The organism is Corynebacterium sp. MSK073 (assembly GCF_030232085.1).
Classification (GTDB): Bacteria; Actinomycetota; Actinomycetes; order Mycobacteriales; family Mycobacteriaceae; genus Corynebacterium.
On sequence record NZ_JASPIY010000007.1, the window covers coordinates 1 to 56,815 of the forward strand.

51 protein-coding genes, 1 tRNA gene and 1 pseudogene (1 of these 53 cut by a window edge) are annotated in these 56,815 nt (G+C 59.8%); 23 read left to right on the forward strand and 30 right to left on the reverse strand.

Translation table 11 applies throughout. The features are described from left to right. Window positions 1-263: 263 nt before the first annotated feature. From QP970_RS05945 to QP970_RS05955, 3 genes are read right to left on the reverse strand one after another with little or no spacing between them, the layout of a single operon-like run. Window positions 264-896, reverse strand: a complete 633-nt coding sequence (locus QP970_RS05945) for a DUF3239 domain-containing protein (protein ID WP_239269238.1) — start codon at window positions 894-896, stop codon at window positions 264-266. Next, a complete protein-coding gene (locus tag QP970_RS05950; RefSeq protein ID WP_239269237.1) occupies window positions 893-2,518 on the reverse strand; it encodes a DNA repair helicase XPB in 1,626 nt (541 codons plus the stop codon). The genes QP970_RS05945 and QP970_RS05950 overlap by 4 nt, the downstream gene beginning before the upstream one ends. Then, on the reverse strand, window positions 2,515-4,542 hold the full coding sequence (locus tag QP970_RS05955; RefSeq protein WP_239269236.1) for a helicase-associated domain-containing protein: 2,028 nt from the start codon (window positions 4,540-4,542) through the stop codon (window positions 2,515-2,517). Before QP970_RS05955 ends, QP970_RS05950 begins: the two co-directional genes overlap by 4 nt. Window positions 4,543-4,607: 65 nt before the next feature. Here QP970_RS05955 and QP970_RS05960 point away from each other — a divergent pair, with 65 nt between their 5' ends. Continuing rightward, complete coding sequence (locus tag QP970_RS05960) at window positions 4,608-4,793, forward strand: hypothetical protein (RefSeq protein ID WP_284869781.1); 186 nt, start codon at window positions 4,608-4,610, stop codon at window positions 4,791-4,793. Between the two features lie 48 nt (window positions 4,794-4,841). Here QP970_RS05960 and QP970_RS05965 read toward each other — a convergent pair whose 3' ends face one another. Then, window positions 4,842-5,462, reverse strand: coding sequence for a resuscitation-promoting factor Rpf1 domain-containing protein (locus QP970_RS05965; RefSeq protein ID WP_005281857.1), 621 nt, complete (start codon window positions 5,460-5,462; stop codon window positions 4,842-4,844). A gap of 295 nt (window positions 5,463-5,757) precedes the next feature. On the opposite strand from QP970_RS05965, the gene QP970_RS05970 reads away from it, so the two are divergent. Continuing rightward, on the forward strand, window positions 5,758-6,138 hold the full coding sequence (locus tag QP970_RS05970) for a cold-shock protein (RefSeq protein ID WP_239269235.1): 381 nt from the start codon (window positions 5,758-5,760) through the stop codon (window positions 6,136-6,138). Here the strand turns inward: QP970_RS05970 and QP970_RS05975 are convergent. Continuing rightward, entirely contained in the window at window positions 6,135-6,668 is a 534-nt protein-coding gene (locus tag QP970_RS05975; protein ID WP_239269234.1) for a DUF2771 domain-containing protein, read from the reverse strand. The genes QP970_RS05970 and QP970_RS05975 overlap by 4 nt on opposite strands. Window positions 6,669-6,674: 6 nt before the next feature. Beyond that, a complete protein-coding gene (locus QP970_RS05980; protein WP_284849643.1) occupies window positions 6,675-7,481 on the reverse strand; it encodes a glutaminyl-peptide cyclotransferase in 807 nt (268 codons plus the stop codon). Window positions 7,482-7,486: 5 nt separating this feature from the next. Between QP970_RS05980 and QP970_RS05985 the strand changes: the two genes are divergently transcribed. From QP970_RS05985 to QP970_RS05995, 3 genes are read left to right on the forward strand one after another with little or no spacing between them, the layout of a single operon-like run. Continuing rightward, window positions 7,487-8,155, forward strand: a complete 669-nt coding sequence (locus tag QP970_RS05985; protein WP_239269232.1) for a DUF3027 domain-containing protein — start codon at window positions 7,487-7,489, stop codon at window positions 8,153-8,155. Window positions 8,156-8,205: 50 nt separating this feature from the next. Further along, complete coding sequence (locus QP970_RS05990) at window positions 8,206-9,609, forward strand: NCS2 family permease (RefSeq protein WP_239269231.1); 1,404 nt, start codon at window positions 8,206-8,208, stop codon at window positions 9,607-9,609. Window positions 9,610-9,619: 10 nt separating this feature from the next. After that, window positions 9,620-10,426 (forward strand): TrmH family RNA methyltransferase, encoded by an 807-nt coding sequence (locus QP970_RS05995; RefSeq protein ID WP_239269230.1) that lies wholly within the window; start codon window positions 9,620-9,622, stop codon window positions 10,424-10,426. On the opposite strand, the gene QP970_RS06000 is transcribed toward QP970_RS05995, so the two are convergent. From QP970_RS06000 to serC, 3 genes are all read right to left on the reverse strand, one after another. Then, window positions 10,387-11,217, reverse strand: a complete 831-nt coding sequence (locus QP970_RS06000) for a DUF6928 family protein (RefSeq protein WP_284849642.1) — start codon at window positions 11,215-11,217, stop codon at window positions 10,387-10,389. The genes QP970_RS05995 and QP970_RS06000 overlap by 40 nt on opposite strands. A gap of 3 nt (window positions 11,218-11,220) precedes the next feature. Then, window positions 11,221-12,069 (reverse strand): septation protein SepH, encoded by an 849-nt coding sequence (gene sepH, locus QP970_RS06005; RefSeq protein ID WP_239269228.1) that lies wholly within the window; start codon window positions 12,067-12,069, stop codon window positions 11,221-11,223. 106 nt (window positions 12,070-12,175) lie between these two features. Continuing rightward, window positions 12,176-13,294 carry a phosphoserine transaminase gene (gene serC / locus QP970_RS06010; RefSeq protein WP_239269227.1) on the reverse strand — a complete coding sequence of 373 codons (1,119 nt, stop codon included), beginning with the start codon at window positions 13,292-13,294 and terminating at the stop codon, window positions 12,176-12,178. Between the two features lie 157 nt (window positions 13,295-13,451). Between serC and QP970_RS06015 the strand changes: the two genes are divergently transcribed. From QP970_RS06015 to QP970_RS06040, 6 genes are all read left to right on the forward strand, one after another. Beyond that, window positions 13,452-14,744 (forward strand): citrate synthase, encoded by a 1,293-nt coding sequence (locus QP970_RS06015; RefSeq protein ID WP_239269226.1) that lies wholly within the window; start codon window positions 13,452-13,454, stop codon window positions 14,742-14,744. Window positions 14,745-14,865: 121 nt separating this feature from the next. Further along, window positions 14,866-15,225: an FKBP-type peptidyl-prolyl cis-trans isomerase gene (locus QP970_RS06020; RefSeq protein ID WP_023025863.1), complete on the forward strand. Its 360-nt coding sequence runs from the start codon at window positions 14,866-14,868 to the stop codon at window positions 15,223-15,225. 110 nt (window positions 15,226-15,335) lie between these two features. Then, window positions 15,336-16,199, forward strand: a complete 864-nt coding sequence (locus tag QP970_RS06025) for an aldo/keto reductase (RefSeq protein ID WP_239269225.1) — start codon at window positions 15,336-15,338, stop codon at window positions 16,197-16,199. 397 nt (window positions 16,200-16,596) lie between these two features. Further along, window positions 16,597-16,944 (forward strand): DUF485 domain-containing protein, encoded by a 348-nt coding sequence (locus QP970_RS06030; RefSeq protein ID WP_005279845.1) that lies wholly within the window; start codon window positions 16,597-16,599, stop codon window positions 16,942-16,944. Next, window positions 16,945-18,588, forward strand: coding sequence for a monocarboxylic acid transporter (locus tag QP970_RS06035; protein ID WP_239269224.1), 1,644 nt, complete (start codon window positions 16,945-16,947; stop codon window positions 18,586-18,588). It abuts the gene before it with no gap. Between the two features lie 39 nt (window positions 18,589-18,627). Further along, window positions 18,628-19,557, forward strand: coding sequence for a hypothetical protein (locus QP970_RS06040; RefSeq protein WP_239269223.1), 930 nt, complete (start codon window positions 18,628-18,630; stop codon window positions 19,555-19,557). Between the two features lie 2 nt (window positions 19,558-19,559). Here QP970_RS06040 and QP970_RS06045 read toward each other — a convergent pair whose 3' ends face one another. The 6 genes from QP970_RS06045 to QP970_RS06070 all read right to left on the reverse strand — a co-directional run bounded on the left by QP970_RS06045 (window position 19,560) and on the right by QP970_RS06070 (window position 26,848). After that, on the reverse strand, window positions 19,560-20,465 hold the full coding sequence (locus QP970_RS06045; protein ID WP_239269222.1) for a DUF1906 domain-containing protein: 906 nt from the start codon (window positions 20,463-20,465) through the stop codon (window positions 19,560-19,562). A gap of 78 nt (window positions 20,466-20,543) precedes the next feature. Beyond that, on the reverse strand, window positions 20,544-20,972 hold the full coding sequence (locus tag QP970_RS06050) for an OsmC family protein (protein WP_239269221.1): 429 nt from the start codon (window positions 20,970-20,972) through the stop codon (window positions 20,544-20,546). Between the two features lie 10 nt (window positions 20,973-20,982). Next, window positions 20,983-22,983 carry a poly(ethylene terephthalate) hydrolase family protein gene (locus QP970_RS06055; protein WP_239269220.1) on the reverse strand — a complete coding sequence of 667 codons (2,001 nt, stop codon included), beginning with the start codon at window positions 22,981-22,983 and terminating at the stop codon, window positions 20,983-20,985. A gap of 179 nt (window positions 22,984-23,162) precedes the next feature. Continuing rightward, window positions 23,163-24,191, reverse strand: coding sequence for an ABC transporter ATP-binding protein (locus tag QP970_RS06060; protein WP_284869782.1), 1,029 nt, complete (start codon window positions 24,189-24,191; stop codon window positions 23,163-23,165). 2 nt (window positions 24,192-24,193) lie between these two features. Further along, window positions 24,194-25,798, reverse strand: coding sequence for an ABC transporter permease (locus QP970_RS06065; protein WP_370657791.1), 1,605 nt, complete (start codon window positions 25,796-25,798; stop codon window positions 24,194-24,196). An 18-nt stretch (window positions 25,799-25,816) separates the two neighbouring features. Beyond that, window positions 25,817-26,848, reverse strand: coding sequence for an ABC transporter substrate-binding protein (locus tag QP970_RS06070; protein ID WP_284869783.1), 1,032 nt, complete (start codon window positions 26,846-26,848; stop codon window positions 25,817-25,819). Between the two features lie 304 nt (window positions 26,849-27,152). Here QP970_RS06070 and QP970_RS06075 point away from each other — a divergent pair, with 304 nt between their 5' ends. Next, a complete protein-coding gene (locus tag QP970_RS06075; protein WP_239269216.1) occupies window positions 27,153-28,475 on the forward strand; it encodes an ammonium transporter in 1,323 nt (440 codons plus the stop codon). A 27-nt stretch (window positions 28,476-28,502) separates the two neighbouring features. Continuing rightward, the gene (locus tag QP970_RS06080; RefSeq protein WP_023025886.1) at window positions 28,503-28,841 is read left to right on the forward strand and encodes a P-II family nitrogen regulator; all 339 of its coding nucleotides are present in this window, start codon (window positions 28,503-28,505) and stop codon (window positions 28,839-28,841) included. An 81-nt stretch (window positions 28,842-28,922) separates the two neighbouring features. On the opposite strand, the gene QP970_RS06085 is transcribed toward QP970_RS06080, so the two are convergent. Next, window positions 28,923-29,177 (reverse strand): hypothetical protein, encoded by a 255-nt coding sequence (locus QP970_RS06085; RefSeq protein WP_239269215.1) that lies wholly within the window; start codon window positions 29,175-29,177, stop codon window positions 28,923-28,925. Between the two features lie 227 nt (window positions 29,178-29,404). Between QP970_RS06085 and QP970_RS06090 the strand changes: the two genes are divergently transcribed. The 3 genes and pseudogenes from QP970_RS06090 (at window position 29,405) to QP970_RS06105 (ending at window position 31,716) form a co-directional block, all read left to right on the forward strand. Next, a complete protein-coding gene (locus QP970_RS06090; RefSeq protein ID WP_239275441.1) occupies window positions 29,405-29,851 on the forward strand; it encodes a DUF2871 domain-containing protein in 447 nt (148 codons plus the stop codon). A gap of 121 nt (window positions 29,852-29,972) precedes the next feature. Then, window positions 29,973-31,146 (forward strand): annotated as a pseudogene (locus tag QP970_RS06100) (MFS transporter). A 360-nt stretch (window positions 31,147-31,506) separates the two neighbouring features. Further along, window positions 31,507-31,716, forward strand: a complete 210-nt coding sequence (locus QP970_RS06105) for a hypothetical protein (protein WP_239269213.1) — start codon at window positions 31,507-31,509, stop codon at window positions 31,714-31,716. Between the two features lie 11 nt (window positions 31,717-31,727). Here QP970_RS06105 and QP970_RS06110 read toward each other — a convergent pair whose 3' ends face one another. The 8 genes from QP970_RS06110 to QP970_RS06145 form a co-directional block, all read right to left on the reverse strand. Continuing rightward, complete coding sequence (locus tag QP970_RS06110) at window positions 31,728-32,057, reverse strand: malonyl-CoA-ACP transacylase (RefSeq protein WP_239269212.1); 330 nt, start codon at window positions 32,055-32,057, stop codon at window positions 31,728-31,730. A gap of 193 nt (window positions 32,058-32,250) precedes the next feature. Continuing rightward, complete coding sequence (locus QP970_RS06115) at window positions 32,251-33,036, reverse strand: hypothetical protein (protein WP_239275443.1); 786 nt, start codon at window positions 33,034-33,036, stop codon at window positions 32,251-32,253. Then, entirely contained in the window at window positions 33,033-33,830 is a 798-nt protein-coding gene (locus QP970_RS06120) for a protein phosphatase 2C domain-containing protein (protein WP_239269210.1), read from the reverse strand. Before QP970_RS06120 ends, QP970_RS06115 begins: the two co-directional genes overlap by 4 nt. A 133-nt stretch (window positions 33,831-33,963) precedes the next feature. Continuing rightward, window positions 33,964-34,036 (reverse strand) — tRNA-Arg (locus QP970_RS06125). Window positions 34,037-34,167: 131 nt separating this feature from the next. Continuing rightward, complete coding sequence (locus tag QP970_RS06130; RefSeq protein ID WP_239269209.1) at window positions 34,168-34,449, reverse strand: glutaredoxin domain-containing protein; 282 nt, start codon at window positions 34,447-34,449, stop codon at window positions 34,168-34,170. Next, the gene (locus QP970_RS06135; RefSeq protein WP_023017603.1) at window positions 34,449-34,979 is read right to left on the reverse strand and encodes a dihydrofolate reductase; all 531 of its coding nucleotides are present in this window, start codon (window positions 34,977-34,979) and stop codon (window positions 34,449-34,451) included. Before QP970_RS06135 ends, QP970_RS06130 begins: the two co-directional genes overlap by 1 nt. Beyond that, window positions 34,979-35,785 carry a thymidylate synthase gene (locus tag QP970_RS06140; RefSeq protein WP_239269242.1) on the reverse strand — a complete coding sequence of 269 codons (807 nt, stop codon included), beginning with the start codon at window positions 35,783-35,785 and terminating at the stop codon, window positions 34,979-34,981. The genes QP970_RS06135 and QP970_RS06140 overlap by 1 nt, the downstream gene beginning before the upstream one ends. 1 nt (window position 35,786) lies before the next feature. Further along, window positions 35,787-36,545 (reverse strand): 3'(2'),5'-bisphosphate nucleotidase CysQ, encoded by a 759-nt coding sequence (locus QP970_RS06145; RefSeq protein ID WP_239269208.1) that lies wholly within the window; start codon window positions 36,543-36,545, stop codon window positions 35,787-35,789. A 35-nt stretch (window positions 36,546-36,580) separates the two neighbouring features. On the opposite strand from QP970_RS06145, the gene QP970_RS06150 reads away from it, so the two are divergent. The 3 genes from QP970_RS06150 to QP970_RS06160 all read left to right on the forward strand — a co-directional run bounded on the left by QP970_RS06150 (window position 36,581) and on the right by QP970_RS06160 (window position 42,835). Continuing rightward, window positions 36,581-41,497: an Lhr family ATP-dependent helicase gene (locus QP970_RS06150; protein WP_239269207.1), complete on the forward strand. Its 4,917-nt coding sequence runs from the start codon at window positions 36,581-36,583 to the stop codon at window positions 41,495-41,497. A gap of 70 nt (window positions 41,498-41,567) precedes the next feature. Beyond that, window positions 41,568-42,374 (forward strand): DNA-formamidopyrimidine glycosylase family protein, encoded by an 807-nt coding sequence (locus tag QP970_RS06155; protein ID WP_239269206.1) that lies wholly within the window; start codon window positions 41,568-41,570, stop codon window positions 42,372-42,374. Window positions 42,375-42,409: 35 nt separating this feature from the next. Continuing rightward, window positions 42,410-42,835 (forward strand): YccF domain-containing protein, encoded by a 426-nt coding sequence (locus QP970_RS06160; RefSeq protein ID WP_239269205.1) that lies wholly within the window; start codon window positions 42,410-42,412, stop codon window positions 42,833-42,835. Window positions 42,836-43,044: 209 nt separating this feature from the next. On the opposite strand, the gene pgi is transcribed toward QP970_RS06160, so the two are convergent. The 3 genes from pgi to QP970_RS06175 form a co-directional block, all read right to left on the reverse strand. Beyond that, a complete protein-coding gene (gene pgi, locus QP970_RS06165) occupies window positions 43,045-44,682 on the reverse strand; it encodes a glucose-6-phosphate isomerase (protein ID WP_239269204.1) in 1,638 nt (545 codons plus the stop codon). A gap of 96 nt (window positions 44,683-44,778) precedes the next feature. Next, window positions 44,779-46,125 carry a Na+/H+ antiporter family protein gene (locus QP970_RS06170; protein WP_239269203.1) on the reverse strand — a complete coding sequence of 449 codons (1,347 nt, stop codon included), beginning with the start codon at window positions 46,123-46,125 and terminating at the stop codon, window positions 44,779-44,781. Between the two features lie 64 nt (window positions 46,126-46,189). Continuing rightward, entirely contained in the window at window positions 46,190-46,513 is a 324-nt protein-coding gene (locus QP970_RS06175; RefSeq protein WP_005279891.1) for a chorismate mutase, read from the reverse strand. 118 nt (window positions 46,514-46,631) lie between these two features. Between QP970_RS06175 and pcrA the strand changes: the two genes are divergently transcribed. Beyond that, window positions 46,632-49,175 (forward strand): DNA helicase PcrA, encoded by a 2,544-nt coding sequence (gene pcrA / locus QP970_RS06180; protein WP_284869784.1) that lies wholly within the window; start codon window positions 46,632-46,634, stop codon window positions 49,173-49,175. Here pcrA and QP970_RS06185 read toward each other — a convergent pair. From QP970_RS06185 to QP970_RS06195, 3 genes are all read right to left on the reverse strand, one after another. Further along, a complete protein-coding gene (locus tag QP970_RS06185; RefSeq protein WP_239269201.1) occupies window positions 49,172-49,930 on the reverse strand; it encodes a M23 family metallopeptidase in 759 nt (252 codons plus the stop codon). The two genes, pcrA and QP970_RS06185, sit on opposite strands and share 4 nt — an antisense overlap. Window positions 49,931-50,353: 423 nt before the next feature. Then, on the reverse strand, window positions 50,354-51,994 hold the full coding sequence (locus tag QP970_RS06190) for a histidine-type phosphatase (protein ID WP_239269200.1): 1,641 nt from the start codon (window positions 51,992-51,994) through the stop codon (window positions 50,354-50,356). 268 nt (window positions 51,995-52,262) lie between these two features. Then, a complete protein-coding gene (locus QP970_RS06195) occupies window positions 52,263-53,018 on the reverse strand; it encodes a M23 family metallopeptidase (RefSeq protein WP_239269199.1) in 756 nt (251 codons plus the stop codon). A gap of 515 nt (window positions 53,019-53,533) precedes the next feature. Between QP970_RS06195 and QP970_RS06200 the strand changes: the two genes are divergently transcribed. The 3 genes in view from QP970_RS06200 to purH are tightly spaced (at most 27 nt apart) and all read left to right on the forward strand, a layout consistent with a single transcriptional unit that may run on beyond the window. Beyond that, window positions 53,534-55,330, forward strand: a complete 1,797-nt coding sequence (locus tag QP970_RS06200; protein ID WP_239269198.1) for a cell division protein PerM — start codon at window positions 53,534-53,536, stop codon at window positions 55,328-55,330. A 22-nt stretch (window positions 55,331-55,352) separates the two neighbouring features. Further along, a complete protein-coding gene (gene purN, locus QP970_RS06205; RefSeq protein ID WP_239269241.1) occupies window positions 55,353-55,961 on the forward strand; it encodes a phosphoribosylglycinamide formyltransferase in 609 nt (202 codons plus the stop codon). 27 nt (window positions 55,962-55,988) lie between these two features. Further along, on the forward strand, window positions 55,989-56,815 hold the 5' portion of the coding sequence (gene purH / locus QP970_RS06210; RefSeq protein WP_239269197.1) for a bifunctional phosphoribosylaminoimidazolecarboxamide formyltransferase/IMP cyclohydrolase. It continues 706 nt past the right edge of the window; only the first 827 of its 1,533 coding nucleotides appear in the window; its start codon is at window positions 55,989-55,991; its stop codon lies beyond the right edge, outside the window.

Consider the following 56,815-nt stretch of genomic DNA (forward strand, 5'->3'; position numbering starts at 1 on the left):
TACCCCCGGTACCCGATATCCGCACCGGTCGGTACTCGATACCGCCCTACCGGTACTAAATAGCGTCGCGCGTCACACAACATCAAAACCGACCAACGCATCCACTACATCATGGACCCGGTCACCGGCACCGTACCTACCAAGTAGACCACCCCAAAGGACCACTGACCACCCACAACACACACTGGCACTATACCTGGAGGAAATTCTTGGACCACAAAAAGAAAAAGCACCAGAAACAATCTGGTGCTTGAGGGTCCTGCCTAGAGAACGAGCAGGTCATAGCGGGTGGCTTTGACATCGGAAAGCCGCTTGCGGGCGCGCTCTAAGCGCTGCCATTGTTCCTGGGGGATGGATTTCCGGGCGATGGTGACGGTTTCAGCATCGGGGGTTCCCCAAGCAATGGGCATGGGGGATATCTGCTGCCAATGCTCTTTATCGGAAGTAGAACGCTGACCGGACACGGCGGCGACTGGAACCTTGGTGCCAACGGTGCGTTGGACGCCGGGAATGGAGGACACCGTGCGCAGGCACGCGCCCCAGCGTGGGGGAAGGGACGGATCCACATTGGTATTTACCAAGGCAAGAAGGATCATGTCTCGCTCGTTGACCTGCGCGATGACGGCGGGAGCGAGCGGATAAGAGTCATAGAGGGATTGGGCCGTTCCCACCTTGCTTGCAGCGGCGACGCCGACGATGGCAACGACGATGCCAAAGAGGATGAGCCCTAAGCCCAGGGTGATTCCCCAGGAAAAGTTCCACCAGACGGCGGCGCCGGCGATGATCAGGATGAGGCCGAAGATAAGCCCGGATACGCGAAGCCGGTTGGAATCGCGCAATAACTCGTTATTGGCCTTGGCAAAGGACTCGTCAACGTCGAACTTAAAGATCTTCATTGGCCTAAGTCTACTGCGTCCATGAGCCGGTAGGCATATCCTTGCTCGGCGAGGAAGCGTTGGCGGTGCATGGCGTAGTCCGCATCTAGGCTGTCGCGGGTGACCAGGGTATAAAAGAGCGCCTCGGTTTCCTTCGGGCGCAGCAGGCGGCCAAGGCGTTGTGCCTCTTCTTGGCGGGAGCCAAAGGTGCCGGAGACCTGGATGGCCAGTGCCGCTTCGGGCAGGTCGATGGAGAAGTTGGCCACTTTGGATACGACGAGGATGGCCAGCTCGCCCTCGCGGAATTGCTGGAAGAGTTTTTCGCGCTTGGCGGTAGAGGTGGTGCCATCGATGACGGGGGCATCGAGGTGCGCGCCTAATTCGCGCAGTTGATCCACATATCCGCCGATGATGAGCGCTTGTTGGTCATGGGAGGCAAGGATCTTATCGACAGCCCGGAGCTTGGCCGAGGCTTGTGCAGCGATGCGGTAGCGATCGCGCGGCTGCGCGGTGGCATAGAGCATGCGTTCTTCCGGATCCATATCCACGCGGACTTCGATGCACTCCGCGGTGGCGATATAGCCGGCCATTTCCAGCTCTTTCCACGGCGCGTCGTAACGCTTCGGGCCGATGAGGGAGAAGACATCGCCTTCGCGGCCATCCTCGCGCACGAGGGTGGCGGTAAGTCCTAGCCGGCGCCGCGATTGCAGGTCCGAGGTCATGCGGAATACGGGTGCGGGAAGCAGGTGGACCTCGTCGTAGATGATAAGCCCCCAGTCGCGGGAGTCGAAGAGCTCGAGGGCGCGGTACTCACCCTTGGTTTTCCGGGTGACCACTTGGTAGGTGGCGATGGTAATCGGCTTGATTTCCTTCTTCTCACCGGAGTATTCGCCGATATCGTTTGGAGAAAGCGTCGTGCGGCGCAAAAGTTCGTCGCGCCACTGGCGGCCGGCAACGGTATTGGTAACCAAGATGAGGGTAGTGGATTGCGCCTTGGCCATGGCGGCAGCACCTACGATGGTTTTGCCGGCACCGCAGGGCAGCACGACGACGCCGGAACCGCCGGACCAGAAGGCATCGGTGGCGTATTCCTGGTAATCGCGCAGGTGCCAGCCGTCCTCGTTCAGCGCGATGGGGTGGGATTCGCCGTCGATATAGCCGGCGAGATCTTCGGCGGGCCAGCCGGCCTTGAGGAGTTCTTGCTTGAGGCGGCCGCGTTCTGAGGGCGCCACGGCGATGGTGTTGTCATCGATGCGCGAACCCAGCAGTTTTCCTACCTTGCTGCGGGAGAGCTCGGTGAGGATGGCGGGTTCTTCAGATTCGAGGATGAGCCCGTGGGCGGGGTGCGCCTGGAGGCGGACGCGGCCGTAGCGGGACATGGTCTCGGCGACATCGACAAGCAGCGATTGCGGGACCGGGAACCGGGAGTAGGTTTCTAGGACATCGACGACCTGCTCGGCGTCGTGGCCGGCGGCGCGGGCATTCCACAATGCCAGGGAAGTGATGCGGTAGGTGTGCACGTGCTCGGGGGCGCGTTCCAGTTCCGCGAACGGCGCGAGGGCGGTGCGCGCAGCGCCGGAATCTGGATGATCGACTTCCAGCAAGACGGTCTTATCCGACTGCACAATCAGTGGTCCGTTCATGCGTCTAGGGTAACGGAGGTGATGCGGTGCAAGGGAAACCGGATGGTGGAGCCATCGGCGGCGCGGGCATCGATTTGGCCACCGGCGACGGTCAGTGGGGTAACGGTGCGGGTCTTGGTATTGCCATTTTTATCGGCGTAGCCAATGGTGATGGGGCGTGCGGTGCGCGCGGCGGCGTGGACCAGATCCAGGTTGGGCAGGCTCGGGGCCTCGCCAGTGGTGAGGTTGCGCAGCGCACGCGCGATATCCGGCGGCGCGGCTTGAGCGCGAGGGCTGGGCGTGGGAAGTGTCGCGGGCTCGGGCGCGATGGACAGGCTAGCGCCGGTTTCGTCCTCGGCGGCGGGGGAGAGGCCGTGCTCGCGCAGGAGTTCCAACAGCTCGCTGACGCGCAGCTGGGAAATCGCGACCGTGGGGGCCAGCAGGCGCAGCGGGGTGGCCTTCGCGGCGATCTGCAAGAGGGCTGGGTCCTCGCTGCGCAGGTAGGACAGGGCAGGGCCGGAGCGCAGGGTGCCGTGGCGCTTGGCGATGTCCTCGATGTGGAACGCCAGCGTATGCGGGACATCGCCATGCGCGGCGAAGAAATCGCGGATCTCCGTGCCTGTCATCCCGCGGTCGAGGCCGCGGCGGAGGGAGGCATCGCTAATGCGGTAGACGCTGGCGAGTCCAGGTGATTCCAAGTCCGCGAGGGACTCCAGGGTGTGGTGGGCCGCGGGCTCGAGGGGCCCTGGCACGAGCACGGTCATATCCGCCTGGACCAGGAAATAATCGATGGTGTCGGGTGTGAGGGTATCGGCGGCATCGAAGCCATCGATAAGCACGCTGGTGGCTCGCCCGAGCGCGATGGCGCCTATCCATTCGGCCTCGCGGTGCAGCTCCTCGATGGTCTCCGGGGAGGTATGCGTGGCAAAAAGCGGGAAGGAAAAATGCAGATCCTCTTGAAATTCGGCCGCGGACAGCGGCTGCGCGGAGTGGAGGTAGACATCGAGGATGTGCCGGCGAAATTTGGGTAGGCGGTCGGTGCTGGCAGAGAGCACCCGGCCGGATTCCCACGGGGTCCAAGGGGAGTATTCCCAGGCCGAGAGGAGCACGCGCCACTGCGCGGCTAGTTCTGCATCGAGCCACTCTTGGGCGGAGTCGGTGGGTGCGAGGAAGTTCCCTTCGTACCCGGACGGCTCGCCGCGGTTGATAAGTCGCGCAGACAGGCCAAGCGTAATCAGGCGGCGCAGCTCTGGTTCCGCGATGTCCAGCTGCTTGCTGAGCTGGGCAAGGGGACGCACGCCGACGGTTTTATCCTTGAGCAGCTCGATCGGCCGGGCGCCGAGGGCAGAAATCAGCTGTTGCATGCCGCGCACTACCGACAGGCCTGCGGCGGTGCCGGCGTCATCGGCCTTGCGGTCAGCGGTGGGCTGGCCGCGGCGCGCGGAGGGCTCAGTAGGGATGTGTGGGACGGTGTGCCCCTTCATCGCGCGATGAACCTCGCGCGGGAGGCGAACGGTCTGGGAGTCAACGCGCTGCAAGAGTTGCTTGGCAATCAGCCGCGGCACGGGGTGGGCCGGATTGGTCTCGCGGGTGGTACCGATGCCATTGGAGCGCGCCAGGGTGGCAAGCACGTGGCGTTCGTCTTCGGCGAGGGCATCGATTGTCGCGGGCGATACCTCGAGCTGGTTGAGTAGCGACCAGCCCGTGGGCAGCGCGGGCATGACCTCCGGCGGGATTTGCACCGCGCCGAAGGCGAGGCCGCGCTCCTTCAGCTCGCGGGTAATTTCGGGGTTGTGGTCTTCTACCTCTGCAAGCTCGCCGCCGCGCTTGGCGATGCCCTCCAGCACCGCCAACTGCTGCGCGTTACACTCCGCTAGCGCCCGGGCGATAGAGGTGCGCAAGAGGAGGCGCGTGGCCAGCGCCGCGATGGAGGGCGGCAGCGGGGTTAAAACATCGGGGCGGTGGCGAAGGATGGTGGCCAGTTCCTCTTCCGAAAGAGAATTAAGCCAGGTGCGAAAATGCGGGAGGTGGGAGGACTGAGTCATGATAAATCACAATTTTAGCGCCGGATTGAGTTACGTTTTTGCCCGAGGTTTGAAATAATAAGGCTATGTCGAATGAAAAGAATGGCTTTGTTTCCCCGGCTTGGCCGGACAATGAACACCGCGAGCATGCAATTACGGAAATGTCTGCGCCTTTTGCTGGTGCTTCCAGCCCCTACGGCGACGATCTGGTGCTGCCGATGCCGGCAGAGAAGTTGAACTACGTTCACCCTTATACCCGCATCAATCGCTAAAAAAATTCCCCTTGCCGCGGACGGCGAGGGGAATTTTTATGTGCTTATTTAGCGGCTGAAGTTCTCAACCAGCTGCGCAACCGGGTCGATGACGTTGCGGTTCGCGGAGTAGAACGCGTTAAAGTCGTGGCGGTTTGCGTGGTAGAAGTCGGTGAACTGCGCCGGCAGCTGCAGGCCGTAAGCATTAGCGGTGTCCTTAACAAGGTTGTAGACGGCGTCTACGGCGAGCTCATCGGACTTGTTTTCTACTGCCTGCTGCACTGGCTGTGGTGCCTCAGCGGGTGCGGAAGGTGCGGTGCGCTCGGTTGGCGCGGAGTTTAGGCCAAGGGAGGCCGAGCATGCGGGCCATGCGCCCCAGCCCTGGTTAGCCAGGGTGCGCTCAGCGATGACAATCTGCTGCTCGCGGGTTGCCTGGTTAGCGGTAGGGGCGAACTCACCGCCGCCGTATGCCTGCCAGGTCTGCGCGTTGAACTGCAGGCCGCCGTGGTAACCATTGCCGGTGTTGATGTGCCAGTCGCCGCCGGACTCGCACTGTGCGAGGCGGTCCCAGTCGGAGTCAGGGGCAGCGGCGGCGTTCGGCGCCATGATGGCGGCGGCTGCGCCCAAGGCAACGGTGCCCGCGGTGAACTTGGCGGCAAAGTGGTTAGTCTTAGCGGAGTGGCGTCCCATAAAAGTAGTCCTTTCCGTGGTGCCCGTTTTCGTGTAAATGTATTGCGCCTAGAAGAAAGGATGGGCAGGGAAACCTTCTTTGCGGCGACACTGGGGGCCAGCGTAGCGGTTTATAACGAAATAGTCACGTTCTGGGCACTAAACGGGAAAGAATTGAGACTATTGTGGTTCCGTCAGCAAAGTTTCCGCAGGTAATTGCGGCGTTGTGAACTATGTCACACGACGCGTGGAACTTCTGTTCTGTATAACTTCCAGCTAAACTTAAGAATTTACCCAAGAGAAGAGGTGGATACCTATGCCCATTGGCAAAGTGAAGTGGTATGACGCCGAGAAAGGTTTCGGTTTCGTTAGCAACCCGGGCGATGAAGACGTCTACGTCGGCCGGAATGTCCTGCCCAAGGGAATAGAAGAAATCTTTCCGGGCCAGCGCATCGAATTCGATTTCGCGGCGGGGCGCCGCGGGCCGCAGGCGCTGCGGGTGCGCGTGCTGGATAAGCCGCGCCGGCGCGCGCCGGCGCGCAAGCCGGAAGAGCTCGGCAGCATGGTCTCTGATGTCATGACCCTGCTGGAATCCCAGGTGCAGCCGGTGCTGAACTCGGGGCGTTACCCCGAGCGCAAGACCGGGCGCCAAGTAGCAGAAATCCTCCGCGCGATTGCGAAGGATTTAGATAGTTAATCATCCATGGTGGATAGGGACCACACGGTGGCGAGGGGGGTTTCTTCGCCATCGTCGTCGGTGCCAATCATGAGGGAGGAGACCTCCACCACCATGAGCCGGGGGCGCTCGCCAGTCGATGCCTCGATGGGGTCTACCGAACCGGGGATATCCACCTCGGTCGTTTCATTCGCACCGTGAGAGGTTTCGTCATTGGCGGCGGGATCATCATAAATGGACAGTACCTTCCATTCGTGATTAGAAATCTCTTCGGGGATGTCCAGATGCAAGGTGTCATCTTCGCCCACGGTTAGCTGGGGAACATCGCCTTCGGGGCAATCGGTTCCCGGCTCGCACACGAGGTAGGGTGTGACCTCCTTGGTGTTATCCCCCACGGAGGCGGTAATAGCAATCTCGCTCGGCTCTGGGCCTGGGCGCGAATTGCGCCAGCTTTGAAAGATCACCACGGAGGCGACGATGACCGCCACGACCACGATGAGCGCGAGGATCTGCAGCAGCGACTTTTTCCTTGCTTCCTTACGGGTTGCCATGGCCCATTACTTTACTCGAACGCGGTAGAGCTCATCCCACCGCTTGCCGGTAAGCCAGAATTCATCGGTGCCCTTGATATGCGCGATGCCGTTTAAGACATCATCGGGATCGGTGTATTTCGATTTATCGATGGCATCGGTAGAAATCACCGCGGTGACCTCGCCGGAGGAGGGATCTATGCGGTAGATATCTTCACTTCCCCACACATTGGCGTAGACATCACCGTCCACGCATTCCAGCTCATTGAGATCTTCCACGGGCGAGCCCTCGAGGGTGACCTCGGTGGTGGAGTGCTCCGCAAAGGTTTCTGGATCCATGTGGCGCAGGGTAGAGGTGCCATCGGACATGATGAGCTCGTCCTGGTTGGCGCAGAGCCCCCAGCCTTCGCCGGCATAGGTGGCGGTGTCCGTACGCTGGAAGTCGCCGTCATAGCGCAGGGCCTGCCCGCGCTTCCAAGTCAACTGCCAGATGGAATCGCCGTATTGGGTAATGCCCTCCCCAAAAAGCGAGTCATCCAGGGCGTGGTTTTGGAGGACCTCGCCGGTTTCAGGGGAGAAGCGGATGAGTTTGGATTCGCCCCATTGCCCGGTGCCGAGCAGGAGGTTGCCCTCGCCGTCTTCTTCGAGGCCTTGCGTAAAGGAGTTCTCTGGCAGCGGCGCGGTATCGAGGACTTCCACTGATAGGTGCTCGGGGGAGGAAGATTCAGAATTATCAGAAGAGCAGGCGGTTAAGGCGCAGCAGGGCACGGCAATGAGCGCGGCGCGGCGGAGAAACGACATGCACCATATGTACCACTGTTGGCGGGCCATCATGAATAATGAGGGGCGTGAGTAAGCGAAAAGCAAATCCGTTGATCGATTCCCGCGCCGTACGCATTGCGCGTGAGGCATTGGAAGAGGTGGGGGAAGGGGGCATCGGCAAGCATAGGGGCGTCGCTGGAATGGGCCGCAATGTTGTCACCCATCGCTTTGCGGCGGATATGCCGGGCTACCCAGGATGGGAATGGCAGGCCGTGCTCGCGTGCGCGGAAGGTTCGCGCTACGTCACCGTCAACGAGGTGGCGCTGGTGCCTGGCGGGGAGGCGCTGCAGGCCCCGGAATGGGTGCCGTATGAGGACCGCGTGCTGCCGGGGGATTTGGGCCCGGGAGACCTCATGCCGCCGGCCATCGATGATGAGCGCCTGAACGGAAATGAGCTTTCCGCCAAGGGCCTGGCGGATGCCAAGCATCGCTGGCAAGAGGAATATGGTCCAAACTCGGAGATGGCGGCCAAGGCGCACCTGCAGTGCCGCACGTGCGCTTTTTATATGCAGCTCATGGATAACTTTGGGGTATGCGCCAACGAGTATTCCGCTGATGGCCGCGTGGTGCACGCGCGCTACGGTTGCGGTGCGCATTCGCAGACGCGGGTGAGCGAGGAGAAGGCGCCGGCCGCGGCCTTCGATGATGAAAAGCCCATTTACCAAGATTTTGATTTTGAGGATTAAAGCAGCACACTTAGGGCGTAAAAATACCGCTCTACGTGAAAGGGCACGGCGTGAAAGCCACTCTCGATCGCTATTTCCACATTTCTGAACGCGGTTCCACCATCGGAACCGAGCTACGCGCGGGAACGGTCTCGTTCTTCGCCATGGCATATATCATTTTGCTCAACCCGCTGATCCTGGGCACGAGCCCGGACGCGGAGGGCTATACCTTAGGCGTGCCGCAGGTTGCGGCCGCCACTGCGCTGGTCGCCGGCGTGATGTCCATTGCCTTCGGTGCGATTGCGAAGTACCCCTTCGCCATGGCCGCGGGCCTGGGCATGAATACCTTCGTCGCCGTCAGCATGGTCGCTACCAGCGGGCTGACCTGGCAAGAAGCCATGGGTCTCGTGGTAATCGAGGGCCTTATCATTGTCCTGCTCGCCGTGTCCGGATTCCGTACCGCGGTATTTGACGCCATCCCGCAGCCCATGAAGGCCGCGATGGGCGTGGGCATTGGCATGTTCATCGCCATGATCGGTTTCGTGGATGGCGGGTTCGTTACCCGCGTGCCCGATGCCGCACAGACCACCGTGCCGGTGGGGCTGGGCATTAATGGCTCGATTGCCACCTGGCCGGCGGTGGTCTTCGTCATCGGCCTTATTATTTGTGCTTTCATGGTCATCCGCAATGTGCCGGGCGGGCTATTTATCGCCATCATCCTCAACACGGTGATTGCCTTCATTGTCCAGGCGCTCACGGACTCCGAGGACTGGGGCATGGCCGCCCCAGAGGCCCCAGATGCGCTGGGTGGGCTGCCGGATCTGTCCATCGTGGGCGATGTGAACCTGGTCGGCGCCTTTGCCAATATCGGCGTGATCTCCACGGTCCTGCTCATCTTCACCCTGCTGCTGACCAACTTCTTTGATGCCATGGGCACCATGACCGGGCTGGGCAAGCAGGCCAAGCTCGTGGATGACAACGGCAACCTGCCGGGCATGAAGAAGGCGCTGGTCGTGGAAGGCGCCGGCGCGGTGGCCGGTGGCTTGGGCTCGGCGTCCTCGAATACCGTCTTTGCGGATTCCTCTGCCGGCATTGCCGATGGCGCGCGCACCGGCCTGGCCAATATCATGACCGGCCTGCTATTTATCGCCGCCATGTTTTTCACCCCGCTCTATGAGATCGTGCCCATCGAGGCCGCCGCACCCGTCCTGGTCATCGTGGGCGTGATGATGGCCGCGCAGCTCACGGATATCCCGTGGACGCGCATGGAGGTGGCCATCCCGGCCTTTTTAACCATCGTGGTCATGCCGTTTACTTATTCGATCGCCAATGGCATCGGCGTGGGCTTTATTACCTTCGCGCTCATGTCCACCTTTGCTGGTAAGGCCAAGCAGGTGCACTGGATCATGTGGCTGCTTGCTGGCTTGTTCGTCATTTACTTTGGCATCGATCCGATTTCGGAGGCCATCGGCTAGCCTGGAAGGCATGCATATCTCTGATCCCCGTGACCCTCGCCTGGACGATATTCGGAACCTCAACAAATCCGATAAATCCGGCGAGGGTTTGGTCATTGCAGAAGGCCCCTTGGTGGCAGCCCGCCTCATGGAATCGCGGTTCCCCATGCGCTGCCTTGTGGGCTTTCCCCAGAAGCTGGAGGCCTTCTTTGCCGAGTACGGCGAGCCCGAGTGCCCCGTCTACGAGGTCTCTCGCGAGACCCTGGCGGAGGTCGCGGGCTTCGATATGCACCGCGGGCTGGTTGCCGCAGCGGACCGCGCCCCAGAGTCGGAGGTGGGTGAGATCCTGGAGCAGGCCCGCACCATCGCCGTGCTGGAGGGCGTGGGGGATCATGAAAATATCGGCGCCATTTTCCGCCACGCGGCGGGCATGAACGTGGATGCGGTATTGCTCGGCTCCGGCGCTGCGGATCCGCTCTATCGCCGCTCGGTGCGCGTATCCATGGGCCATGTGCTGCGCGTGCCCTTCGCACATTTAGAGGGCGGTTTCACCACGTGGCAGCGCTCGCTGCAGGCGCTTGCCGATGCCTCCTTTACCCTCATTTCCTTAACCCCCAACCCCCAGGCGGTGCACCTGGCAGAGGCCATGCACGGGCAAGACAAGGTGGCCATGCTCGTTGGCGCGGAGGGCCCCGGGCTTACCGAGCACGCAATGAAGGCCACAGATATCCGCGCGCGGATACCGATGGCCCCTGGTACCGATTCTCTAAATGTTGCGACCGCGGCCGCCATTTCCTTTTATGAGCGCCAGCGCTCCTTAAGCGACTTGAACGTCTGACGCAGCCAGTTGCCAATCAACGAGCCGAGGTGTTTGGCGGTGGAAAGGATCTCATCGCCGGTGGAATCCGGCTCGGCATCGTGATCCTCGTAGTCGTCATAGTCGTTTAGGCCCAGCCTATTCGCGGATTGCGCGGCGAACTCGCTGACCGGCTGCTTTGGCTTGGGCGGATCGATCTTGGGTTCTGGGCGCCCGTCCACGGCATAACCCACGACGTCCAGGTCTGGGCCTTCCCGCCCCACGGTGATGCCCAACCAGTGTTCCTGGCCGGCCTCCATGATGCTGTGGGGCCGAAATGGCAGGGAAATGCCGCCGAGGGATTCGTCCTTTTCGCCGGCCCAAAACGGCGCCTCGAAGGGCTCGGGCAGGCCGGTGTCCTCGTACAGGCGGTCACGGGTGGCGCACAGGCTGCGCTTGAGCTCGCCGCCTTCCCACAGCGCGAAGCCCGCATAGTCCTCGTCCGCGTTGCTAACAAGCGCGATAACCCGCTGGGCGGGGACTGCGTTTAAGAGGTCGTTCGGCAGTTGGGAGAGCAGGACGGACTCGCCCTCGCAGACCGTTTGCACCACAGTAATGCCCGGGTAGCCGCCGATGTAGTATTCATTCGGATCCGTCTGCGCGGAGCGGTTGAGGGGGAATTGCCCAATCGGGGTGACCGGGAACTTGGGGTTGAGCTGGGCTAGGAACTTGCGGCCGAACCCGCGGTCCGCCTTGGGCTCGGTTTTGAGAACCTCTTCGGCGCCGGGCTTGGAGATGTACCACAGCGTGAGAACGGCATGAGAGATGTCCACTGTTTAGTCCCTCGGGCGCTTGGTATTGGAGCGAACGCCCAAAAGCACGTCCTCCCAGTGCGGGGTCACGGCCTTGCGGCGGCGCTTCGAGGGCTTGGATTCGGAGGACGGATTCTGCAGGAATTCCTCTTCTTCCGTCTCCTCGCTGGAACCGGAAATATCGGTGACATTGGCGGGCTGATCGCCGTCAATGGCTTCGTCATAGCGGCCGCTGCCCAATGAGGTTAGCGAGCGCACCGGCTGTACGAAGTCCGGGTCCGTAAGGTCTGCCGCGACCGAGTTGCGGGCCTCAACCGTAGCGGGCGAGGACATGGACTGCTTGAAGGTCCACTCCGCCTCGTTTTCAGAAAGGCCCGCCTTCCAGGTCACGCGCACAACCCACGGCTCGCCTTGGTGGCGGTAGGCATCCCACGTGGACTCCGAGAGGGAGTGGCCACGGGCGGCAAAGGAGCTTGCCAGTACCTCCCACAGGGTGAGCTTGGCCGGGCCGTCTTCGCGCACCGGGTGGGCCTGCTTGGACACCTCAGAAATGCGGTTGCGCTCCAGCATGACTGGGTAGGCAAAGGGCTCGATGCGCGATTCATCGACGTGCATCTCTTCCGCGAGCTCCGCGGTGGAGGCACCGGCACGAATGCGGTTTTGGATCTCTGCCGGCCGGATCTGCTTTTCTTCCTCTTCGTGGGAGGGCTTGGGCATCGGCGCTAGCTTTGGCGGCTCCGGCTTGCTAGCGGTGGGCGTGAGGGCGGAACGCAGCTCATCGGTGATGGGAAGGGAAAACTCTTCGCCTTCTTCGGTGCGTAGCACCAATGAGTCTTCGCTCGATTCGCTGTCAACGAGAAACAGCTCGCGCATAGTGTGGCGCTCCTTTGCCTATCGACGGAAGGACGGATCTGTGATGCAGTCAACTATAACGCGAAAAGGCCCCGCGCCATGCGAGGCGGCGGGGCATGTTGATCACTTAGTTGGCATCCAGCACGTAGTCGATGCACTGCGTGAGCTTGGCGATGTCCCCAGGCTCAATCGCCGGGAACATGCCCACGCGCAGCTGGTTGCGGCCCAGCTTGCGGTACGGCTCGACATCGAGGATGCCGTTGGCGCGCAGGGTGGCGGCAAGGTGGGCGGCATCGACGGAGTCGTCGAAGTCGATGGTACCCACGACTAGCGAGCGCGCTGCCGGTTCGCTAACAAACGGAGTGGCCTCTGGGCAGGATTCGGCCCAGTTGTACAGCGTGGAGGAGGATTCGGTGGTGCGCTTGACCATGCCGTCGAGGCCGCCATTGTCATTCATCCACTGAATCTGGTTATCCAGCATGAGCAGGGTGGCGATCGCCGGGGTGTTATAGGTCTGGTTCTTGCGGGAGTTATTCACCGCGGTCTGCAGGTTCAAAAACTCCGGAATGAAACGGTCGGAGTTATTGATCTTTTCGATGCGCTCCAGCGCGGCTGGGGACATGGCGGCGAGCCAGAGTCCGCCGTCGGAAGCAAAGCACTTCTGCGGCGAGAAGTAGTACACGTCGGTCTCTGCGATATTGACGGGGAGGCCGCCGGCGCCAGAGGTGGCATCGACAAGCACGAGCTGCTGGTCGTTGTGGGGGTGGGGGCGGACAACCTCCGTCATCGCACCGGTCGAGGTCTCATTGTGGGCCCAGGCGGCGACATCGGCATCGGCGGCAAGCTCGCGCGGATCCGGGGCGGTGCCGACGGGGGATTCGGTGAGCGCTGGGGCATCGAGCCACGGGGCCTTGGAAGAGGCCTTGGCAAACTTGGTGGAGAACTCGCCGAAGGTAAGGTGGGCCGACTGACGCTCGATGAGGCCGAAGGTAGCTGAATCCCAAAAGGCGGTGGCGCCGCCCAGGGACAGGACAATTTCGTATCCCTCAGGGAGCGAGAAGAGATCGCTTAAGCCCTCGCGTACGGAACCGACGAGGTTTTTCACCGCCGGCTGGCGGTGCGAGGTGCCCACGATAGCGGGGTCAATAGCCTCGATCTGGGCGGGGCGCACCTTGGAGGGTCCGCAGCCAAAGCGGCCATCGGAAGGCAAGAGATCTGCTGGCAGTGTGATTTCTGGAGTACTCATGCCGCTAGTGTAGAACAGTTCCGGTTGGATGGCAGGTATTTTGATGCCCGTAAACTTGTTGGCAGTATCACAAAGTTTGCTAGAGTGTGAATAGGTATAAGGCTGACTTGAATAAGTTAGTGCCTTAAAGAACTCTTTAACAGGGAAAGGAAATTCCGTGTCTACTGAAGAAAACAAGGTAGTACTCAAGCACGCCGGCAACGAGTACGAGATGGACATCAAGCAGTCCACTGAGGGCGATTCCGGCTTCGATATCTCCAAGCTCCGCAAGGAAACCGGGCTTGTTACCTTCGACCCCGGCTACACCTCCACCGGCTCCACCGAGTCCAAGATTACCTTTATTAACGGTGAGGAGGGCATCCTTCGCTACCGCGGCTACGATATTGCGGAATTGGCAAATAACGCCACCTTCAATGAGGTTTCCTACCTGCTGATTAAGGGCCACCTGCCGGACGAGCAGGAACTGTCGGAGTTCAATAACGCCATCCGCCACCACACCCTCTTGGATGAGGACTTTAAGGCGCAGTTCAACATCTTCCCGCGCGATGCACACCCGATGGCCGTGCTTGCGTCCTCCGTGAACATTCTCTCCAGCTACTACCAGGACCAGCTGGACCCGCTGGATGAGGAGCAGCTGGACAAGGCCACCGTTCGCCTGCTGGCTAAGGTGCCGATGCTGGCCGCTTACGCTTACCGCGCATCCCAGGGCAAGCCTTATATGTACCCGGATAACAACCTGAACGCGCGCGAGAACTTCCTGCGCATGATGTTCGGTTACCCCACCGAGGAGTACGAGGTTGACCCGGTTGTCTCCAAGGCGCTGGACAAGCTGCTCATTTTGCACGCTGACCACGAGCAGAACTGCTCCACCTCCACCGTCCGCATGATTGGTTCCGCACAGGCCAACATGTTCGTCTCCATCGCTGGCGGCATCAACGCCCTGTCCGGTCCGCTGCACGGCGGCGCTAACCAGGCCGTGCTGGAGATGCTCGAGGACATCGAGAAGAACAACGGCGGCGACGCTACCGACTTCATGAACCGCGTGAAGAACAAGGAAAAGGGTGTTCGCCTGATGGGCTTCGGCCACCGCGTGTACAAGAACTACGACCCACGCGCGGCCATCGTCAAGGAAACCGCACACGAGATCATCGATCACCTGGGCGGCGACCCGATGCTGGACCTGGCCATGAAGCTGGAAGAGATTGCGTTGAACGATGACTACTTCGTCTCCCGCAAGCTCTACCCGAACGTGGACTTCTACACCGGCCTCATCTACCGCGCCATGGGCTTCCCGACGGACTTCTTCACCGTCCTCTTCGCCATCGGCCGCCTGCCGGGCTGGATCGCTCAGTACCGCGAGCAGCTGGAGATGAACACCAAGATCAACCGTCCTCGCCAGATTTACACCGGTGAAACCCTGCGCAAGGTTACCCCTCGCAGCGAGCGCTAAATAGCGCTTTTGGTCGCCCCAATTCAACCGAATCGGGCTTGAGCACTATAATTGGTGCAGCTCGGTTCGGTTTCATTGCGACCGCACGAACAAACTAGATTTCCCAAGGAGACTAATCCCCATGGATAAACCTGTTATTGAAGCCCAGTCTGGCCCAGCGCCGACCGACCTCGTCATCGAGGACATCGTCGTAGGCGATGGCGCTGAAGCCAAGCCTGGTGGCGTAGTGGAGGTCCACTACGTTGGCGCCGAATATGAGACCAACCAAGAATTCGATTCCTCGTGGGACCGTGGCCAGTCCATCGAGTTCCCACTGACCGGTCTCATTGCCGGCTGGCAAGAGGGCATCCCGGGAATGAAGGTAGGCGGTCGCCGTCAACTCATCATCCCGCCGGAAAAGGCCTACGGCCCCGCCGGCGGTGCGCACCCGCTGTCCGGCCGCACCTTGGTCTTTATCATTGACCTCATCCGCGCCGACTAAGCTGCGCTAAAAATCGTTGAACCGGCTCTCCTTAAAGGGAGCCGGTTTTTCGTTGTGTAGTGGCAGTCAGTTCCCGCAAGGGGCCGCATAAGACGAGAAACTGGGGCACAATGGGAATTATGACTGTGCCAACTATTTCATTCAATGATGACCGCGAGATGCCCCAGCTTGGACTGGGCACCTACAAACTCAATGACGATGAGTGCATTCGCGTAGTCCGCGAAGCCATTGACTTGGGCTACCGCCACTTTGATACGGCGACGCTGTACAAGAACGAAGAGGCATTGGGTACTGCGCTCAAACAAGCCATTGACGCGGGCGACGTCACCCGCGAGGACCTGTTTATTACCTCCAAGGTCTGGCACTCTCACCACGGCGCGCAGAAGGCGGAACAGGCCTTCCAGGAATCCATGGAGAAGCTGAAGCTGGATTACTTGGACCTGTACCTCATCCACTGGCCGTGGCGACAGGGTGGGCTGTATGTGGAGACTTTCGAATCCATTGCCCGCCTGCAGGGGATGGGGCAAATCGCTTCCATCGGTGTCGCTAATTTCTACGAAGAGGTCCTCGAGGACCTTATTGACAAGACCGGCATTACCCCGGTGCTCAACCAAGTGGAGCTGCACCCTGGGTTCACCCAGCCGGAGCTGCGCGAGTTCCACCACAAGCACGGCATCGTGACCGAGGCGTGGTCTCCGCTGGCGCGCGGTGTGGTGCTTAATAACCCGGAGATTGAAAAGATTGCCGCCGCGCATGAGGCTACCGAGGGGCAGGTAGTACTGGCGTACCTGATGGCCAAGGGCATTTCCGTTATTCCGAAGTCTGCCCGCAGTGAGCGGCTCAAGGAGAACCTGGCCGCCGCGGAGCTGGAGCTGGGCAAGGATGAAATCACGGCGATTGACTCCTTGGAAGGTCAAGAAGGTTTTGGCCGCATGTTTAATGATCCCCGTGAATTCCCGGGCGCGGAGGGCTAAGAAAGCACTCTCGGGCGAAGGAGCCACCGGCGACGGCGTCGTCGGTGGCTTTTGCTGTGCAGGATGGCTGAGTGGGCGAGTACGTGCTGGTTAAGGCACTCACCTCGCTGATAGGTGGTTCCTTTCGCGCCGCCTTCACTGATTAGTTAACGTCTGGTTAACAAAATTTGCGAACGCGTTAAACCTGGGATGGAGGGGGTGATTTGCATAGAATATTAGCCCAGTTCACCGGAACCTATCGGGCTAAAAGGGGGGGGAGTTTTTGTGGGATGTATTGGCAATATTTACTGCTTTGCAAAGATTGTTCTGTATCTTACATATCAACGCGGGTAGTGATGAACAACACATTGCGCCTCGTTTGTACAGAACCTCTCTCACCCAAGGAGACAACCCTTCTATGAGTGATACAACTGCTCCAGTCGAGCGTCGTGAGCTTACGGCAGCCGACTACATAGAAATGCGCGATAGCGAAGAGTTTGGCGAGTTGCGCAGCGCTTATCGTAGTTTCACTTTTCCCATGACCGTCGCGTTTTTCGTGTGGTACATCGTCTACGTGCTCACCGCCGTGTTTGCGCCTGATTTTATGGCCATTGAGCTTGGCGATGGCGGCTGGAACGTCGGCCTCGTCTTCGGCCTGGCCCAGTTCCTGACCACGTTCATCATTACCTGGATTTACGTGAAATACGCCAATAAGAATATTCAGCCTAAATCGGTTGCTATTCGCGAGAAGTTGGAGGCCAAGTAAATGACTACCACTTACCTTGCACAAGAAACTTCTGCCGGTAACCCGATTCTGAATATCTCCATCTTCGGCATCTTCCTCGTGGTTACCATGGCCGTCGTGTTGCGCGCCGGCAAGTCCACGAAGAAGGCGTCTGACTTCTATACCGGTGGTGGCTCGTTCTCCGGCCGCCAGAATGGCTTGGCTATCTCCGGTGACTACCTTTCTGCGGCATCCTTCCTCGGCATCGTCGGTGCGGTGGCGCTTAACGGCTACGACGGATTTTTGTACTCCGTCGGCTTCTTCGTCGCCTGGCTCGTGGCCCTGATGCTCGTGGCCGAGCCGATGCGTAACGTGGGCCGCTTTACCATGGCGGACGTTTTGTCCTTCCGCCTGAAGCAAAAGCCGGTGCGCGTGGCCGCGTCCATTGCCACGCTCTTCGTGACGCTATTCTACCTCATTGCCCAGATGGCCGGCGCCGGTTCGCTGGTGGCCGTGCTGCTGAACATCCATGACTTTAAGTGGCAGGCAGTCGTCGTTGGCATCGTCGGCGTGCTGATGATCCTCTATGTCTTGGTCGGCGGCATGAAGGGCACGACCTACGTGCAGATGATTAAGGCCGTCTTGCTGGTGACCGGTGTGGTCATCATGTGCATCATGGTGTTTGTCTCACTGCGCGGTGGCTTCAGCAACATGTTCAGCACCGCTATTGATATGCACGCGTCGTCTGATTACCTCCATGAAAAGGGCTATGAGGCTAAGGAAATCATGGAGCCGGGCCTGAAGTACGGTGGCTCTACCGCCGCTAAGCTGGACTTCATCTCCTTGGGTATGTCCCTCGTGCTGGGTGTGGGCGGCTTGCCACACGTTCTGATGCGCTTCTACACCGTGCCCACCGCCGTTGAGGCTCGTCGCTCCGTGACCTGGGCCATCGTTATCATCGGTGCCTTCTACCTGATGACCCTGATTCTGGGCTACGGTGCAGCCGCACTGGTTGGCCCGGACCGCATCCTGAACGCACCGGGTGGCGCGAACGCCGCGGCACCGCTGCTGGCACTGGAAATCGGTGGCTCCATCTTCATGGCCATTATTTCCGCCGTGGCCTTTGCTACCGTGCTCGCCGTGGTGGCGGGCCTGGCGATTACCGCCTCCGCCTCCATTGCGCACGATATCTACCACGCGGTTATTCGCAACGGTGAGTCCACCGAGGCAGAGCAGGTGCGCGTCTCGCAGGCTACCGTGGTGGTGCTGGGTATCGTCTCCATTATCTTGGGCATCTTGGCGATGACCCAGAACGTGGCCTTCCTGGTCTCCCTGGCCTTCGCAGTGGCGGCATCGGCTAACCTGCCGACCATCCTGTACTCGCTGTACTGGCGCCGCTTCAACACCGCGGGTGCCGTGGCCTCCATGTATACCGGTGTTGTCTCCTGCTTGGTCCTCATCTTCTTCTCTCCAGCGGTATCCGGCACCGAAAGCGCCATGTTCCCGAACGCGGACTGGGCGATCTTCCCGCTGACCTCGCCGGGTCTGGTCAGTATCCCGCTGTCCTTCTTCGTCGGTTGGTTCGTATCCATCGTGACCAAGCCGGACAACTTGGACGAGTTGGCGGCAGAGATGGAGGTTCGTTCCTTGACCGGTGTGGGCGTCGAGGCCCCAGTCCAGCACTAATTGCCCGAAAGGTAGCAATTACCGGTAATATGGTTCGACGTGTTTAATCCGTCCTCTCTCAACGCGGCGGCATCAGTAAAGGCTGGTGCCGCCCTTGCCGTGTGCATGCTTGCCTGCTCTACGGTTGCTGGGTGCAGCAATAGCGAGCGAGATAGCACCGCCAAAGCCGAAGACACCACGATTACCGCGCATAGGGCGGCAAAGGTGCCCCCGCGCATCAATGAGTTCCTCAAGGGGGATGAGGACCATTCCATTAGCTATATTCGCCTGCACGATGGCATGTATATGGGCTCTGCGGCAGAACACGATCCCCGCCCGGCGCTTAGCCTCATCAAGCTCTACATCGCCACCTACGTCATTGAACAGGGTGAGTACGAAGACAAGTACGAGGCGCTCGGCATGATCGCCAGCTCTTCTGATAAGAGCGCCGAGGAGCTGTTTAAGAAGTACCCGGATTCCATCGATAAGATTGCCAAGGAATACGATCTGGAATCCACCAAGGCGGGCGAGACCTGGGGCTATTCGGAAACCTCCACCTATGACGTGGCCAGCTTTATCTCGCAGCTCATCAAGCGCGATGAAACCCATCCCGTGCTGGTGGCGATGTCGCACGCGGATCCAGTCTCAGAAGATGGTTATGACCAGGATTATGGCACCGCGAAGCTTTCTAATGTCGTGGGCAGCAAGTGGGGCTGGTCCAACGATAAGTCCATCAATTCCTCGGTGTCCTTTGGTAAAAACTTCGTCGCCGCGGCCTCCATTAATGGCTCTGCCGATGACCTCACGGACTACGTCAAGAGTGAGATCAATGGTGAGAACCTGGGCAAGGCCACCGAGCGGTTTCTGAAGTACAAGGACGGCGAGGACGTCCCGCCCATCGAGACAACCTCAAAGAAGCCGACCTCGAGCGAGAAGAAGGACAAGGACAAAAAGGACGAAAAGAAGTCCTCCGAGCCCAAGGGGAAATAGGCCTACTTAATGGCCTTGGCGATGTCCTGGGCGGCATCGGCAAGCCCGCGGATTTGCTCGTTGCTTAGCGATGACCCCTTAAAGCTCACCCCATCCGCGGTGACCTGCGGCAGCTCCGGCATATTCGGGATGGCCTTGTCCAGGGTGGAGCTGAGATCCTGGATGCCTGGCTGCTTGGACCCGGGCGTCCATTGACCCCAGTCGCTGGCGTAGACCTCGTTGACATCGACGATGACGTTCTCGATGGTCTGCTGGCGCGACTGCGGAAGCTGGTGAATGGTGGTCTTGGGATGGATTTTCCCGTTGGAGCCCCAGTCGTGCATCCAGTAGAACGTGCCAATCCCATCGCGGCTGGCCCACTCGATGGTGTTGTAGTTGCCGTAGACGCCGGTCTGGTAGCCGGCCACGGACAGGGCCTTGGAAAACGCTTGCAGGTATGGCCGGATGAACTGGGTGTAGTGCTCGCGGGTGGGGTTATCGTCGATGGCGATATAAATGGGGCGGTGCGTGGGTCCACCGGCGGCCTTGTGCAGCGAAATGGCCTGCGGGGCGTGGATGGCGGCGCCCGCCGCGCCCTGCTTCCAATCGGCGGTTTCGGCGCGGCCGAATTGATAGACCGAAGCCGTGGGTAGGCCGGCGGCGGCATTGGCGGCAGTCTCTTGGAGTGTGACCGGCTTGCCGGTCATCCAGGCCGCGCCGGGGCGCTTATTGGAAACGTAGCGAATGGCACCGATATGGCCCGCACGCTTGATGGCGGCGGGGGAGGGGATGCCGGAGGAAAAATCGATAATGGTGCCGCGCACCGGGCCGAGGGCGGCGGCAGAGGGTGCGGCCGCACCAATGGCGCCGGCGGTAAGGGCAAGGGCGCTTGCCTTCAAGAGGCCGCGACGAGATAGAGACGGCGACATGAATAACTCCTGCGGTGATTGCATTAGTCACAATAGTTAACAAATGCACCATAGCAGGAGACGGTGGGGGAATCGTGTTTATTTTGACTCGTTGCTAAATTCCACGTTCGTGGCGTGTTCTACGGTGCGCGATACCGTGCAATCCTTCTCGTGGGAGATGCGGATCAGGTTATCCACGAGCGCGCGGGCCTTATCGCCATCTGGGGTGGAGGGGAAGGCGAGGTCGAAGGAAACGCGGACATCGGAAAGCCGCGAAGCGCCATCCTCATCCACGCGGTCGCCCTCTGCGCGCACCTGGAAAGACTCCGGCTCGGTGCGCCGGGAGGTTACGACATCCACATCCACCGCGGTGCACCCAGCGACGGCGGCCAGCAGGAGCTCTACCGGCGACAACAGGCCCTCCCCGCGGCCAAATTCGATGCTGGCCCCATCCGCATTGGTGGCCCGGTACACCGAATTTTCTACGCGGTTAAGGTCAACGGAATACTGCTTGATGATTTCACTCATGGCTTAGAGCTTAAGCCAGGCTCGGGATATAGGCCACGCTGCCGCCCAAGGACATGGTGATAAAGATGGGCGCGATAACCAGGGGGCCGAGCCATACGCGGCCGGTATTGGCATAAAACATCTTGTTCAAGATGGGCAGCAGGATCATCATGGGCAAGATGGACTGCAGCATGTTCACATACAGCCAGTCATCGGTCCAGTGCACCGTGCCGGTGGCGGCGAAGACGGAATATTGGATAACGAAGATCATCGCCAAGCCGACAGAGTTCGCCAGCGCCGCGATGAGGTAGGTCTGCCACTTGGGCGTATCGCTATAACGCGTGCCCACGCCGGCGCGAATGGAGTTGGCCAGATAGAAGATGAACATCGCAGGTACGTACATCAGCGCCACCAGGAACCAGCGCAGCGTCAGCGGGCGCGAGGCCACGACCAAGAAACGGTAATCATTGTGGAAGGCAAGATACACAATGGATAGCACGGAGAAGTACACAAAGAGCAAGATGAAGGCCAGCAGTAGCGTGCGCCCAAAGGTGCGCCAGCTCATCGTGATGCCCCACGCGCGGGCGCGCTCGCCGCGGGCATAGGTGGACTTATCCCGGGTGATATAGAACAAGATAAGCCCGACGATGCCGTTGACGATGGCCCACAAGACCACCGAGTTGACCATGCGCGCCGGGAAGAACCAGGTGCTGACCTTATTCGCGGCATCGTAGAAGACGTCCTGCGAAAGGTTCGCCAGCGGCATGAACGTGAAAAAGGCGATGGCTGCGGTTAACACGAAAAAGCCCCAGAACTTCGCGGCTTCTTTGCCCCGCGGACGCTTCGGTACGGTTGGGAGCGCCTGGGCTACTGGCGCAAAGTAGCGGGTGCGCAGGAGCATTCGGGTCAGCGGGAAGAGCATGGCGATGCCGCCGATGAGGGAAATGAGGTTAAAGACTTCTTTCAGCCACCACGTCTGGTTGCCGGAATCCATCTTCACTGGGGCATCCAGGGTGTCATCGAAGAACTCGAGAATGCTGCCGATGGCACTAGGTGTGAGCGGCTGCAGCGGGTGCAGCGTTTCATCGTTATAGGCAACGCGGTACGTGCCCTTGTCGATGTCCCCGTAGCCCCGGCCGATCTCAATGTGGTCCACCTGGTCTTGTTTCTTGAGCCCAGAGTTGACCATGGACAGAGCCTCTGGGGCATCGCGCAGATCGCCATCGCCGTTGATATTTCGGTAGCCGCCTTCATCGAAGCGGGCATAGCCCAGCGCCATATTTGAGTGCACGTGGGCAAACTTCTTATCGTTTAAGTTCTTGAGCCAGCCAGAGATAAAGACCGCGGAGATCTTATCTAGGTCCTCGGCGCGCTTGCGCTCGCCATCTGTGATGGTGGTGCCGCCTTCGCTATTCGGGTCCTTGGCAGCTTCGAGGGCATCGTCTACCTTCTTGCCGTACTTATTGGCTGCGGTGCGCACCGCAGTACCACCGGCGGAGTGGCCGGTAATGCCGATGCGATCCTCATCGACGTAATTAAACGTATCCAGGTGGTCTGTGACGTAATCAATGGCGGTCACCACGGCGGAATCACTATCGTCTGGGTGTTGCGAGCTGGACTCGCCCTGGTTATACGGGTCAACCACCAGGGTGACAAAGCCGCGCCGGGCCAATTCCAACGAGTTGGAGACCTGGGTTTCCTTAGTGCGCTGGAAACCGGGCGAGACGATGACCATCGGCGCTTTATTCTCCGGCGTCGCGTCCTTCGGCCGGAAGAGATCTGCGGTGACCGTAGCGCCGTGCTTGCCGGCGATTTTGAGGTCAGTGACCTGAATTTTGCCGCCATCGGTTTGTACCAGGGATGAGCCCAACCCACCGACGAGAACGATGACGATGCACACAAAGAGTTTCCAGCCATCGCTAAAGCGGCGCTTCTTCGAAACCTCAGCGGGCAACTGCTCTGTCTGCTGCTCTAGAGAAAGAGACGACTGTTCTTCCACGGGAGTGGGGGAGGGGGATGCGGAGTCGGACATATACGCGTTCCTTGTTGGTGGTGCTTAATTGAAACGAGTGGGCTGAAAGTCCGATAGTGGAAAACTTAAAGTCCAGCGTGGAAGCACATTAGGCCCGCCGGAAAGCGGGTGCAACCGTTGCAGTAAAAGGGGGTGCTGGACAAGTGCTGAACAGGCAAAAGCTCGCGCGATGCGGTGAATTAATAAATCAAGGGCGGCGAGAAGCGGATACGCACCGATTGTCCAAGGGCTGGTTTATGAGCTGCGGTAGTCCGGAACGTGACCCCAGATTCATGGGAGGCGGTAACGGAGTAGTGCCCGGCTTCGAAAATGGCTGAGTCAACTACCGCTGGAACCGTGGCACCTGGTTGGTCTTCCTCCACGATTTTGGCGTGGCGCGGCAAGATGGCGGCTTTAGTGCCTTCGCCTCGCACGGTTACTTCGCTCAATGGCCAAGAGATGCCAAGAGCAGGGCACTCGACGCTGTCACCTGAAATAGAGGCCTGGACAATCGTGGCATCCGAAATAAATCCCGCGACCACCGGGTTAGCGGGATTTTCCAGTAATTGTTGCGGGGTAGCAATCTGCTGGATTTCGCCGCCGTCTAGAACCACGACTCTATCTGCAATTGCCAGCGCCTCGGCGCGATCGTGGTTGACGTGCACCGTGGTTAGGCGTTGTTTTTGTGTCAGGGCTACCAATTCGCGGCGCAAATTATCGCGCAGTGGTTCATCGAGGGCCGAAAGAGCCTCATCCAGCAATAAAACTGTGGGATTAGCGACGATCGCCCGGGCCAAAGCAACGCGCTGGCGCTGCCCGCCAGAAAGGCTGTCCGGTATACGCTCCTCGAATCCCGGCAGGCCCACGAGAGCTAAGGTCTCAGAAATGCGCACTTCGCGCTCTGCCTTAGCTACTTTTGCCTGGCGCAGCGGGTAGCCAACGTTGTCCTTCACAGACATGTGCGGCCAGATCGCGTGCTGTTGGAAGACCATGCCGATGCCGCGTTTCTCCGGCGGAATATCAGTCATCTGCCGGCCATCTATGTAAAGCTCACCTGACGATGGAGAAATAAAACCAGCGATGGTGCGCAAAAGCGTGGTTTTACCGGAGCCTGACGGGCCAACGAGCGCGATGAGTTCTCCGGGTTCGATGGAGAGGCTGATATCGCGCAGGCCGGTGGTTCCATCTGGAAAAGTGACCGTGAGGTGGGAAGCTGCAATTTTCGCCATTATTATGTCCTTACCTTAGGAGCGCGGATAGTCAGTGCGAGGGCAATGATGCCCAGCAGCGCGAAGAGCAGGGCGAGTGCTGATGCCTGGTTATAATCTCCTGCCTGTTGCAGATTGAATACTTGGACACCCAGTGTTGTGGTTCCGGGGGCGACGAGGAGTACGGAAATAGTAAGTTCTCGAATCGCGGTCACCGCGACCAGTACCGCGCCGGAGATGGCCGCCGGAATGGTCATCGCGCCGGTGGTAGTAAATAGCGCCTTAAGCGGTGTGGCGCCAGAAATACGCGCTGCTTCTTCCACGGTGACCGGGGTGCTAATGAGCGGTGCACGCACGGATTGGACAACGAGTGCGGTAAAAGCGCAGACATAGGCGATAAGGATTATCCAAATGGTGTTATACAGCCCGGTATAGCGCCCGGCAATCAGCCAGGCGACGCCGATGATGAGCCCAGGCAGCGCGCTCGGTAGCAGCGCAGAAAGTGTTAAAAGCGTATTTCCCCGCGCCTGGGTCCGAGTCACTAGAATTCCGATGACCCAGCCGAGAATCCCGCAGATTATCGCGGCGGTTATCGACAAAAATGCGGAATTGGTTAGGCCGTCGATAACGCGCGGGTTGGATAAAGCAGCGCTAAAGTTCGCCAGCGAAATGGTTTCAAGAGTAAATGGAACCCCAGGGGCTGGCAGCAACGCGCGGTAGGCCAAACCGAGGATCGGGCCAATGGAAATGGCGAGTCCGCACACCCACATGATGATCGTGACCGGCCAACGCGCTGAATGCAGCGCAAAGCGCGCCGGGCTTCCGGAGTTATGGGTAGAAGACGAGTTTTTCAGGGAGGTGAGATAGTCCAAAATGACGGCGCCGATTCCCAAGAATAAGAGGACAACGCCGATGGTAGAGACCACCTGCAAAGGATTGGATACGGTGCCGGAATCAATGAAGCGGTAAATCATCGTCGCAAGGGTTTCGAACCGAGCAGGTGAGCCGATAATGGCGGGAATCCCAAAGTCAGCCAGATTAGCAATTGCCGTGAGGGTAAACGCGGACAACAATGCAGGGCGCAGGAGCGGAAGGGTGACCGTGCGCAGAACTGTCACCACGGAAGCGCCCGATACCCGGGCGGCCAGTTCAAAATCAGGGGAGATGGAGCGCAGGCTTGAAGAAATGATGACGTATGCCGTGGGAAAAGAGTGGATAGTCATCAGCGCTATGACCCCGTCTGCGCCGTAGATATTCCATATTTCGAACCCAAAGAGCTTATTTAATCCCTGATTCGGGCCGAAGAGTTGAATCCAGGCGATCGCTCCGATAAATGGTGGAACCAAGAGCGGGGAAAGCAGGAATAGGCGCAGCACCGAAGAACCGTAGATATCCGTGCGGTCTAGCGCGATGGCTATAACGGTGCCGATGATGACGGCGGCGAGCGCCGAAAGCGCCGTGGTAAAAAGCGAATTCCATGTGGCGATGCCGAGACCTTGCTCTAGCAGGACGGGAATTTGGTTTCCGCCCAGTGCAAGGGAGACAACAAGGGCTAAAGGCGCGATGAACAGGCCGATGGCAATGAGCCACACGCCAACGCGCAGCGCGGATACGGAGGGATTTTTCAACAAGGGAGCCATCAAGAACTAGGAAGAAACTGCCTTCTGGAAAACCTCGACGGCGGCGTCTTTATCCTTGGTGATTTTTTCTAGGTCTTGGTCCATCAACTCAATGTCTGCGAGTTCAGGGGTGGCTGCTGGGGTTCCCACGTCTTCGCGCACCGGGAGGTACGACTGATCGACGGCAATTTCTTGTGCCTTCTTCGAAAGCAAGAAGTTGATGTATTTTTGTGCTGCTTCTTGTTCCTTGGAGTCTTTGAATACGCCCGCGGGCTCAGAAATATACGGTGATCCCTCGGTGGGGTAGGCGAGGGCAACCGGGGATCCCTTATCCGCGAGGTCGCGGACTAAGTAATCGACGACCACGCCGACGGGCCTAGAACCGGAGGCGGTTTCTTGGGAAGTAGGGCCATTGGACTCTGCGATCATCGGGGAATTCTTGCCTAGGTCTTCGATCCACGCTTCACCGAGGTCTGAATTGTTCTTCCATGCTGAGGCATTGAAGGCCGCCGCACCAGAGACCGCCGGGTTAGGCATGACGAGTTTGTCCTTGTACTTCGGATCGGTGAGATCTGCCCACGAGGTCGGGGCATCAACTTCTGCGATTTCATCGGTGTTATAAGCAATGACCGTAGGGATGATGCGCGTGCCGACATAAAAATTCTCGTCGTCCTTGGCCTCGTCGATGATGTCGTCGGAATCGACATCGGCAAGCTCGATGAGGTCACCGTCCTCGGCGTAATTTTCAAAGGTAGGAGCATCGGCCGCCCAGAAAACATCTGCTTCAATGTCGCCAGATTGCTTCTCCGAAGAAATGCGCGCGTTCAAATCGCCGGTACCAGCGCGGTATACCTTGACCTCGATATCGGGGTTTTCTTCATTGAAGGCCGCATTGATTTCATCGACCTTCTCTTCCGGCTCGGAGGTATAGACGGTAATAGTGGTTGAATCGCTTGCGACCTGCGTATCGTCATTGTCGGTCGCAGGCTCACCGCACGAACTAAGAAGAACGGTTGAAGCAAGGGCTAGGGCAGCGAGAGAAGAGTGCTTCGGCTTCATTGGGGAAGGTCCTCCAGAGAGAGTAGTTAACAGGAACGTCTATCTAACTGCGCCGAAGTTAAGGCAACTTGGGATAGGTGTGAACGCACAGTAAATTCTTTGAGCTCCTGGGCGGATGTCGTGGAGGTGTGGCCAAGGAGCCTCGCTCGAGTGGGCAGCGGTTAGCGCTAAAAAGCGGGAAACCACGAGGTGACAAGCTCGAAGTAGCCCCACATTGGGGGTTAACCTATAGCTCAATAGATATTTGTATACCTGTAGTACTACCGTTATGAAAAGCAATGAAGGAACCCTACAAGGAGAAACAATGGATTCGGTGATCGCAGGCAATGCGAGCTGGATGCTCATGAGCGCGGCTCTCGTGCTTCTCATGACCCCAGCCCTGGCACTTTTTTACGGAGGCATGACAGAGCGCCGCGGCGTGCTCAATATGATGTTGATGTCCTTCGGCTCACTAGCGGTAGTCAGCATCATTTATGTCCTCTGGGGCTGGTCGATGAGCTACGGCACGGAGTCCTGGGGCGGCATCGTTGCCAACCCCTTCGAGTTCTTCGGGCTGAAGGATTCCATCTTTGATGCCAATGGTGAATACCTCGAAGGCGCGGAAGGCTACGCCAATATCATTGATATCGGCTTCCAGCTCACCTTCGCCGTTATTTCCACCGCGATTATCTCCGGTGCACTCGCCGGCCGTGTGAAGTTCGGTACCTGGATGGTATTCAGCGGCCTGTGGGCAACCTTTGTCTACTTCCCGCTGGCTCACATGGTCTGGGGCGGCGGCATCCTGGGTGAGGGCGAAAGCAGCGTCACCAGCTGGATCTTTGGCAGCGAAGGCGGGGAAGCGCTTGTGGCCCCCATTGACTTTGCCGGTGGTACCGTCGTCCACATTTCCGCCGGTACGGCCGCACTGGTCCTCGCGATTGTCGTGGGCAAGCGCCAAGGCTTCCCGAAGAGCGTGCAGCGCCCCCACAACCTGCCCATGGTCATGCTCGGTGCCGGCCTGCTGTGGTTTGGTTGGTTCGGCTTCAACGGTGGTTCCGCCTTCGCAGCCGATGGCCTCGCCGGCCTGGCCTGGGTCAACACCACCGCCGCAACGGCTGCGGCAATCCTGGGCTGGTTGCTCGTGGAAAAGCTGCGCGATAACTACTGCACCTCCCTGGGTGCAGCCTCCGGTGTGGTCGCAGGACTTGTCACCATTACCCCAGCTGCGGGCGACCTGAACCCAGTGACCTCGCTCATCATGGGTGCCCTCGGCGGCATGCTGGGCTGCCTGGGCGTGGGCCTGAAGTTCCGCTTCGGCTTCGATGACTCTCTCGACGTCGTGGGCGTCCACCTGGTCGCCGGCCTGTGGGGCACCGTGGCGGTTGCTTTCTTTGCCAATGACCGCGGCATCTTCACCGGTGGCGGCGCCGAGGGCTGGAAGCTGCTCATCGTACAGATCCTCATCGCCGCAATCGCCGTGGCCTTCGCCGCAGTCATTACCGCCATCATTGCGGTGATTTTGAAGGCGACCATCGGCTGGCGCGTGACCGACCAGATTGAAACCGACGGCATTGACTTTGGTGGTCACCGTGAGACCGGCTATGACATTGGCGGCCGCGCTATGCGCGGTACCACCAGCCGCAACTAAAACGCCCAGCGATACCTAGGAGCAACAATGAAACTCGTAACAGCCGTGGTCAAGCCCTTTACGCTTGATGATATCCAGCAAGCACTACAAAAACTCGGCTCACCGGGCATGACGGTCACCGAAATCGAAGGCTTTGGCCAGCAACGCGGTAACAAGGAAATCTACCGCGGTGCCCAATTCGCCACCTCCTTTGTGCCCAAGGCCAAAATCGAGCTCATCGTGGCAGACGATGACGCCGAAGCGATTGTCGATGCCATCGTCGACGCCGCCTGCACCGGCGAAATCGGCGACGGCAAGATTTGGATCGCACCCGTCGAAGACGTCATCCGCGTTCGCACCGGCGAGCGAGGCGAGAAGGCTATTTAAGGCTCCAACGCACCAGCGCCCCAGGCCTCCACAGAAGACTGGAGGCCTAGGGCTTTTGCTGCGGTGTGTGAACCTGGGATTTTAGCTTTCTAGCTGGCCAGTTTCTTTTGCGGAGGCCATAATATTGGCCAAGGCATCCACCAAGCTATCCAGCACGTTTTTATCGCTGGACACTAGAGCATCGCGCTGCTTGCGCTGTTCGATGCCGCTAAAAATTGCACGCGTTGCTTCTGCCTTGAACCGCTTAGAGCGCTTGAGCTGCTCCTTGGAGTTTTCTTGGCCGAGTTTCACGGCCGCGGGCTGGCTGGAGAGCGTACCCCATGCAGCAACGATCATCTGAGCAGTACCACCGCTGTCAACGTCAACTCCCGCGAGCGAGAAAAGGGACCCGACCCCTGATTGGTGGACACGAGGGGAACAAGCCTCCAATCAACCTACTGGTTGATTGAAGTTTCAACCGCCTCTGCGATTCAAAGCCGGACAAGTCGGGGCAAGATATGTATTTAGAGAACTTGATCCCCTCGGCTATCCAGTCACAGCGATGACTGGGAAGGAGTAATGATATGAAGGCTTTGTACAGGGCAGCGATTTTCTACCTCGTCTTGGGCTTGGTCGCCGGCTTGTTTTATCGGGAGTTTACGAAGCTACAAGATTTCCCGGAAGGCGAATATACGCAGCTAAGCGTGGCTCACACCCACTTGCTGGCGCTAGGCTTCATGCTATTCCTTATCTTCTTGGCGTTGGAAAAGGTCTTTGCACTGTCGCGGCACCACCAGCTGTTCAACTCGTTCTTCTGGCTCTACAACGTAGGCGTGGTACTCACCGTCGGCATGCAAATTTCACACGGCATATTGACGGTGTTGGGCAAGGAATCCAATGAGATGATTTCGGGCATCGCCGGGCTGGGCCACATCTTTATCACGGTGGGGCTGACGGTCTTTCTCGTGAATTTGGGCCGGGCCATCAAGGAGCCAGATGCAGGCAGCGCCAATGCTTCGGTGAACGCCTAACTATGAGCGAGAGCACAGCGCACAAGAAATCGTTACGGCGCCTACTCGCCGCGATTGGATAAGCTTGGCGGTTCTTTCCGTCGGGCTGGGTGTCATTGTTCTAGATGGCACTATCGTCGGCGTGGCATTGCCCTCGATCATCACTGACCTGCAGCTTAACCTGACGCAGGCGCAGTGGGTCAATAGACTCTATGCGGTGCTATTAGCTGCGCTGCTGCTGTCAACGGGCAAGATCGCTGATACCTGGGGACGCAAGCGCGCCTTCCTCATCGGCTTGACAATATTTGTGGCAGGCAGCGTATTGGCGGGATTTTCTACCTCCGCCGCCACGCTGATCTCCGCGTGCGCAGTACAGGAAATCGGTGCTGCGTTCATCATGTCGTCCGTGCTTTCGACCGTTAATGCCGTGTTTCGCGGCAAGTACCGCGCCGCAGCCTTTGGTGGGCGGAGCGCGGTGATTTCCGGCGAAGCAGCGGTCGGACCGCTTGCCGGTGGCGCTCGCGATTTCGGCTGTGGGGTTCGCGCTGTTTATTCGGTGGGAAAAGCACCGCGAGCGGGGTCAACGCTCGGCGCTGTTGAACCTTGGATTGTTTTCTTATTCCACGTTCTCGTGGGGCAATATCACCGCAGGCGCGGTAGCAATCGGTGAGCTCGCCATCATTTTCGTGCTGCCGCTGTACCTGATTAATGCATTGGATCTAAGCACGATGTCGGCGGACCTTTTGCTGGCCGCCATGGCAATCGGTGCATTCTTCTCCGGTGCGGCAGCCCGCCACGTCGCGGCCCGGTTCGGGGCGCCTGGCACCGTGCTCATCGGGCTCGGCTTGGAAGTCGTCGGTGTCCTAATCCTCGTCCTGCTTATGGGGCCGGACACGAATGGTTGGATCATCGCCGCCCCGCTGACCCTATACGGTTTAGGGCTTGGGTTCGCCTCCGCGCAGCTGACCGGCACGGTGCTGCGGGATATTCCCGTCGATGACTCCGGGCAAGCCTCCGCATCACAGAGCACCGTGCGCCAGATTGGTTCCTCACTGGGCACCGCCGTATCCGGTTCGGTCTTATCGGCCGCCCTAGCGCTCACACTGCCGAAGGCGCTTGACGATGCCGCAATCACCGGGCCCGGCGCCGACAGCATTGCCGAAGCTATCCGTCAATCCGCAGGTGTCAGATGCGAGTTTTTGGTACCGGTGTTCTGGGGACTCGGTACTGCCGTGTTCTGGGTAGTTGGTACCGGGGCGGCCCGACTGAGTCGGCCCGGCTTTTGCTCTATTTGTCCGGTCCTATTGGGGATGTAGCTTTGCGCATGTCAAAGTCTCCTATGCGGATTCGGTAGCCGTTGTTGAGACGGCTTACGAGTGAGGGCCTGACCCCCGGAAAATGGACACGTCGGGGGTTAGGCCCCACCCCAATGTATGTGCGATCTGCGTATAGCTAGCACCGTCAAGGCATATCGTAAGAATTTGTTTGAAGTTAGCCACAACAATGAGCTTCTTTCCAAGTAGAAGTTGATGTGACACCAACGAATCGTGGTGTCGCCAACATCAACTATGAAAGAAAACCCTTGCAGTACCAGGTACGCGCAACCCTGGCACCAACTACGCGGACTCACGGTACCAACTACCCCAAATCGACACGCAGGCTCGAGCATCGCGCAATTGCGCGAGCAAGGTGGAAATGGCCCATTCGGTGAACAGACTGGGGCAGTGGTGCAGGCCTTAAGCGAAGGCATGACCAACCCCGCGCAGTGGTCGCTCGTGGCCGCTACCGCATTCCTTGCGCTGGGCTTTGTTGGTGCACTTCGAGTGCGCCGTGCTGTAGCACAAAACAGCAACAAAACAGAGGATAAAGCCCCTGCGGGGCAGTAAGGGCTTACGGTTTAGAGAACTGCAGTGACCTCATAACCCTTCTCAGTGAGCAACTGGGACACTGCTTCAAATGTCGCCCTATCGCTATCCGGATTGTAGGTTTCGGGATCCAAAGCGATATGCGCGAATTCTCCTTCGTAGCGCACAGTAATGAACTCGTAGCCGGCTTGGTCTTGGGCATCATCGATAAGCGCCTGCACGTCAGAAGTATCGCGGTCAGGAGTAGCCGTGGACGCATGTCCTTGGTGTTGGGCTGCAGGGGAAGCTTCTGTGGTTGGAGTGCTGGGTCCGGTTAAACCAGTGCCTGCAGCCAATAGCCCAGCAAGAATAGTGGTAATCATCTGAGTACCTTTCTGTACGGCGTATGGTGTGTGTGAGCGTGGTGCAAAACACCCGCCAACCTGCAAAATTAACGGTGGTAATTTTAGCTTAGTTCTGAATTAGCTCAAGAATAGGCCGACGAGGGGTGCGTTTGTCATCCCGGCTTCTTCTGGTGCAGCGCCCTTGATTGATCGTGGGGCCAAGCAGTCATCATTACTCATTTTCGGGCCCCTGAGCCGAGCTTTTCGTTGAAATTATCCCAGTTGGTGCATGCACCTGAGGAGGCCCGTGCGTATACAGCGCTAGTTGATGGGTTTCGTTAGGTCGCAACGGTTCATCGGAGAAATCCCCGGAAACGACCATCGAAAATAGGTCTCCGCCAACGTTTTGGGCTAGCTTTTTGAATTTGTGTTTATCCGTCAGGTGTGCAACCGCGATTGCTGATCCTTGCGCATGGATACCCGCGATTGACACAAATGTTTGCCGGGAACCTGGCCGCCGTGGCGCACGTGCTACATACGCCGTGTCGCTTTCCGTTTCACCGTGGTCAAGTAGTGACTGGAACTCCTGGGAGCCTTGCCTTTCGCTGATCTTCCAATGTCCTTCGCTTTCGTGAAAGCGAAGGGAAGGATCGTGGTCCATTGCTTTCGCGACTAGGGAAGAATTTTTGGGTCCGCAGATAACGACCAATCCTTCGGTGGACAGATCGATGGAGCCGTCTGGATTGACGTAATCGAATGTCACATCCATCTTTGCCGCTTTCAAAAACTCTGCCAGAAGGGAAGCTGCTACAAAATCAGGCTCCGCAATAACCCTCCGCTTTTCCAAGAGCCGCATGGGAATGACGATCGTGATATTGGAGGCGCCGAAGAACTTCTGCACCCTCTTGCGAGAACTAAAACGCGTGAGCCACTGATAACCCGCGGTAGCAATTGAGGAAAGCGCAATAAAGTGGGATAACCAAGTTAGAGCAACGTTAGCTGTCGCGAATCCAATCATTTCACTCGGTCATACGTGGTCGGAAGATTTACTGTGATTACGGTAGCATCATCAATTTTCCCAGATTGTGGGAGTAATGCTTCAGTCATTTCTGCAAGCTTATATGGGAGACCCTCAGCTTGACGGGCCTGTGAAAAAAGTACGGATGGTTTAGCGAGCCCTATAAACCCGTCGGTTCCTAGAATGACTGGGTACTGGGCATTCTTGATGCGTCCCTGTAGAGCATGACATGCCGCATTTGGTTCCGTTTCGGCTACCCAGAACCCTCCTGTGGTGTTGCGCAGCTTAGACTCGGCTTCAACAAGAGCGAGATGAGCCTTTTCAATTTCACCTTGGGCAGAGCCTGCTTTTAAAAGCTCACGGTATCGTTGCCGTTCCACAACGGCGCATTCTTGTAGGCGCGTGTCTTGGAGCAATTTGATGTCAGAATCTGCATCCGCAAAAACGATTCCAGCATCGCCAAGGACGAGGTAATCGAAATCTTTTTCATTGAATCGGCACAGCGCTACGGTCGCACTTGCACGAACGTTTTCAGTCTGTGCTGTCGCAGAGATGGATGCTGCGAGGATGGTAGCTAAAGAAGCATGAGGATTGTTAGCGGCACAATTTTTGAGTTGGGTATTGAGAGCATTGACAAAGCTAACGACCTCGTCAGAGATGGTTTTGGGATTCGAAGCTCCATCGATGACCCAAACTAAATTTTTATAGCTACCCCACGAATCTTCGTTTGTTGCATGGCTATTTCCTTTTTGGGAATGCGCGGTGATTTCCACACTGGGAAAGGATGTACTCATAGGGTCATTTCTCCAAAATTGGGACCACGCATTGAAGCAAATTGTCTACCCCGGCGGGGTGCAGACCGGCCTGACACCATGGTTTAAAGAGTCGATACCAATAGTGTTGGTTACCTTAAAGCAGATCGCTTCGTGCCCCAGAGAAGATTCGAACTTCCGACACCGGCTTTAGGAGAGCCGTGCTCTATCCCCTGAGCTACTGGGGCGGGGATGTTGCGTATGCAACTCGGATCATCATAGCAGTGGGGCGCGAGTGCGCCCCAAAAGGCTGCGTGCGCGGCCGTTTGTGTGGGTGGGCGAGTAGCCCGGGTCGGGCTCGCAGCCTTAGCTATGAGGTTTAGGCGCCTGCCAGTTCTTCCTGCTTATTGCGCACGGAGGATGCAGGCGGGTTGGTCTCGTGGGTGCCGTCGGAGTACAAGACGGTGGGGATAATGCGGTTGCCGTCGTTGACGGACTTGATCCACTCGTTGATGTCGTCGGCGTTATCGCCTTCTACGTCCACGAGCTCGTATGGGGTTTCGGTGCGGTCCAAGTTCTTAATGAGCTTGGCACAAAATGGACACCAGTCGGCGTAGAAGATGGTGACATCGGCATTGGTTTTGGGTGCTTGTACAGTCATTAGGCTGCGTCCTTTCTATCGTAAGTTAAAAAGCGGTACTTCATGGGTAGCTCGCTGGCCGGCTGCTCGGGAAGCTCTAAATGCCCTTTGTCAGAGGTGAGCCAATCCGTGCTGTAGGCCAAGCCAAACGTATCGGGGATATCCGGGGCAAAGACGGCATCCTCGCCATAGATATCGCCGATGTTTACGCCCATGAGAGTGACCTCGATGCGGTCCACCTGGTCCAGGGCGGCGGTGTAGATTTGGCCACCGCCGATGACCCAGGCATCGGCAAGCGCGGGCATCGTCCTGCCCACCGTAGCACCAGTTGACCACGTGCCGGGCGCGCGCGAGGAGAGCACGTAATTCTCCCGGCCGGGCAGGGGACGGAACTTGGGGTTGAGGGACTCCCAGGTCTTGCGGCCCATGATCACCGGCGCGCCCATGGTGACGTCCTTGAAGTGCTTGAGATCTTCCGGCACATGCCAGGGCATCTGCGCGCCATCGCCGATGATGCCGTCCAGGGACTGCGCCCAGATCGCGCCGAGCATTAGACCGACACCTGCGCCTTGATGGCCGGGTGCGGGTCGTAGCCCTGCACCTCAAAATCGGCGAAGTCATAGGAGAAGAGGTCCTTCGCCTTGTTGAGTTTGAGCTGCGGGTATTCGCGCGGCTCGCGGGAAAGCTGCTCTTGGACTTGCTCCACGTGGTTGTTGTAGATGTGGCAATCGCCGCCGGTCCAGATGAGATCGCCCACCTTGAGGCCGGCCTGCTGGGCAAACATGTGGGTCAGCGCCGCATAGGAGGCGATATTAAAGGGCACGCCCAAGAACATATCCGCCGAGCGCTGGTAGACCTGCAACGACAGCGTGTCATTGGCCACGTAGAGCTGGAAGAGCAGGTGGCAGGGCATAAGTGCCATCTGGTCGAGCTCCGATACATTCCATGCAGAGACCAAGTTGCGGCGCGAATCCGGGTTATTCTTCAGGGTGTCAAGCGCCTGTTGGATTTGGTCGATGTGGCTCCCATCCGGGGTGGGCCAAGAGCGCCACTGCACGCCGTAGACCGGGCCCAAATCGCCATTCTCATCGGCCCACTCGTTCCAGATGCGCACGTTATTATCCTGCAGGAATTTCACATTGGAATCGCCGCGCAGGAACCACAGCAGCTCGCCGATGACCCCGCGGAAGTAGACCTTCTTTGTGGTTAGCAGCGGGAAGGATTCTGCCAGGTTATAGCGCAGCTGCGCGCCGAAAATGGAGCGCGTTCCGGTGCCGGTGCGATCGCCTTTGGCCGTGCCTTCTTCGAGGACGCGGCGGAGGAGATCCTCATAAGGAGTCTCAGTCATAGGCACCAGTTTAGAAGCCGCCATTCTCCTCGGCAAAGGCCGCGGCGTGCTCTAGAATCTCGTCTTTCAGCTCGGGGCGGCAGATGAGCAGATCGGGGATGAAGGTGTCCTCATTATTGAAGGTGATGGGGCTGCCATCGAGGCGGGAACAATGCAAGCCGGCTGCCAAGGCAACGCCTACTGGGGCGGCTTGATCCCATTCGTATTGGCCGCCGGCGTGAATATAACCGTCATAATCACCAAGCAGCACGTGCATGGCCTTAGCGCCGGCGGAGCCGACGCCCTCGGTTTCGTAGCCCATCTGTTCTGCGATATAGCCGGCCACCTTGGGCGGGCGGTTGCGGGAGATGACGAATTTCTTAGACAGTGGGCCGTCGACGGCGCGCACATCGGAGGACTTGAAGGTTACGCCGTAGTCTGGCAGTCCCACCGCGGCGTGGACTGGGGTGCCGTCCTCAACGAGGGCGATGTGTACCGCCCAGTCCTGGCGGCCGGTGGCAAATTCCTTGGTGCCGTCAAGTGGGTCCACGATCCAGACGCGCTTCTTTTTTAGCCGGGCGAGATCATCGGAGGCCTCTTCAGAAAGCACGCCATCGCCGGGCCGGTGCTGTTCTAATACGCGGGCGATCCATTCTTGGGCGGCGTCATCGCCGGCATCGCCAAGCGAAAGGCCCCGCAGCAGGCCACCATTGCGCACCCCCTTTAAAATCTCGCCGCAGCCTTGGGCGAGCGAATTGGTCAGGCGGGAATCAGAAATCTCGACGGTCATGGTGCCCACATTACAACGGGGACTAGAGTGTGGTCATGCCAGAAAACATCCTCGAGCGCTTTCGCCCCCAAGTGGCGCAGTGGTTCCAGGACGTTTTTGCCGCTCCCACCGCGGTACAAGCCCAGGCCTGGGACAAGATTTCCCGCGGGGATCACGCCCTGATGGTTGCCCCCACTGGTTCTGGTAAGACGCTCGCGGCGTTTTTATGGGCGCTGAATAACCTGGTGGAACGCGAAGGCCAATTGGCCCTGCCGGTAGGCAATGCTTCCGGCTCCGCTACCGGGGTGCGGGTGCTGTATATCTCGCCGCTCAAAGCGCTGGGCGTGGACGTGGAAAATAACTTGCGGGCCCCGCTGACCGGCATAGCGCGCACCGCGGAAAAGCTGGGGTTGGAGGTGCCGAATATTTCCGTGGGCGTGCGCTCGGGCGATACGCCCTCGGCAGAGCGCTCCCGGCAGGTGCGCAAGCCGCCGGATATCCTCATTACCACCCCGGAATCGGCGTATTTGATGCTGACGTCAAAGGCGGCGGGGATTTTGAAAACCGTCGATACCGTCATCATCGATGAAATCCACGCGCTGGCCGGCACCAAGCGCGGCGCGCACCTCGCCCTGACGCTGGAGCGCCTACAAGAAATTGCGGGCGATGTTCAGCGCATTGGGCTTTCCGCCACGGTGCGCCCGCTTTCGGCCGTCTCGGATTTCTTAGGCGGCAATCGCCCGGTGGAAATTGTGGCGCCGGAGGCCCACAAGAAGTGGGACCTGGACGTGCGCGTCCCGGTAGAGGATATGTCGGATCTTCCCACGCCGGAGGCGGGCTCGACCATTGGGGAGCTCACCGTCGATGATGCCATCGGCATTACCGGCGGGCCGGAAGGCAGCGGCGACGGCGGGGAAGAATTCGGCATGGAGAACTTCGGCGGGGAAGAAGACACCGCGCTGCCCACCGCGAACTCCATCTGGCCGTTTATTACCCAGGATCTCTACGCGGACATCATGGCGCATCGCTCCACGCTGGTCTTTGTGAATTCGCGGCGCAGCGCCGAGCGCCTGACCAGCCGGCTTAACGAGCTATACGCTCAGGAATATGATCCGGATTCGCTCTCGCCGGAAACCCGGCGCGATCCCGCCCAGCTGATGGCGCACTCGCATGTTGCGGGCAAGGCGCCGGCGGTCATCGCGCGGGCCCACCACGGCTCGGTGTCCAAGGATGAGCGCGCCATGACGGAAACGATGCTGAAGGAAGGAACGCTGAAAGCCGTGGTGGCCACGAGCTCGCTGGAGCTGGGCATCGACATGGGCGCGGTGGATTTGGTGGTGCAGGTGGAATCGCCGCCCTCGGTGGCCTCGGGCCTGCAGCGCGTGGGCCGCGCCGGGCACCATGTGGGCGCGGTCTCGCACGGCGCGTTTTATCCCAAGCACCGCGCGGACCTGGTGCAGTCCACGCTGACGGTCGCCCGCATGCGCGGCGGCATGATCGAGAAGATGCATACCCCGCGCAACCCGCTGGACGTGCTTGCGCAGCAGACCGTGGCGGCGGTGGCCGCGGCGGGCGAGGAGGGCTTAAGCGCGGATGACTGGTATGACATCGTCAAGCGCAGCCATCCCTACCGCGAGCTGGCCCGCGAGGTTTATGATTCCGTCATCGATCTGGTCAGCGGCGTCTACCCGTCCACGGATTTTGCGGAGCTGAAACCCCGCGTGGTCTATGACCGCGTCTCCGGCGTGATGACCCCGCGGCCGGGGGCGCAGCGCGTGGCCGTGACCAGCGGCGGCACCATCCCGGATAGGGGAATGTTCGGCGTCTTCCTCTATAGCGGTGGCGAATCCGGCAAGGCCCCGCGGCGAGTGGGCGAGCTTGATGAAGAGATGGTTTATGAATCCCGCGTGGGCGATGTCTTCACCCTGGGCGCGACCAGCTGGCGCATCGAGGAGATCACCCGCGATCAAGTTCTGGTCACGCCCGCGCCGGGGCATACGGGCCGGCTGCCGTTTTGGAATGGCGATGGCGCCGGGCGCCCCTATGAGCTGGGCCAGGCTTTGGGCGAGTACCGCCGCGAGGTAAATACGGACCCGGGCATTTTCGCGGATGCCGATGAGAATGCCCGCAGCAATATCTTGTCCTACCTGCGCGAACAGCAGGAGGCCACCGGGATTATTCCGGATGAAAAGACGCTCGTGCTCGAGCGTTTCAAGGATGAGCTGGGGGACTGGCGCGTGGTCCTGCACACGCCCTTTGGCCGGCCGGTCAACTCCGCCTGGGCCCTGGCAGTGGGCGCGCGGGTGGGGGAGCGCACCGGCATGGACCCGCAGGCGGTGGCCGGCGATGATGGCATCGTGCTGCGCCTGCCCGAGGGTGAGGCCGATCCCGATGGCACGATTTTTGCCTTTGACGCCGACGATATTGCCGATGTCGTGGCCGAGCAGGTGGGCAATTCCGCCCTTTTTGCCTCCCGTTTCCGCGAGTGCGCGGCCCGCGCGCTGCTCTTGCCCCGCCGCAATCCCGGCAAGCGCGCCCCGCTATGGCAGCAGCGCCAGCGCGCCGAGCAGCTCTTGGATGTCGCCCGCAAGTACCCGTCCTTTCCCATTATTTTGGAAACGGTGCGCGAGTGCGTCCAGGACGTCTACGATGTGCCGGCGCTGCAGGAGGTCATGCGCGATCTGGGGCACCGCCGCGTGCGCATCGCGGAGGTCACCACGGATCAGCCCTCACCCTTTGCCTCCTCGCTGCTGTTTAATTACACCGGCGCCTTCATGTATGAGGGCGATTCCCCGCTGGCGGAAAAGCGGGCGGCGGCCCTCGCCCTTGACCCGGCGCTCTTGGCCAAGCTACTGGGCACGGTGGAGCTGCGCGAGCTTCTGGATCCCGCGATCATCGACGAGGTCCATACTCAGCTGCAACGCACCGCACCCTCGCGCCGGGCGCGCACCACCGAGGAGGTTGCGGATCTCCTGCGCATGCTGGGCCCCATCCCGGTCGAGGAGCTGGGCGAGCATACCGACGTTCCCTTTACCGCCCTGGATAGCCTAGGCACGCGTATAATGCGGGTGCGCATCGGCGGGCGCGAGCACCTTGCCCAGTCCCAGGACGCGGCGCTGCTTCGCGATGCCCTCGGCGTCCCCATTCCTCCCGGCATCCCCGCCCAGGTCGCCACGCTTGCCGATGCCCTCCCACAGCTCGTCAGCCGCTGGGCGCGCACCCGCGGCCCGTTCGTGCTCGCGGACCTAACCGCCGCCTTCGGCATTTCCGTATCCGCAGCACACACCACCCTGGCCGGCCTGGATTCGATTGTGGAGGGCCACTACCGGCAGGGAATAGAGGAGCAAGAGTACTGCGCCGCCGAGGTACTAAAGACCATTCGCTCGCGCTCGCTTGCAGCCGCGCGCGCGGATACCGAGCCGGTCTCTGGCGCCGCCTTCGCCCGCTTCCTCCCGGAATGGCACGGCATCGCGCCTGCCGGGAAGCGTCCGGCACTCCGCGGTGCCGATGGCGTATTCTCCGCTATCGAGCAGCTCGCCGGGGTGCGCCTGCCGGCTTCTGCATGGGAATCCATTATTCTGCCTGCCCGCGTGGGGGATTTTTCGCCTCGCATGCTGGATGAACTGACCGCCAATGGTGAGGTGATGATCCTCGGTGCCGGAAAGGCCGGTGCCGCCGACCCCTGGGTGATGCTGCTGCCCACCGATTACGCCGCCCAGCTCGCCCCTGAAACCGATCCGGAGGGCGTGAGCATGCTGCAGCGGGCCATTTTAAGCGTGCTCGAGCGCGGCGGCGGCTTCCTCTTTTCCGATATTGCCGCCGAGGTCCCTGGTACCGCCGAGGAAACCCGCGAGGCCCTCTGGGGGCTGGTGGAAATGGGGCTGGCCAGCCCGGATTCCTTCGCGCCCATCCGCACGCGCTTATCGTCAGGCGGGCGCGGTGCCTCCCGCGCTGGCCGCGGTGCTACCGCCCACCGCTCCAAGCGGCGCCCCACGCGCTCGCGGCTGCGCATGGGCCGCACCTCGTTCGCCCAGACCCAGAACGCCACTGGCGGCGCCGGCCAGACCCCACCCGATATGCTCGGCCGCTGGTCGCTGGCGGTGCCCGCCGCCCAGGACGCCACCTCGCGCTCTGTGGCGCACGGCGAGGCCTGGCTGGATCGCTACGGTGTGGTCACCCGCGGTTCCGTGGTGGCAGAGGACGTCCTCGGCGGCTTCGCGCTGGCCTATAAGGTCCTGTCCGGCTTTGAGGAATCCGGCAAGGCCATGCGCGGCTATGTCATCGAAGATCTCGGTGCCGCGCAATTTTCCACCCCGGCCATTATCGATCGCCTGCGCGGCCTGGCGGATTCCCCCGATGTCACCGGCTGGCCGTCCGGCACCACCGATCCAGAGACCTTCGTGCTCGCCGCCGTGGATCCCGCCAACCCCTACGGCGCGGCGCTGCCGTGGCCGCAGCGCGATGATGCGGGTGGCAAAGCTCCCGGCGGGCCCGCCCGCTCCGCCGGAGCACTGGTCGTGCTCTGCGATGGCCTCCCCATTGCCCACCTCACCCGCGGCGGCAAGACCCTGACCACGTTCATCGACGCCCTGCCCGATGGAATCGAGACCACCGACGTCTACGCCCGGCTCCTTTCCGCGCTCACAGAACTCATCGCCGCCGGGCACATGTCGCCGCTGGTGATTGAAAAGTGCAATGGCAACCCCATCCATCACACCCCGACCGCTAGCATCCTGCGCTCGCTGGGCGCCGGAATCACCCCTAAGGGCGTGCGCATTGCCGGTCGCGCCGCGCCGCCGCGCGTCCCGCGCCACGGGGCGCAGGGTAGTTCACCCGACGACTCGCGGGGTGGCCTTCGCGGGGGCCGACGTGCCTCTGAGGCCATCGAGGAGCTCAGCTTCGATGATCCGCCCCCGCCTCCGCCACCCCGCAACTCCGGTGGTTTCCGCCCGCGCGGCGGGTACCGTCGCTAGCGCTACGCGCCCGCAGGTGTATTTTGGTGGGGCCACAGTGTCTGAGGCCCACGGAAGGAGGCCAGCCCCCATGCCCGAAGGCGATTCCGTCCTACAACTTTCGCGTCGCCTGCAGTTTATGACTGGGCGCGAGGTTACCGGCTGTTCCGTGCGCGTGCCGCAGCACGCCACCGTAAACCTCACCGGCACCATCTGCGAGCGCGTGTGGCCCTATGGCAAGCACCTCTTCATGCAATTCGATCAGACCATCGTGCACACCCACCTAAAGATGGAGGGCACCTGGGCCATCCACTACGCCGGCGACCGCTGGCGCAAGCCCGGCCATAGCGCGCGCATCGTGCTGCAATTGGCCCATTCACCGCGCGATATTGAACTCGTGGGCCACTGGCTGGGTTTTGTCGATATCTTCGACGCGGATCAGTACTTTAGCCGCATCAACCACCTTGGACCGGATATCTTGGACCCCGACTGGGACCGCGAGGAAGCGGTGCGCCGTTTGCGCGCGCGACCCGAGCGCAGCATCGGCACGGCGCTTTTGGACCAGAAGGTCGTGGCGGGCATTGGCAATGAATACCGCGCCGAAATCTGCTTCCTCGCCGGCGTTCACCCGGCCACCTCGGTGGCAGAGGTGGATGTGGAACAGGTACTGGACATCGGCAAGCGCATTATGTGGGCCAACCGGAACTCGCCCATCCGCGTGACCACCGGTGTGCGCCGCGCCGGGGAGACCACCTATGTCTTTGGGCGCAACCGCAAGCGCTGTCGGCGCTGCGGCACCATTATTCAGAAAGATTCCCTGGGCGGCGTTGACCGCGGCGGGGATGAGGGAGAATTAGAGCGCATCATCTGGTTCTGCCCGCACTGCCAGCCGCTCTAAGGTTCCTTTACGCTTTTCGCGCTAAGCTAGCGGGCATGCGATCACTACTAAATCTCGTATTTAATATCATCTGGTTACTCTCCGGCGGCATCGTTCTTGCGCTGGGCTACTTTCTCTTCGGCATCATCGCCTGCATCTTCATCGTGACGATTCCGGCGGGCGTGGCCTCGTTCCGCATGGGCCAGTTCGCGCTGTGGCCGTTCGGCCGCTCCGTGGTGGAGCCCCGCAAGGGCACCGGCGGGATGTCTGCCATCTCCAATGTCATCTGGTTCGTCATTGCAGGCCTGTGGCTGTCCATTGGCCACGTCGTTACCGCCGTCATCCAGGCGATTACCATCATCGGTATCCCCGTTGCCTGGGCCAATCTCAAGATGATTCCAGTGACCTGCTTCCCGTTCGGCCGCAAGGTCGTCAGCTCGAAGAAAATCCCGGCCGGCTGGCAGCCCATGGTGAAGCTGTAAATTCACCAAGCCTGAGAGCGCCTAGCCCGAAGCGACATGTTGCTTCGCGGCTGGGCGCTTTAGCGATCTGTGGTGCTTAGGCACGAAAGTGTCCACAACAACCGCGTTTGTCTGAATTTGCGGGCAGATTTTTTAAGAACGCGGTTGTTGTGGACACCTTTACGCTAGAGCCCGAGGCGCGGGGCGCATGACTCGGGCGCGGGCCGGAGCTAACGGTTGGCGCGGTACCAGCCGATGAGCTTATCGGTGGACTGGTCGCCGGAATCTACCTCTTGGCTGCCGGAGACGGCAGGGGCCAAATCATTGGCCTGTTGCTTGCCCTGCTCCACGCCCCATTGGTCGAAGGAGTTGATATCCCAGATGATGCCTTGGGTAAAGACGATGTGCTCGTAGAGCGCGATGAGCGCGCCCAGGGTGGAGGGGGTAAGCTCCTCGGCCATAATCGTGGTGGTGGGCCGGTTGCCCGGCATTACCTTGTGCGGCACGAGGTCTTCCTCAACGCCCTCGGCGGCGATTTCTTCGGCCGTCTTGCCAAAGGCCAGCACTTTGGTTTGGGCGAAGAAATTGCCCATGAGCAGGTCATGCATCGAGCCGGTGCCGTCTGCGGTGGGGAAGTCTTCCTTGGGGCGGGCAAAGCCGATGAAGTCCGCCGGGATGAGGCGTGTTCCCTGGTGCATGAGCTGGTAGAAGGCGTGCTGGCCATTGGTGCCCGGCTCGCCCCAGTAGATTTCGCCGGTCTGTCCAGTGGTGACCGCGGTGCCATCGCGGCGCACGGACTTGCCATTGGATTCCATGGTTAGCTGTTGCAGGTAGGCCGGGAAGCGGCCGAGGTCCTGCGAGTACGGCAGGACGGCGTGGGTTTGAGCGCCAAAGAAATTGGTGTACCAGATGCCCAGCAGGCCCATGAGTACGGGCACATTGCGCTCTAGCGGGGCGGTGCGGAAGTGCTCATCCATGGCGTGGAGGCCTTCCAAAAAGCGCATGAAATCCATCGGGCCAATGGTGCACATCAAGGACAGGCCAATGGCGGAATCGAGGGAGTAGCGCCCGCCCACCCAATTCCAGAACGGGAACATGTTGTCCGTATTGATGCCGAATTTTTCCACCTGCTCCGCATTGGTAGATACGGCCACGAAGTGCTTGGCTACGGCGGATTCATCGCCATTGAATTGCTCGATGAGCCAGCGGCGGGCCGCGTGGGCATTGGTCAGGGTTTCCTGGGTGGTAAAGGTCTTGGAGGAGACGATAAAGAGGGTGGAGCCGGCATCGAGCCCATCCAAGGTGGCGGCCATATCGGCGGGATCCACGTTGGAGACGAACTCCGCGGAAATGCCGGCTACTTCATAGGAACGCAGGGCCTGTGCGGCCATGGCGGGGCCGAGATCGGAACCGCCAATGCCGATATTGACCACCTTTTTAATGGTGTGGCCGGTATGCCCCAACCAGGAACCGGAGCGCAGGGCGGTGGCGAAATCGCGCATGCGGCCCAAAACCTCGTGGACATCGGCGGCGACATCTTGGCCATCGACGTGCAAGTCATCTTCTACCGGCAGGCGCAAGGCAGTGTGCAGGACGGCGCGATCCTCAGTGTTGTTGAGGTGCTCGCCTGCAAACATGGCATCGCGGCGGCCTTCCACGTCGGCGGCGCGGGCTACCTCAACCAAGTGCTGGAGGACGTCTTCATCGATGAGGTTTTTGGATAAATCCACGTGCAGGCCGGCGGCGTCGAAGGTGTAGTTCTCGGCGCGGTTTGCATCTGCGGCGAAGAGTTCGCGCAGGCGCAGGTCCTGCTTTTCTTCATAAACCTTGACCAGGTCTTTCCACTGGGACGATGCGGTGATATCCATGGCAATTGGCCTTTCTGGCGACGAGCGCATTGGCAATGTGTACCCCTCCCACCGTAGTCGAGAATGAGTGCCAACGGCACCGTGAAAATGTGGCATTTAGAGGATGAGAGCGCCCGCCCAGCCGGCGATCAGAAGTGGGATATTGAAGTGGATAAACGTGGGGATGACGGAGTCGCGGATGTGGTCGTGTTGGCCATCGGCGCCGAGGCCCGCGGTGGGGCCGAGGGTGGAATCGGAGGCGGGGGAGCCGGCATCGCCAAGCGCGCCTGCCGTACCAATGAGCGCTACCGTGGCCGCGGGGCTAAAGCCGAGCGAGGCGCACAGGGGAACGTAGATAACGGAGATAATCGGCAGGGTGGAAAAGGATGAGCCGATGCCCATGGTGACCACCAGGCCCACCAAGAGCATGGCGCCTGCGGAGAGGAACTTATTGGTGCCAAAGAGGCTGGCGGTGGCATCGACAAGCGGGCCGACCTCCTCCGTGGCCGTCATGACGGAGGCAAAGCCCTGCGCGGTGATCATGATAAAGCCGATAAGCGCCATCATTTTCATGCCGTTGGTAAAAACGTCATCGGCGTGCTTCCAATCCACCGCGCCGGAAATGAGCAAGATACCCAGGCCGGTCAGGGCGCCGACGAGCAGGCCATCGGATTCGAAATCGAGCGTCTGCATGATGATTTGGACGGCGAAGGTGGCAATAATCGCCAGGATGGAGACCCAGATTTTATACGTCGAGGGTGTTTCCTGGTGCTCTTCGGCGGCAATAGGCCGGTCCTCGTACTCGCGCGGGGCGCGGTAGCTGATAAAGATGGCGATGAGCAGGCCGGTGAGCATGCCCAGGGCGGGAATGGCCATGACCTGCATAATATTGATATCGGAGGTATCCAGGCCAGCCTCTTCGATATTGAAGAGCAGGATATCGTTCAAATAGATGGACCCGAAGCCCACCGGAATGAACATGTAGGTGGTGATAAGGCCGAAGGTCAGGCACGTGGTGATAAGGCGTCGATCCAGCTTGAGCTTATTCATCACCGCCAATAGCGGCGGGACCAGCAGCGGGATGAAGGCGATGTGGACGGGGATGAGGTTTTGGCTCATCACGGCCATGGCGATAAGGCCAAGAATGAGCATCCACTTGGTGGTGGCCGCGGCCTTGGGGTCTAATTCGCCGGTGCCGCCGAGCTTGGCGATGAGAAAGTTGGCCAGGATCTGCGGCAGCCCGGCGGAGGCAACACCCATCGCAAAGGCGCCCAAGAGGGCATAACTCAAGGCAATCTTGGCGCCGCCGCCGAGCCCGTCCTGGAAGGCGACCATGGTGGCATCCAGGCCCATGCCGGATAGGAGGCCGCCGACTATCGCGCCGATGAAAAGCGCCACCACCACGTGCACCCGCAGGAGGGCGAGCGCGAGCATGATAATGACGGCGATGAGTACTGCATTCATGCCCCGAAAGCGTACTGCATAGTATGGATGAGATCGTAATTAATCCGGGTCTTTTAAAGTGGATTCAGCCTAGGCGTCCGCGCCCCATGCGCAGCAGGGCAGAGGCGATGGTGGGGCCTTCCTCGCCAAGTTCCGCGCGGAACTCATTGAGGATGGCGATCTCGCGGGTGTGCACCAAGCGCGTGCCGCCGGAGCTCATGCGGGTGCGGCCCACCGCGCGGGAGACCTCGGTGCGGCGCTTGACGGCATCCAAGATGATCTGATCCAGGCGGTTGATTTCCTCGCGATACTGCTGGATTTCCGCATCAGATAGGGGATCATCCGTGCCGGTGGGCGTGCGGATATCCAAGCCATTGTCAACGATGGATTCATTATCTTCAGCGGTCATGGTCCTTTATTGTGCCACTTCGCGGTGCCATCGTGCTACTTGGTCAGGGTTTTGGAAAGCGCAGTGTATGCCGCAAATACGGGCCATGTCCGGTGGGGCTAGTAGGTTGGTAGGCATTATGACGAATAACTCTCCATTTAGCCCTTCTTTCACCCCGCGCGAACCCGCATCTGGTGCCTCCTCCCGCGGCGGCTTTGCCCCTAGCCAACCCGAACAGCAGAACCCTTTTGGCAGCACGCCCAGGCCCGCGGAATCCGATCCTTTAACCCAAGGCCTGAACCCGCAGCAATTAGAGGCGGTCACCCATACCGACAGGCCCCTGCTGATCGTTGCCGGCGCGGGTTCCGGCAAGACCGCGGTGCTTACCCGCCGCATCGCGTACCTCATGCGCCACCGCGGGGTAAACCCGTGGGAAATTCTCGCCATTACCTTTACCAATAAGGCCGCCGCGGAGATGAAGGAGCGCGTGGGCTCCTTAGTGGGTTCGGTAGCCGAGCGCATGTGGGTGTCCACCTTCCACTCCATCTGCGTGCGCATCCTGCGCCAGAACGCGCAGCTCGTGCCGGGCCTTAATACCAACTTCACCATTTATGATGGCGACGATGCCCGCCGGCTTTTATCCATGATTGCCAAGGACATGCAGCTGGATCTGAAGAAATACACCCCGCGCGTGCTGGCAAACCAGATCTCTAACCACAAAAACGAGCTCGTGGGCCCGGTCGAGGCGGCCGACAAAGCGCAGCAGACCAAGAACCCCTTTGAAACCACCGTGGCGGATGTCTACGCCGAGTACCAGCGCCGCCTGCGCGCGGCCAATGCGGTGGACTTCGACGGTCTTATTGGGGAAGTAGTGCGCATTTTCACCGAGCACAAGCAGGTGGTGGAGTTTTATCGCCGACGGTTTAAGCACGTGCTTATTGATGAGTACCAGGACACCAACCACGCCCAGTACGCGCTGGTAGCGGCGCTCGTGGGCAAGGGCGAGCTAGGTCCCGATGCCCCAGAGCTGTGCGTGGTGGGCGATTCCGATCAGTCCATTTATGCCTTCCGCGGCGCCACCATCCGCAATATCGAGGAATTCGAGCGCGACTACCCGCAGGCGCACACCATCTTATTGGAGCAAAACTACCGCTCCACGCAGACCATCTTGAACGCGGCCAATGCCGTGATTGCGAAAAACGAGAACCGTCGGGAGAAAAACCTGTGGACCGCGCATGGCGATGGCGAATCCATCGTGGGCTATGTGGCGGATAACGAACACGATGAAGCCCGCTTTATCGCCGCAGAGATTGATGCGCTGGCGGATAAGGGCCACAGCTATTCCGATATCGCCGTGATGTACCGGACCAATAATGCCTCCCGCGCGCTGGAGGATATCTTCATTCGTTCCGGCATCCCCTATAAGGTCGTTGGCGGAACGCGCTTTTACGAACGCCGCGAAATCCGCGATATGGTGGCCTACCTGCGCATTATGGATAACCCGGACGATACGGTGAGCCTGCGCCGCATCATCAACGTCCCCAAGCGCGCCATTGGCGATAAGGCCCAGGGCCAGATTGCCCTGCACGCGGAAAACCAGGGGATAAGCTTTGGCAAGGCGCTTGCCGATGTCCCCCGGGGCGACGTCCCCGGTCTTGGCACCCGCGCCGTAAATGCCGTTACCAAATTCAATGACATGATGGACAGCATCCGCGCACAAATCCCAGGCATGCGCGATGAGGTGACCGGCCAGCCCGATTTGGGCGAACTGCTCACCGCCATCCTGGATGCCACCGGTTATAAGGCGGAGTTAGAAAACTCCAACGACCCGCAGGATGGCGCGCGCCTCGATAACCTCAATGAGCTGGTATCCGTGGCCCGCGAATTTACCTCGGAGGCCGCCAACCAGCTGGCCGCTGCCGGGGCGGATGCGGTCGATCCCAATGAGCTATTAGAAGAAGGCGAAGCCGCGCCGGGCTCGTTGCAGGCCTTTTTGGAAAAGGTCTCCCTGGTCGCAGATGCGGATCAGATTCCGGATTCTGAGACTGGGGTAGTGACCATGATGACCCTGCATACGGCCAAGGGCTTGGAGTTTCCCGTCGTCTTTGTCGCTGGCTGGGAGGACGGCCAATTCCCGCACATGCGCTCACTGGGTAACCCGAAGGAATTGAGCGAAGAGCGCCGCTTGGCGTATGTGGGTATCACGCGTGCCCGCGAAAAGTTGTACCTCACGCGCGCCATCTTGCGCTCTGCGTGGGGCAATCCGGTAACCAATCCCGCCAGTCGCTTCCTCGCCGAGATCCCAGAGGATCTCATCGACTGGCGGCGAGAGGATTCCGATAGTGACCTCACCGGTTCCTGGGGAGCCGATGATTATCAATATGGCCGGAGCTATCGCCGCGGTTCTAGTGGTGGCTATGCCGGTAGTGGGGGTGCTGGGTTTGGCCAGCGCGCTACGTCTTCCCCTTCGCAACGCACTCGCCAGCCTGCAGCCAATTCCATGCCGAAGAATAAGAACCTCAACCTTGCTGTGGGAGACCGGGTTAACCACGCGAAGTACGGGCTCGGAACCGTGATTGAAACGGCCGGTTCCGGTGCCCGCGCCACGGTGACCGTGGACTTCGGTTCCTCCGGCAAGGTGCGGCTCATGCTCATCGGCGGTGTGCCGATGGAAAAGCTTTAGACCGAAATCCCGCGCTCGTCGAACCAGCCCACTGGGTCAACGGCTGCGCCGCCGCCTGGGTGAATTTCGAAGTGCAGGTGCGGGCCGGTGGAGCGTCCCTCACTGCCGATGTCCGCGATGTGGTCGCCCGCAGAAACGTGGTCGCCCACGTTCACGCGCAGCGAGTTGGCGGGCATGTGGCCGTAGACAGAGATGCTGCCATCGACGTGCTGGATGCGAATCCAGTTGCCAAAGCCTTGTGCCGGACCGGAGTTAATGACCGTGCCGTCCATGACGGAGTGGATTGGGGTGCCGACTGGGTTAGCGACGTCGATGCCGTTGTGCATCGCGCCCCAGCGCATACCGAAGCCCGAGGTTAAGGTGCCGGAGGTGGGGAAGACCACCGTATTACCAGCGGCGTCCTTGCCACGCTCAGGGGTAAGCCCGGAGCGGTCTCCCTCGGGAGTGAAGGCTTCTCCCAGACCAGGAACGGAGGAGGGGTCTAAGACGATGTTGACCCCGCCGGAGTCATTCTGGCTAAGTTTCGGGGTGGCATCGCCGTTGAGTACACCAACGGCGGTATTCGCGAGGCCGACGGCGGCGTCGATCACGCCCGCGTTATCAACGTTGGTGGCTTGTGGCTCAGAGGAGCCGTTCGAAACGTCCACGCTGGCCACTGGATCAGCAGCAAAAGCGGAGGTGCCGGTAGCAAAAACGGTGCCAAGCGTGATGATGCTTAGCGCTACATTCCTGCGTGCGCGGTTCATGCGCTTCATAAGTTTAAGTCCTTTTCATGGCTGTGCATGGTCTCGAGGCGAGCAAACCTTGAAGGTTTGGCGTCTTTCAACTGCCCTGTGCGACACGCCGAGGGAATGGAAATACCCCATTTGGCGTTCGCTTGTGGCAACGAGTTAAAAGTTAGCCTGCCCATGGGTGTCGCGCAATCTGGAAAAATGCTGGTAGAAACCATGATTGTTCGAAAAGTTTCGAACATGCCAGCTTGTTGCGCGTGTTACGAAAGTGGCTAAAGTTGCGGGTTTGAAGTACTGGTTTAAGCTCTGGGGGTGGCTAGTGGGGGTGGCGGGCTGAGCTTGTCGGTGTCGGGGTGGAAAACTGCCATTCACCTGCGACAAGGCCCTGTACTGGACTCGGCTGAAAGCGTTTTGAGCCCCTGTCGGGCAGGGGCCTCTCGAACGGCACTAGAAGGGGAGCTGGCTGCTAAATTTCTGCAGTAGCTGTTGAATTTGTGGCCCGAAAGCGTTGGCCGCACCGATTCCTATACCGATGGCCAGTGCGCCCGCAATGGCATCGATGATCCCCCAGGACTGCGGCTTGGAAGAGAGGGAATCATCAACCGGTGCTTGGTGATCTGCAGCGTCTTCAGCGTTAATAAGGTGGGCTTGAGAGTGATCTGAGGTGGAGTTTAAGGGCAGGCACTCGGCCAGTTCCTCGATGGTATAAAACGTTGAGTCAGCGGAAATAGGCTCACAGCCATCGTGGAACGGGATTTCCTTTTCGTTGTAGAGCATTCGCACGAGGGTCTCGCCGCGATCATTTTGGAATGCGTCCCATTGGATATTCGCGCCCATCGGTGAGACAGAATCACCACGCCATGCGGAGTTATCCCAGCTATATAAATCATCTTCCGGGATCCCCTGCTCGGACCCTGGCAGCTTCAGTAGCGCGGCAAGCGGGATGATGGTCTCGGCGTGACCGAAGCGATAATTAGCCGCTACGTCGCCGCCAGCAGCGCGGTCCTGAACGTTTCTAATCATCTCTTCAAGCAGTGGTTCATAGTTGTCGTAGGCAACCGTCTGCCCCTTGATAGTCGGGCCTTTCTCATAGAAGTCTTCTACGTCAAGCAGGTACGCGAAGGTTGGTCCGCTGGTATCGTCCATGTACTTATCAAAGATCCAGCCCTCCGCTGGGGCCTTTTCCTCATGCTCTAGAGCTGGAGCGATGATGTAAAGGTTGTAGAACTGTAAGGCAGCATCGACGATGCCCTCAACGGATTTATCGTCCTTTTCTCGGGCGGAAAAGTGCACGGAACCATCTGCTAAACCGTCGATAAACTCTGGCGCAAAAATCTTAGCCAGCAAGCTGCGTGCAGCCTGCTGCGACTCTGGCTTGGCGTAGGCCTGCTGTACTTTTTCCTGTAAGGCCTGAGAGTCCTTCCACTCTGTATAGCGCTCATAGGATGCAGCTTTTTTATCCTTGTGTGCGTACATCAAGTCAGGGCGTGCGGCGATGTTAACGTGGCCATCTGTCATTTCATCGCCCAACTGCTCGGCCAGTGCCGGGGATTGTTCCAGTAGACCTTCCCCGAAATTCCACCCAGAGTCATTGGCACGGTCCTCTCCTGAGGAAGTAAAGCTCACCTTGAGGTCATCGTTAGCAATCGATCCCAGTAGTTCCGCATTGCGCTGTGCATTGCGCTTGCCGATGCCCCTGAGCTCTTCTCGTCCCACTTCCGTTAGATTTCCATAACCGGCCTCTTGGCCAGGGCCACCGGATAGCTCTCGGTTTACCGCTATCATGGCCTCTACTTGCGGGATGAGCTTTGTACCGAGCTCGGTGAGCTGATCGCGTTGTTGGGCATACTCCAGCATCTGCTGCGCGAGGTCATCGTATTTAAAGCTTGATAGCCCGCGGGATCCGTGGCGATCTACCGTTGAGGTGTAAATCTGGTGAAACCCACTGGGGGCTTGGGCGTAGCTTGAGCCCTGTGGTTGGTAATGCTGCTTGGTGGAGTAGTAGGTAGCACTTTCGGAAGCTAGAGCTGGTGCGGGTGCGAGGGCACAGCTAAGGGCGGTGAAGAGGGAGAGAGTGCGTGTACGCATATAAAGGTATTCCTTGCTGGAGAGCTTGATAAAAAGACAGCTGACAGCTTAAGGGCCGCATCTTGCGGCCACATGGCATATAGGTAAATTGCAGGAATACTTTTCGGCGCTTTGCGGTGTGTTGGCGGATTCGGGTCCCAGACCCTGCAGCCGCAACGCTGCGTTGAATGATTGTGATTGCGAGCTAGCGGAGGTGCCGAGGCGGAAGGCATAGTAAAAGCGCCGCAGAGGATATCTGCGGCGCTTTAACAAGAAGGAAAGAAGGCTCTTAGAGCTGAATGCCTCGCTCGGCCAGCCATGCCTGTGGGTCAACGGCGTCACCGGAGTTCGGGTGAACCTCGAAGTGGAGGTGGGAACCGGTGGAGAAGCCCATGGACCCCATGCCGGCGATCTTCTGGCCTGCGTGCACGTGCTCGCCCACGGCAACGTCGAGGGTCTGCATGTGGCCGTAGACGGTCATGGTGCCGTCATCGTGGAGGATACGAATCCACTGGCCGTAGCCGGAGGCTGGGCCGGAATCGATAACGGTGCCGTCCATGATGGAGAGGATGGGGGTTCCAATGGCATTGGCGATGTCAACACCCGAGTGGAACGAACCCCAGCGCGGGCCGAAGCCAGAGGTGAAGGCGCCTTCAGCGGGGCGAGCAATGGAAGGGGCGCGAGCGGCAAGGTCCTCGGCGGCGCGGTCAGCGGAAGCTTGGATGGACTTGCTCAGCTGGTCAACCAAGTTGGTGACCGGCTTTGCCTCAGCCACGTTGAGGATCTGTGGTGCAGCATCGGAGGAGCCTTCTGGGGCGTTGTTAACCTCGGAAGTATCAGCGGCAAGCTTGTAGTCAACAGACTGCGTCTTGGTGGTGGTAGCCGCAGTGTTGTCGGACTCAACGTTAGCGGCAGCTGCGCCGCCTACGCCGGCGGTGGACACGGCACCGGCTGCAACGGTCATGACAGCGATACGACCCTTGGTGGTCTGCGAGGTGACAATCTTGCGATGGCGACCGGCGCCACGCTGAACTTTGCTTCGCATTAAATCTTCTTTCGTGTCTTTCACAATCTTCAAAAAGAGCGTTACAGCGTCTTTAGGTTAGTTACGAGATTGTGACCTTCTTGTTACCAACGAGATGTAACAGTAGCGTCTCAAAAAGATAACAGCAAGCCAAAAGTGAATTTTTTCTCGCGCCGGTTTGGAATAAGCCTACATGCAGGCAACTTCTGGAGAATTTTACGCATAGTGCGATATAAATCTCTCAAAGCCAAACCCTCGCGGTAGCCCCGAGGCTGTAATAGTGCACCTGAGGGGCCGGTTGCGGAAGCGTCCCAGTGTGAAATTACTGTGACCAGTGGGGAATAAGGGGGAAAACTTTATTCCATATATATGTCTACAGTAGTTACTGAAGAAGTCCACGGTGATTTTGGAGGCGCCTCGTCGCGCCACCCCGCTACCGCGCGCAAAAGGTGGCAAAGTGGACGCCGATGAACAAAAACACCAGCCCCCAATCTCGGTCAACGCCTCGCCCGCGTAGCCAGGCGCGGGGCCGGACAGTGCAGACAGAGCGCGCCCCTCGTGCACCGCACGCTACCGCGACGCAGAAGCCACATAATTCTGCAGAACGCGTCGCTCGCAAAGCCGGGTCGAAGGCGAAGGCCCGTCGCACGCCGGCCCCGCTGACGAAGGCCGGGCGCATCCGCCAATTATTCATGTCGGCGGCGCTGCCGAATATTATTGTTGTCCTTATTATTGTGGCGCTCGCATTCGGCACGCTTTTGCTTTTCGGCTCACCGCTCGCGTGGCTGCCCACCATCGTGGCGGAAGCGTGGATGGTCTTTAACCTCGCGCCGGTATCTGCGGCCGGGGTGGATCTGTCGTTCCTCCCAGCCTTGCCCGCGCTTATCCTCGCCACGGTGGTGGCGGTGCGCGTGCGTGCCGCGGTAAAACACAAAGTCAGCGTGAAGGACCTGGCTATTCTTGTCGCCTGTGTGGTTGGCGTGCCAGTGGTACTGACCTGCATCGCCTGGGTGATGCTGTGGGATGCCGGCAAGGTCTTCGATGTATCCCCGCCGAACCTCGCTGCTGCGCTTGCCCGGGTCATCGTGGTGCACCTAGCGGCGATGGCGGCCGGCATGGGTACCCGCCTGTGGCGCGCCTTGGCCAAGCGCTATGGTGCCCCGCCGCTGCTTGTTGATGCCGCCCTTATCGCCTTGCGCTATCTCGCCTACCTCGCCATTGGCGCGACCGTGGTCTTCGTGCTCGTCTTCATCGTGAACTTCTCGCGCCAAGGGGAGATGATGGATGAATATCCGTCCATCTCTGGGCTGGGCGTTTTCACCCTCATCCTGTTGAGCTTGCTGTATATTCCCAACGCCATCGTCAGCACCGGGGCAGTGCTTGTTGGTTCGGAGTTTTCGGCGGGGGAGGCACAGGTCAGCCTCTTTAGCACCCACCTTGTTCCGCTGCCGCCGCTGCCTATTACCGGTGGCATCCCGGCATCCTCGCCCGGCTGGGCGGTCGTCTTCATGGTGGTTCCCCTCATCGCGGCGACGATGTCCCTGTATAAAAAACGCCCGTCCTTCCAGAAGGTGCTCGCGGCCACGGTGGCTACCGCGGTCATCATGTTTTTCGCGTGCTATCTGGTTAGCGGCACGCTTGGCTACTACGGTCACACCGGCCCGCACCTGTGGACCGCTGCTGGCCTCGCCGCGCTGTGGATCGCCGTCGTGGGCTTGGCCGTTGCGGCAGCCTTTGCGCTTATGAACTGGCGGGATACCCGCGCAGCTGAAGCGGAGTCGTCGGCGGCGGAGGCCTCCGAAGAGGATTCAGAAGATGCTGCAGAGTCGGCAGAAGATACCGCTTCCGAGGGCACCGCTGACGCAGAGCAGTCTGATGCAGACAAGGCCGAAACCGACGAGGCTGACGGCGACGATGCTGATGCCGATCCGAACGAGATCGAAACGGACGAGGACGAGGATAATTCGGAATCTGGCGACGGTGAGGGCTCCGAGTCAGCAGCGAATGACGCGGACGACGCAGCCGACGACGAAGACGCTGCCGCAGAATCCACGGCAACCGCAGACAACGCCGACGAGGTCATCGAAGGGGAGGTCGTCGAAGACAGCGACGACGGCGATGACGCGGAGAGTACCGCGGGAGATGGTGAGGACGAGGGGGCATCGGCAAGCGGCGAGCGTGAAGCGGCAGCCCCGGCCGAGGATGCAGACCCCGAGATCTTGGAGGGCGAACTCGTGGAAGAATCCGAAGAGAGCGACACAGGCGCGGCAGAAGGCGGCGAAGCAGCACAATCGGAAGCGGCAGATTCTACTGAAAGCGGTAGGAGGGACTAGGCTATAGCGCGTGACTTCACCGATGCCACCACGCGCTACTGCTGCCACTGATCGCCTACGAGTTGTTGTGCTTGTCTCTGGGACGGGCTCGCTTTTGCAAGCCATCTTGGATGCCCAGGATGAGCGCTACCGTGTGGTGAAAGTGGTGGCGGATAAACCATGTCGAGGTATTGAACGCGCCCGAGAACGCGATATCGATACCGAGATCGTGGAAATGGGCGCGGACCGTGCCGAATGGAATACATGTCTGGCTGATGCAGTAGATGCTGCGCAGCCAGACATTGTTGTTTCCGCAGGCTTTATGAAGATTTTGGGGGAAGGGTTCCTCCGCCGCTTCGAAGGCCGCACCATCAATACCCACCCGGCGTTATTGCCTGCGTTTAAGGGCGCGCACGGGGTGCGCGATGCGTTGGAGTATGGCGTGAAGGTCACAGGCTCTACCGTCCATTTCGTGGACGCGGGCGTGGATACCGGCTCCATCATTGCGCAGCGGCCGGTGGCCGTGCGGGCAGACGATGATGAAGGAAGTCTCCACGAACGCATTAAGAAGGTAGAGCGCGAACTCATCGTCGACGTGCTGCGCGCGGCGCAGCCCCGCGGCGAGGAACTTTTTATTCAACTCGCAGACTAAGACTTTTCGAAAGGCTTAATCCTCCTCATGAGCGAAGACCGCAAGCAGGTAAAACGCGCACTCATTAGCGTGTACGACAAGACGGGGCTGGAGGATCTGGCCCGCGCACTCGATAAGGCGGGCGTAGAGATCGTCTCTACCGGCTCCACCGCCAAGAAGATTGCTGACCTGGGAATCGAGGTCACCCCGGTAGAAAAGCTCACCGGTTTCCCCGAGTGCCTGGAAGGCCGTGTGAAGACGCTCCACCCGCGCGTGCACGCCGGGATCCTGGCCGATACCCGCAAGGAAGACCACCTGGCGCAGCTCAACGAGCTTGAGGTAGAGCCCTTCCAGCTCGTCGTGGTCAACCTGTATCCCTTCCAGGAAACGGTAGCCTCCGGCGCGGACTTCGATGGATGCGTGGAGCAGATCGACATCGGTGGACCGTCCATGGTGCGCGCGGCCGCCAAGAATCACCCGTCCGTTGCCGTGGTCGTGGATCCGGCGCGCTATGGCGAGGTGACCCAGGCCGTTGAGGAGGGTGGATTTAGCCTTGACCAGCGCCGTGGGCTCGCCCGCGATGCCTTCCTTCACACCGCTAACTACGATGCGGCGGTCTCCGCATGGTTCGTGGGCCAGCTCAGCGATGGCGAGGAGACCACCTCGCTGCGCTACGGCGAGAATTCCCACCAGGCCGCCACCGTCACCCGGATTGGCACCAAGGGTCTGGCCAATGCCCAGCAGCTCAACGGCAAGGAAATGAGCTACAACAACTACCAGGACGCCGACGCTGCGTGGCGCGCGGCCTGGGACCACGAGCGCCCCTGTGTGGCGATTATCAAGCACACCAACCCCTGTGGCATCGCCGTATCGGA

Coding starts and splice junctions, on each gene's coding strand:
- QP970_RS06155 (WP_239269206.1), top strand. CDS start 41,568: ATGCCCGAAGGCGATTCCGTCCTACAACTTTCGCGTCGCCTGCAGTTT.
- QP970_RS05970 (WP_239269235.1), top strand. CDS start 5,758: ATGCCCATTGGCAAAGTGAAGTGGTATGACGCCGAGAAAGGTTTCGGT.
- QP970_RS06090 (WP_239275441.1), top strand. CDS start 29,405: ATGAAGGCTTTGTACAGGGCAGCGATTTTCTACCTCGTCTTGGGCTTG.
- QP970_RS06070 (WP_284869783.1), bottom strand. CDS start 26,848: ATGAAGCCGAAGCACTCTTCTCTCGCTGCCCTAGCCCTTGCTTCAACC.
- QP970_RS06150 (WP_239269207.1), top strand. CDS start 36,581: ATGCCAGAAAACATCCTCGAGCGCTTTCGCCCCCAAGTGGCGCAGTGG.
- QP970_RS06060 (WP_284869782.1), bottom strand. CDS start 24,191: ATGGCGAAAATTGCAGCTTCCCACCTCACGGTCACTTTTCCAGATGGA.
- QP970_RS06110 (WP_239269212.1), bottom strand. CDS start 32,057: ATGATTACCACTATTCTTGCTGGGCTATTGGCTGCAGGCACTGGTTTA.
- QP970_RS05995 (WP_239269230.1), top strand. CDS start 9,620: ATGCATATCTCTGATCCCCGTGACCCTCGCCTGGACGATATTCGGAAC.
- QP970_RS06195 (WP_239269199.1), bottom strand. CDS start 53,018: ATGCGAAGCAAAGTTCAGCGTGGCGCCGGTCGCCATCGCAAGATTGTC.
- pgi (WP_239269204.1), bottom strand. CDS start 44,682: ATGGATATCACCGCATCGTCCCAGTGGAAAGACCTGGTCAAGGTTTAT.
- QP970_RS05955 (WP_239269236.1), bottom strand. CDS start 4,542: ATGACTCAGTCCTCCCACCTCCCGCATTTTCGCACCTGGCTTAATTCT.
- QP970_RS06120 (WP_239269210.1), bottom strand. CDS start 33,830: ATGAGTACATCCTTTCCCAGTGTGGAAATCACCGCGCATTCCCAAAAA.
- QP970_RS06080 (WP_023025886.1), top strand. CDS start 28,503: ATGAAACTCGTAACAGCCGTGGTCAAGCCCTTTACGCTTGATGATATC.
- QP970_RS06035 (WP_239269224.1), top strand. CDS start 16,945: ATGACTACCACTTACCTTGCACAAGAAACTTCTGCCGGTAACCCGATT.
- QP970_RS06045 (WP_239269222.1), bottom strand. CDS start 20,465: ATGTCGCCGTCTCTATCTCGTCGCGGCCTCTTGAAGGCAAGCGCCCTT.
- QP970_RS06020 (WP_023025863.1), top strand. CDS start 14,866: ATGGATAAACCTGTTATTGAAGCCCAGTCTGGCCCAGCGCCGACCGAC.
- QP970_RS05960 (WP_284869781.1), top strand. CDS start 4,608: ATGTCGAATGAAAAGAATGGCTTTGTTTCCCCGGCTTGGCCGGACAAT.
- QP970_RS06025 (WP_239269225.1), top strand. CDS start 15,336: ATGGGAATTATGACTGTGCCAACTATTTCATTCAATGATGACCGCGAG.
- sepH (WP_239269228.1), bottom strand. CDS start 12,069: ATGCGCGAGCTGTTTCTCGTTGACAGCGAATCGAGCGAAGACTCATTG.
- QP970_RS06170 (WP_239269203.1), bottom strand. CDS start 46,125: ATGAATGCAGTACTCATCGCCGTCATTATCATGCTCGCGCTCGCCCTC.
- QP970_RS05980 (WP_284849643.1), bottom strand. CDS start 7,481: ATGATGGCCCGCCAACAGTGGTACATATGGTGCATGTCGTTTCTCCGC.
- purN (WP_239269241.1), top strand. CDS start 55,353: ATGCCACCACGCGCTACTGCTGCCACTGATCGCCTACGAGTTGTTGTG.
- QP970_RS06185 (WP_239269201.1), bottom strand. CDS start 49,930: ATGAAGCGCATGAACCGCGCACGCAGGAATGTAGCGCTAAGCATCATC.
- QP970_RS06175 (WP_005279891.1), bottom strand. CDS start 46,513: ATGACCGCTGAAGATAATGAATCCATCGTTGACAATGGCTTGGATATC.
- QP970_RS06055 (WP_239269220.1), bottom strand. CDS start 22,983: ATGTCCGACTCCGCATCCCCCTCCCCCACTCCCGTGGAAGAACAGTCG.
- QP970_RS06160 (WP_239269205.1), top strand. CDS start 42,410: ATGCGATCACTACTAAATCTCGTATTTAATATCATCTGGTTACTCTCC.
- QP970_RS06145 (WP_239269208.1), bottom strand. CDS start 36,545: ATGACCGTCGAGATTTCTGATTCCCGCCTGACCAATTCGCTCGCCCAA.
- QP970_RS05975 (WP_239269234.1), bottom strand. CDS start 6,668: ATGGCAACCCGTAAGGAAGCAAGGAAAAAGTCGCTGCTGCAGATCCTC.
- QP970_RS06085 (WP_239269215.1), bottom strand. CDS start 29,177: ATGATCGTTGCTGCATGGGGTACGCTCTCCAGCCAGCCCGCGGCCGTG.
- QP970_RS05965 (WP_005281857.1), bottom strand. CDS start 5,462: ATGGGACGCCACTCCGCTAAGACTAACCACTTTGCCGCCAAGTTCACC.
- QP970_RS06075 (WP_239269216.1), top strand. CDS start 27,153: ATGGATTCGGTGATCGCAGGCAATGCGAGCTGGATGCTCATGAGCGCG.
- QP970_RS05950 (WP_239269237.1), bottom strand. CDS start 2,518: ATGAACGGACCACTGATTGTGCAGTCGGATAAGACCGTCTTGCTGGAA.
- QP970_RS06135 (WP_023017603.1), bottom strand. CDS start 34,979: ATGCTCGGCGCGATCTGGGCGCAGTCCCTGGACGGCATCATCGGCGAT.
- QP970_RS06050 (WP_239269221.1), bottom strand. CDS start 20,972: ATGAGTGAAATCATCAAGCAGTATTCCGTTGACCTTAACCGCGTAGAA.
- serC (WP_239269227.1), bottom strand. CDS start 13,294: ATGAGTACTCCAGAAATCACACTGCCAGCAGATCTCTTGCCTTCCGAT.
- QP970_RS06130 (WP_239269209.1), bottom strand. CDS start 34,449: ATGACTGTACAAGCACCCAAAACCAATGCCGATGTCACCATCTTCTAC.
- QP970_RS06190 (WP_239269200.1), bottom strand. CDS start 51,994: ATGCGTACACGCACTCTCTCCCTCTTCACCGCCCTTAGCTGTGCCCTC.
- QP970_RS06115 (WP_239275443.1), bottom strand. CDS start 33,036: ATGATTGGATTCGCGACAGCTAACGTTGCTCTAACTTGGTTATCCCAC.
- QP970_RS06030 (WP_005279845.1), top strand. CDS start 16,597: ATGAGTGATACAACTGCTCCAGTCGAGCGTCGTGAGCTTACGGCAGCC.
- QP970_RS05945 (WP_239269238.1), bottom strand. CDS start 896: ATGAAGATCTTTAAGTTCGACGTTGACGAGTCCTTTGCCAAGGCCAAT.
- pcrA (WP_284869784.1), top strand. CDS start 46,632: ATGACGAATAACTCTCCATTTAGCCCTTCTTTCACCCCGCGCGAACCC.
- QP970_RS05985 (WP_239269232.1), top strand. CDS start 7,487: ATGAGGGGCGTGAGTAAGCGAAAAGCAAATCCGTTGATCGATTCCCGC.